Annotated in this window: 46 protein-coding genes and 2 pseudogenes; 8 read left to right on the top strand and 40 right to left on the bottom strand. The window is 42.2% G+C overall.

Translation table 11 applies throughout. The features are described from left to right. Positions 1-87: 87 nt before the first annotated feature. Both ADG03_RS09290 and ADG03_RS09285 read right to left on the bottom strand, forming a co-directional pair. Positions 88-1,209 (bottom strand): VanZ family protein, encoded by a 1,122-nt coding sequence (locus ADG03_RS09290; RefSeq protein WP_023919353.1) that lies wholly within the window; start codon positions 1,207-1,209, stop codon positions 88-90. Positions 1,210-1,353: 144 nt separating this feature from the next. Next, a complete protein-coding gene (locus tag ADG03_RS09285; RefSeq protein WP_049471981.1) occupies positions 1,354-1,944 on the bottom strand; it encodes a rhomboid family intramembrane serine protease in 591 nt (196 codons plus the stop codon). A 317-nt stretch (positions 1,945-2,261) separates the two neighbouring features. Here ADG03_RS09285 and ADG03_RS09280 point away from each other — a divergent pair, with 317 nt between their 5' ends. Beyond that, positions 2,262-2,465, top strand: coding sequence for a CsbD family protein (locus ADG03_RS09280; RefSeq protein WP_049471982.1), 204 nt, complete (start codon positions 2,262-2,264; stop codon positions 2,463-2,465). 702 nt (positions 2,466-3,167) lie between these two features. Here ADG03_RS09280 and ADG03_RS09275 read toward each other — a convergent pair. From ADG03_RS09275 to rlmB, 16 genes and pseudogenes are all read right to left on the bottom strand, one after another. Beyond that, positions 3,168-4,217, bottom strand: a pseudogene (locus ADG03_RS09275) (DUF389 domain-containing protein). After that, entirely contained in the window at positions 4,214-4,537 is a 324-nt protein-coding gene (locus ADG03_RS09270; protein WP_001253404.1) for a potassium channel family protein, read from the bottom strand. Before ADG03_RS09270 ends, ADG03_RS09275 begins: the two are co-directional and overlap by 4 nt. A 13-nt stretch (positions 4,538-4,550) precedes the next feature. Continuing rightward, complete coding sequence (locus ADG03_RS09265) at positions 4,551-4,892, bottom strand: hypothetical protein (RefSeq protein ID WP_000397556.1); 342 nt, start codon at positions 4,890-4,892, stop codon at positions 4,551-4,553. Next, entirely contained in the window at positions 4,817-5,119 is a 303-nt protein-coding gene (locus tag ADG03_RS11315; RefSeq protein WP_004240734.1) for a TMEM175 family protein, read from the bottom strand. The genes ADG03_RS09265 and ADG03_RS11315 overlap by 76 nt, the downstream gene beginning before the upstream one ends. 549 nt (positions 5,120-5,668) lie before the next feature. Next, a complete protein-coding gene (locus tag ADG03_RS09260) occupies positions 5,669-6,259 on the bottom strand; it encodes a hypothetical protein (RefSeq protein ID WP_021154426.1) in 591 nt (196 codons plus the stop codon). Positions 6,260-6,442: 183 nt separating this feature from the next. Continuing rightward, positions 6,443-6,955, bottom strand: coding sequence for a GNAT family N-acetyltransferase (locus ADG03_RS09255; protein WP_049473333.1), 513 nt, complete (start codon positions 6,953-6,955; stop codon positions 6,443-6,445). 898 nt (positions 6,956-7,853) lie between these two features. Then, complete coding sequence (cadX, locus tag ADG03_RS09250) at positions 7,854-8,192, bottom strand: Cd(II)/Zn(II)-sensing metalloregulatory transcriptional regulator CadX (RefSeq protein WP_000711078.1); 339 nt, start codon at positions 8,190-8,192, stop codon at positions 7,854-7,856. Between the two features lie 11 nt (positions 8,193-8,203). After that, positions 8,204-8,818 carry a CadD family cadmium resistance transporter gene (locus ADG03_RS09245; protein ID WP_002911684.1) on the bottom strand — a complete coding sequence of 205 codons (615 nt, stop codon included), beginning with the start codon at positions 8,816-8,818 and terminating at the stop codon, positions 8,204-8,206. A gap of 299 nt (positions 8,819-9,117) precedes the next feature. Then, on the bottom strand, positions 9,118-11,181 hold the full coding sequence (locus ADG03_RS09240) for a heavy metal translocating P-type ATPase (protein WP_002893754.1): 2,064 nt from the start codon (positions 11,179-11,181) through the stop codon (positions 9,118-9,120). A 1-nt stretch (position 11,182) separates the two neighbouring features. Then, on the bottom strand, positions 11,183-11,461 hold the full coding sequence (locus tag ADG03_RS09235) for a DUF6110 family protein (protein WP_002893755.1): 279 nt from the start codon (positions 11,459-11,461) through the stop codon (positions 11,183-11,185). 180 nt (positions 11,462-11,641) lie between these two features. After that, positions 11,642-12,232 (bottom strand): annotated as a pseudogene (locus ADG03_RS09230) (IS256 family transposase); the annotation flags it as partial. A 123-nt stretch (positions 12,233-12,355) separates the two neighbouring features. Further along, on the bottom strand, positions 12,356-12,748 hold the full coding sequence (gene rpsI / locus ADG03_RS09225; protein ID WP_000075973.1) for a 30S ribosomal protein S9: 393 nt from the start codon (positions 12,746-12,748) through the stop codon (positions 12,356-12,358). A gap of 18 nt (positions 12,749-12,766) precedes the next feature. Then, positions 12,767-13,213, bottom strand: coding sequence for a 50S ribosomal protein L13 (gene rplM / locus ADG03_RS09220; protein WP_002876943.1), 447 nt, complete (start codon positions 13,211-13,213; stop codon positions 12,767-12,769). Positions 13,214-13,365: 152 nt separating this feature from the next. After that, positions 13,366-14,229 carry a DegV family protein gene (locus ADG03_RS09215; protein WP_049473328.1) on the bottom strand — a complete coding sequence of 288 codons (864 nt, stop codon included), beginning with the start codon at positions 14,227-14,229 and terminating at the stop codon, positions 13,366-13,368. Next, positions 14,226-14,741: an NYN domain-containing protein gene (locus tag ADG03_RS09210; RefSeq protein ID WP_049473327.1), complete on the bottom strand. Its 516-nt coding sequence runs from the start codon at positions 14,739-14,741 to the stop codon at positions 14,226-14,228. The genes ADG03_RS09215 and ADG03_RS09210 overlap by 4 nt, the downstream gene beginning before the upstream one ends. Before the next feature lie 19 nt (positions 14,742-14,760). After that, a complete protein-coding gene (gene rlmB, locus ADG03_RS09205; RefSeq protein ID WP_049473326.1) occupies positions 14,761-15,489 on the bottom strand; it encodes a 23S rRNA (guanosine(2251)-2'-O)-methyltransferase RlmB in 729 nt (242 codons plus the stop codon). A gap of 96 nt (positions 15,490-15,585) precedes the next feature. Between rlmB and ADG03_RS09200 the strand changes: the two genes are divergently transcribed. Together ADG03_RS09200 and ADG03_RS09195 are read left to right on the top strand one after the other, a co-directional pair. Beyond that, positions 15,586-16,548, top strand: coding sequence for an aromatic acid exporter family protein (locus ADG03_RS09200; protein ID WP_049473325.1), 963 nt, complete (start codon positions 15,586-15,588; stop codon positions 16,546-16,548). 114 nt (positions 16,549-16,662) lie between these two features. Continuing rightward, positions 16,663-19,884 (top strand): LPXTG-anchored zinc carboxypeptidase, encoded by a 3,222-nt coding sequence (locus ADG03_RS09195; RefSeq protein WP_049473324.1) that lies wholly within the window; start codon positions 16,663-16,665, stop codon positions 19,882-19,884. A gap of 327 nt (positions 19,885-20,211) precedes the next feature. Here ADG03_RS09195 and ADG03_RS09190 read toward each other — a convergent pair whose 3' ends face one another. The 11 genes from ADG03_RS09190 to ADG03_RS09140 all read right to left on the bottom strand — a co-directional run bounded on the left by ADG03_RS09190 (position 20,212) and on the right by ADG03_RS09140 (position 33,610). After that, entirely contained in the window at positions 20,212-21,879 is a 1,668-nt protein-coding gene (locus tag ADG03_RS09190) for an alpha-glucosidase (RefSeq protein WP_049473323.1), read from the bottom strand. Between the two features lie 66 nt (positions 21,880-21,945). Next, entirely contained in the window at positions 21,946-23,076 is a 1,131-nt protein-coding gene (locus ADG03_RS09185) for an ABC transporter ATP-binding protein (RefSeq protein WP_021154414.1), read from the bottom strand. A gap of 124 nt (positions 23,077-23,200) precedes the next feature. Beyond that, a complete protein-coding gene (locus tag ADG03_RS09180; protein WP_049473322.1) occupies positions 23,201-24,061 on the bottom strand; it encodes a helix-turn-helix domain-containing protein in 861 nt (286 codons plus the stop codon). Continuing rightward, a complete protein-coding gene (locus ADG03_RS09175; RefSeq protein WP_003004765.1) occupies positions 24,058-24,456 on the bottom strand; it encodes a Mini-ribonuclease 3 in 399 nt (132 codons plus the stop codon). Before ADG03_RS09175 ends, ADG03_RS09180 begins: the two co-directional genes overlap by 4 nt. After that, complete coding sequence (gene cysS / locus ADG03_RS09170) at positions 24,449-25,792, bottom strand: cysteine--tRNA ligase (RefSeq protein WP_049473321.1); 1,344 nt, start codon at positions 25,790-25,792, stop codon at positions 24,449-24,451. The genes ADG03_RS09175 and cysS overlap by 8 nt, the downstream gene beginning before the upstream one ends. A gap of 20 nt (positions 25,793-25,812) precedes the next feature. After that, positions 25,813-26,679: a GNAT family N-acetyltransferase gene (locus ADG03_RS09165; protein WP_049473320.1), complete on the bottom strand. Its 867-nt coding sequence runs from the start codon at positions 26,677-26,679 to the stop codon at positions 25,813-25,815. 12 nt (positions 26,680-26,691) lie between these two features. Continuing rightward, positions 26,692-27,309, bottom strand: a complete 618-nt coding sequence (cysE, locus tag ADG03_RS09160; protein ID WP_049473319.1) for a serine O-acetyltransferase — start codon at positions 27,307-27,309, stop codon at positions 26,692-26,694. Positions 27,310-27,333: 24 nt separating this feature from the next. Further along, complete coding sequence (pnp, locus tag ADG03_RS09155; RefSeq protein WP_049473318.1) at positions 27,334-29,556, bottom strand: polyribonucleotide nucleotidyltransferase; 2,223 nt, start codon at positions 29,554-29,556, stop codon at positions 27,334-27,336. A gap of 692 nt (positions 29,557-30,248) precedes the next feature. Further along, on the bottom strand, positions 30,249-30,986 hold the full coding sequence (locus ADG03_RS09150; RefSeq protein ID WP_049473317.1) for a hypothetical protein: 738 nt from the start codon (positions 30,984-30,986) through the stop codon (positions 30,249-30,251). Between the two features lie 17 nt (positions 30,987-31,003). Further along, positions 31,004-32,272, bottom strand: a complete 1,269-nt coding sequence (locus tag ADG03_RS09145) for a DUF6287 domain-containing protein (RefSeq protein WP_049473316.1) — start codon at positions 32,270-32,272, stop codon at positions 31,004-31,006. A 12-nt stretch (positions 32,273-32,284) separates the two neighbouring features. Beyond that, entirely contained in the window at positions 32,285-33,610 is a 1,326-nt protein-coding gene (locus ADG03_RS09140) for a DUF6287 domain-containing protein (protein ID WP_049473315.1), read from the bottom strand. Positions 33,611-33,765: 155 nt separating this feature from the next. Between ADG03_RS09140 and pepF the strand changes: the two genes are divergently transcribed. The 3 genes from pepF (at position 33,766) to ADG03_RS09125 (ending at position 36,803) form a co-directional block, all read left to right on the top strand. Next, positions 33,766-35,562 (top strand): oligoendopeptidase F, encoded by a 1,797-nt coding sequence (gene pepF, locus ADG03_RS09135; RefSeq protein WP_049473314.1) that lies wholly within the window; start codon positions 33,766-33,768, stop codon positions 35,560-35,562. 127 nt (positions 35,563-35,689) lie between these two features. Then, a complete protein-coding gene (locus ADG03_RS09130) occupies positions 35,690-36,364 on the top strand; it encodes an excalibur calcium-binding domain-containing protein (protein ID WP_049473313.1) in 675 nt (224 codons plus the stop codon). A 109-nt stretch (positions 36,365-36,473) separates the two neighbouring features. Beyond that, positions 36,474-36,803 (top strand): DUF6568 family protein, encoded by a 330-nt coding sequence (locus ADG03_RS09125; RefSeq protein ID WP_223346057.1) that lies wholly within the window; start codon positions 36,474-36,476, stop codon positions 36,801-36,803. Between the two features lie 68 nt (positions 36,804-36,871). Here ADG03_RS09125 and trxA read toward each other — a convergent pair whose 3' ends face one another. From trxA to ADG03_RS09090, 7 genes are all read right to left on the bottom strand, one after another. After that, positions 36,872-37,186 carry a thioredoxin gene (trxA, locus tag ADG03_RS09120; protein WP_003013593.1) on the bottom strand — a complete coding sequence of 105 codons (315 nt, stop codon included), beginning with the start codon at positions 37,184-37,186 and terminating at the stop codon, positions 36,872-36,874. A gap of 12 nt (positions 37,187-37,198) precedes the next feature. Beyond that, complete coding sequence (locus ADG03_RS09115; protein WP_024054957.1) at positions 37,199-37,423, bottom strand: DUF4649 family protein; 225 nt, start codon at positions 37,421-37,423, stop codon at positions 37,199-37,201. 436 nt (positions 37,424-37,859) lie between these two features. Continuing rightward, a complete protein-coding gene (gene rpsO / locus ADG03_RS09110) occupies positions 37,860-38,129 on the bottom strand; it encodes a 30S ribosomal protein S15 (RefSeq protein WP_003004251.1) in 270 nt (89 codons plus the stop codon). Between the two features lie 262 nt (positions 38,130-38,391). Then, positions 38,392-41,079, bottom strand: coding sequence for a Cna B-type domain-containing protein (locus ADG03_RS09105; protein ID WP_049473311.1), 2,688 nt, complete (start codon positions 41,077-41,079; stop codon positions 38,392-38,394). 220 nt (positions 41,080-41,299) lie between these two features. Further along, positions 41,300-42,028, bottom strand: a complete 729-nt coding sequence (locus ADG03_RS09100) for a pseudouridine synthase (protein ID WP_049473310.1) — start codon at positions 42,026-42,028, stop codon at positions 41,300-41,302. Positions 42,029-42,030: 2 nt separating this feature from the next. Next, positions 42,031-43,182: an MFS transporter gene (locus ADG03_RS09095; protein ID WP_049473309.1), complete on the bottom strand. Its 1,152-nt coding sequence runs from the start codon at positions 43,180-43,182 to the stop codon at positions 42,031-42,033. Positions 43,183-43,286: 104 nt separating this feature from the next. After that, positions 43,287-44,450 (bottom strand): MFS transporter, encoded by a 1,164-nt coding sequence (locus ADG03_RS09090; protein ID WP_049473308.1) that lies wholly within the window; start codon positions 44,448-44,450, stop codon positions 43,287-43,289. 143 nt (positions 44,451-44,593) lie between these two features. On the opposite strand from ADG03_RS09090, the gene ADG03_RS09085 reads away from it, so the two are divergent. Both ADG03_RS09085 and def read left to right on the top strand, forming a co-directional pair. Then, the gene (locus tag ADG03_RS09085; RefSeq protein WP_049473307.1) at positions 44,594-45,280 is read left to right on the top strand and encodes a cyclic nucleotide-binding domain-containing protein; all 687 of its coding nucleotides are present in this window, start codon (positions 44,594-44,596) and stop codon (positions 45,278-45,280) included. A 60-nt stretch (positions 45,281-45,340) separates the two neighbouring features. Next, entirely contained in the window at positions 45,341-45,955 is a 615-nt protein-coding gene (def, locus tag ADG03_RS09080; protein WP_003004253.1) for a peptide deformylase, read from the top strand. A 126-nt stretch (positions 45,956-46,081) separates the two neighbouring features. On the opposite strand, the gene ADG03_RS09075 is transcribed toward def, so the two are convergent. From ADG03_RS09075 to ADG03_RS09060, 4 genes are all read right to left on the bottom strand, one after another. Next, the gene (locus tag ADG03_RS09075; protein WP_049473306.1) at positions 46,082-46,750 is read right to left on the bottom strand and encodes a DUF443 family protein; all 669 of its coding nucleotides are present in this window, start codon (positions 46,748-46,750) and stop codon (positions 46,082-46,084) included. Between the two features lie 55 nt (positions 46,751-46,805). Beyond that, positions 46,806-47,474 (bottom strand): DUF443 family protein, encoded by a 669-nt coding sequence (locus ADG03_RS09070; protein WP_049473305.1) that lies wholly within the window; start codon positions 47,472-47,474, stop codon positions 46,806-46,808. Between the two features lie 206 nt (positions 47,475-47,680). Next, a complete protein-coding gene (locus ADG03_RS09065) occupies positions 47,681-47,911 on the bottom strand; it encodes a GlsB/YeaQ/YmgE family stress response membrane protein (RefSeq protein ID WP_003010011.1) in 231 nt (76 codons plus the stop codon). Between the two features lie 9 nt (positions 47,912-47,920). Beyond that, positions 47,921-49,162, bottom strand: a complete 1,242-nt coding sequence (locus ADG03_RS09060) for an aminopeptidase (RefSeq protein WP_049473304.1) — start codon at positions 49,160-49,162, stop codon at positions 47,921-47,923. Positions 49,163-49,299: the final 137 nt, after the last annotated feature.

The following is a 49,299-nucleotide window of genomic DNA, read 5'->3' as shown; positions in this document are numbered from 1 at the left end:
ATCAGCTTTTACAGCCCTACTCAACTGTGCGGAGGTGAGACGACGAAATCAAATTCTAACGAATTACCGATTTCTGTCCCACTCTCTCTATTTTGATGATTCGGTTTCATCCTTTAAGAGCTCTTTCTTCACGCGCACCGTACTCTCATACTCAGCCCCAGCTAGACGGTCAAAGGGAAAGCGACGATTGAGCAAGACGATGGCAAGAGTGAGAATCAGGTACAATAAAACCACAAAGAAGAGCAATAAAATCATGGACAGGGTTAAGAGAGAATTGTCCGTCAAATCGCTATTCAAGAGCGAAATCAAATAGAACAACCCTTGAGGAATCAGATAGAAATAACCTACTACCAGGATTCCCCGCCAGATGGTGCGAAGCCATTTTTGCTTGTCAAAATGCAAGCGGAATTTCAATAAAGCCATTCCCAAGGTTTTGCCCCGCCACAAAGGAATCAAACCAAAATAAACAGCCAAAATCGCTACATAAGGAATCGTCTCTAAACGCTCGATTACCGCGTAAAGCAAGGATAGCATTACAAAGTCGATCAAGAAGGCAAGACCCATCCGAAAACCAGATACTTTCGTTCCTACTCGGAAAGAATGCTCGTCAATTTCGTCTCGTGTCGGCAATAACCAAACCAGGAACCAACCGAGCAGATAACCCACTCCACCACCGGTAGTATTTTGAATAATATCATCAACATCTGCCAGGCGGTAAGGACCCGGATACATAAAGTAGAGACCTGATAACTGGGTCAGTTCCAAAAAGAGACTAAAGAGGGCTGTCAGGAGGATCGTTTTCTTAAAACCACACTTGAAATAATAGCGCAGATACATCCCAAAAGGAATCAACATCAGGACATTAAAGGCAGGCACATAAAAAGTTGGATGCTTAAGAGCTTGAATCCAAGTACCAGTCTGCGCTAAATCAAAGGGGCTCTCCTTGAAAAAATCCACCACAAAAGCAAAGGGATGGAGATTAACCATTTCCGAGTAGCTAGTATGAATCTTACTTGGATCCGGCAGAGGCAAGATCACCAAGAGATAGACCGTCATCAAGTAAAGCATAAAAGAATAGAAAATCAGCACCCGCAATTTATTGACCGAACCATATTTTCGATAATTCAAAATCATGTAGGGCAAGGTCAGCAAAAATGCCAGGAAAGGAAAGAGCTGAACAGCCGTTTTAATAGTAGAGATATACCCCATTGTGTCTCCTTTTTTTCGTTATAAAATCACCCTTTGTACAATGACAAAAGGTGATTTCTTCATTGATATAGAATATTATACGGCCTGGTAAAGGAAGAGTCAAGGAAGTACGATGAAAACCTTACTGAGGAGCCGTCTTAATAGTTAGCTTCTCCCCTCCAAGACTTTACTTCCGATAAAAACCAATAGATAACTCACAACCCCTGAAAGATGCAATAGCGTTGAGATCCATCCGGTGATTGCTGGTAAGAGCATGAGGCCAGATAGAAAAATTAAGAATAGATAAAACCATTTTACGGTGAGTGAAAATTCTTTCCACATCTTTGGCAGGAGCAGGACTCCTCCGGTCACAAAGGCGTATCCTACAGCAGAGATCCCTGTTGCCTGAATGTCCTGCTCCTGGGTTAAGAGGTGAAAAACGATGGAAGAGAGGACTGTCGCCGTCACAAAAACGATCAAGACTTGTCTAGAGCCTATTTTTCTTTCTAGCAGTCCTCCGAAGGGAAGGAGCATGAGTCCATTTAACAACAAATGGACCCATAAAAACCAGATAGGGGCTCCTTTACTACCGTGCATCAGGGTCCCACTAACATATTGCCAACCATACACCGGCTTTGAATGAAAAGCCAATAGGTCATACATAGCATCCCCATAAAAGGAAGTCAATAGACCGAGCAGCAAACAGATTAGAGCTAAAGTACTGATAACAGGATAGGCTATAAGGATTCTTTTCATATTTATCTTCTCTTTTTCAAAAAACAGCGTTACGATGTCTCCATTCACGACCATTATACCATGTAATTCAATGGAGACAGAAAAGTTTTTTGCTTCTTTCGTTTCAAATCTTTGCTGGAAAAACGAAATATCGTGACTTATTAGTCGGTCATTATTCGTGACCGGAAAGCGATCCTGTTTTTTAGCCGTAGCAAAAATTTGACTTTCTATTTTAAAAAGAATATACTCATTCTAATCTGAGACAAATATTTTTTATTTTTTTAAATCAACAGTATTGTATTCAGAGAAAAAACTACTAACTTCATGGAGGTGACGCTATGTCATTAGAAGAAAAATTGAACCAAGCAAAAGGTTCTGTTAAAGAAGGCCTTGGTAAATTAACCGGCGATACAAAAACAGAAGCTGAAGGCACTGCTGAAAAAGTTGCTTCAAAAGCAAAAGAAGTTGCTGAAGATGCAAAAGAAGCTGTCGAAGGAGCTATCAAGGGCGTTAAAAATATCTTTCATAAAGACGACAAATAGTCTTTAACATCCTAGACCTACTCTATTTTCTACAGTCACATTTGACTGTGAAAGATAGGGTGGTTTTTTATTTTCCATTTATCTTAGGTATAGAAAAAACACCCCGAAGGGTGCTCTTTGTAAGTATAGTAATTCTTTCGAATTAACATTTTGAGTGCAGTGGTTGCCATCCAATCAAACATCGCTACGCTTGTTTTCTTGGGGCAACTATGCATAGCATATCTCTATGCGACTAAAGTCGCTAGAGCTATCCTAATTGCGCACCGCCAGTTCTCATACAAAAAACACCTTGCAAGATGCAAAGTGTTTTCGTTTGTATTCTACTTTCCAGCAACGAATTAACGTTTAGAGAACTGGCTAGCTTTACGAGCTTTCTTAAGACCCGGTTTGGAAAGTATGAATTTCAGTTGGACTAAAAACAGCGTAATATCAAGACTTTTCTCCGCTTTTATAAAAGCGTTTTTCCAATCAAATTCAACTAATTTTATCTAAATGGTGTGGATTTTACCCCCAAAATTACAGAGAATGGAGCTGATAAACACTAAACGTTCACACCATTAGTTAAATGATTTTTTTCATCATTTTTCTTAGATGATAGAACTTCTAATTTATTTCTTATTCAAGCAAAAACAACCTGCTATAAGTAAGAAAGAGGAAGATACAAGAAAAACACGGCGTAAAAACCGATTCAGTTCATTGTCCTCAATCCTTGTCTGCTTCATTTTCTTTTACGAGATCGTTTTGTGAATCTTTTTCAGAGAGTTTTTGATCAATATACTTGTCAATGTTTTCATAAAATTCCTTGGTCGCTTCACTATCTAATGTTGGCGAGTTCTGAACTTGATTCACTTTCAATTGAACAGATTGAATACCGTAAGAGGCTTGTTTTTGGTGGAGTGTTTCTAATTCTTCTTCTGAAATCGGATCTCCAACAACCGTCAAGACCAATTCATTGTTACTTGACTTGTAGACTTGATTAATAACCGTATAATTGGCGAACTCTTTTCCTACAAACTGTTTGATCCCTTCTTTGCGCGCTTGTTCTATTGTCAGAGTAACTGCCGAATAGCTAGCTGGAAGAATCAACAATACAATCAAAGAAATCAAGCCAATTCTCATTTTAATGCTCAGCTCTTTAAATGAAGTTAAAGGAGATTTTCTCATCAAAATTCTTGTTCCAACAATGTTGGCTAGCATGATAAAGACACAGTTGATCAAGAAAAGATAGAGAGCCCCCAATAAAAATCGTACATTCCCATTAGCTAAACCATAGCCAGCAGTACAGATAGGCGACATCAAAGCTGTAGCAATGGCTACTCCTGGCACGATATTGTTTGCTTCTTTTTTCCTTGAACCGATCACACCAGCAATCCCACCAGCAATAGCAATGAGAACATCCCAAATGGTTGGAGAGGTTCGTGCGATCAACTCGCTACTTGCATAAGACAAGGGAGAAATCCAGAAATACAGAGTCGAGACAAGCAAACTGACCAACACTTGAGTCAATAAAACCTCTAGAGATTGCTTGATTAAACGCGTATCAAAAATAGCTAAACCGAATCCCAGTCCAACAATCGGTGTCATGAGAGGTGAAATTAACATGGCTCCAATAATAACAGCTGTTGAATTCATATTTAGACCGATAGAGGCAATAAAAATTGCACACATCAAAATCGCTGTATCTCTCAATCGAACATGAAGGTCATCGTATTATTTCTCACGGTATTCCCGTGTTGAATAATTGGCAGTCATTTGTCCTCTCCTCTTTCCTTATTTAAATCGGTATAATAATTAATAATAACAGCTGATAAACAGCCAAAAAATATGAGCCCATAAATCGTCAAGAAGACACTGGTAATCCTTCCAATCAAGGTCACAGCTAGGAGATCCCCGTAGCCGACAGTCGTCGAAGTCACAAAAGCATACCAAAGACCGTCTCCGTAATTTGTGATAGCAGGTTCAACTAGGAAAAGCACGCCTCCTGACCCAAAAACAAAGGTCACAAAACTCAGAGCAAACCGAGTAAAACCCGTAACCTGTATAATATGCCATAACATTTTTAAACGTCTCATTTGTTCTCCTTATTCATACTAGCTCCTGACCGAGCCGTTTTTTCCAATAATCAAAGTGAAGATAGGACATGATCTCCATCAGAGAAAGATAGACAAACTGATAGATCTGATTTAAGCTGATTATCAACTGATATTGTTTGAAAAATGACTGGAAGAAAGACCAGATATGACTGTCTTGAATCAGTCCCTTCTTAACATCAGACAGGATATTAGCTAAAGCTCCCAAGGACTGAAACGGTAAATCCTTGACATTTATATAGATCCGGTCCACCACATCATTCAGACTGGTATCTTGGATGGCATGAAATTCTCCAAAGAGAACTCCTGCCGCTCCAAGAGTAGAAACAAATTCCACCAAATAATTTCTGAGGAAATTTTCTCAACCTTTTCCCATAATGTGTTTAGTGCCATCCATAACGATCCCAACCAGAAAAAGGAAAGAAAACAAGCAAAGAAATTTTGCCGTAAATCCCAAAAAGCTTCAAGACTTGGTGTTGTTGGTTTTTCTAACTCTAAAATCAAGATGGTCATAATAATTGCTAGAACAGCATCTGTCAATACAATTAATCTGTCTTTCTTCATCGGATTGCATCCCCTTTCTTTTTTGTAACATTCTATCTTATCGCATAATATTGGATATTCTTTCATAATCCGACTACAAACAAAAATAAACCAAAAAGTCTGTCCCTATTATGCTATATTTAACTCTAGAAGTATTCATCCATCTAATTAATAAATATATCATATTTCACAATAAATGAATACTATCAAAGATTCATCCCCTTTCACTTCATCATTTAGTGTTGCTTAGATTTATCAAAAACAACCAAATTTGTATTAATTTCAAGTATCACCTAGTTACAAAAATTTGGGGTGAACAGAAAAAGCATCCCGTATTTTTGATACGAAATGCTTTCAATAAGTTTAAATAAGTTTTAACGTTTACTAAATTGTGATGCTTTACGAGCTTTTTTCAAGCCTGGTTTGATTTCAGTTGGACTAAAAACAACGACATATCAAGGCTTTTCAGAACGATATCTACTGATTTATTTCATAAAATTTGAATCAATATTTTTTAAATAGGGGAATAGTTATTGTAATCTTCGAACTTCCTGATCAGATAATGTCATATCATTCTTTTCCTTTGCTTAGCTCAACATTATAAATGATTTCAGCTTCAGGACTTCCTTTTTCATCCTTAACAACATCCTTTAGCTGATTGTCTTGAACCAATAAAGAAATATTTTCATCTGTACTTCTAGCCTTCGTGAGTTTTGCTTCATCTGGCAAGTGCTGTGCTTTAGAAACATCGATATTATTTCCATTGGAGTCCTTTAAATCTATAGCTTCATTCCCGCCTCCATCAAAATTGAGAAGAACATCAGAAACGATACCAAAACTGCTTGGATTAAAGTTATTAATTGGAGTTCCTAGAGTAGCCTTATTTCCATACTTATCATAAATAGTTGGACGCACGTACGCATTTGAGAATGTTGACCCTTCCTCAGTAATGTATATTGGGGAAAATTCAATCTTTTCAATACCTCTATAGTGTTCTTTGATGTAGGTTCCTATTTGCTCTTCTAGCAAACGAAAGCCATGCTGATAGAGTTTGGTTGTTTTCGGGCCTAGATTTGGTTTAGTCAGCTTGTTATATATATATGTTCCTCCAAATATAAGAATGAGTACAATAGCAATTATTTTAGCAACCTTATTTCTCATTAGTTGCCTCCGTTCCAAGTGATAATCTACAATTTTCAGTCTGTAATCATATTACTTAATTATAACATAGTTCCCATTTTGTAAAATTAAGATAGACAAAAAAAGACATCCAAGAGAAAATTATTGAATGTCTGGAAAGAATATAACTCCATTAACCTTGTTAATAGACTGGAAATGATGATATTATGGTCTCCTTACCTCAAATACTGCTGTATGAACCCACTCATTATGAATTTGTAAGTCATTTTCTATCATTCTACTAAAGGTGAAGCCATTTTTTAAAAGCACTCTCTGAGAAGCTAGATTATCTCTTGCTGTTCCTGCAATGATTCTATTAAAACCATAAGTAGTAAACGCTTTGTCTAAAACGAGTCTAACCGCTTCGCTTGCATAACCTAAATTGGTAACATTTTCCCCAATTCTATACCCAAGTTCTGCTGTTTTCCGATCACCATCTAAGACACTTAAATTGATTCTCCCGACCATAACGCCTTGCGAATCTCTAATAAGATGCATATAGACATCACGATTCCTTTGTTCCGTTAACAACTCCCTTGTAATTTCTTTAAAACCTTCTAAATCAAAATAGTTAGCTGGTCTAGGAGGTAAATTTCGTTCAAAATACTCTCGATTTTCTTTTTCAAAAGAATAGACATCTAAACTATTTGCTTCAGACAACAACTCTAAACTGATCATTTCAAAGCCTCCCCCATCATTATCTACATTCAACATTTTCTCATGTTTACACAAAGTGAAATTTACAGAATTTAAAAAGATTCTTTTATTTTCTGTATTGTTTCTACATTATAACACAAAATACTATGGATAAGCATAATATTCAAGGCGCCACACCAGCCAAACAGGCTAGAATATCTATCAAAGCTATTTCAGAAGCACTTACTCATAGTGACATCCAAATAACGAAGACTTATGTCAATACTACTGAAACAGTAAATCAAACAGCAGGAGAAATAGCCTTTAGAAGTCTCAAAAAGCAATAGGGTGAACTTTAGTTTTTTGAACAAAAAAAGACATCCAAGAGAAAATTCTTGAATGTCTGTAAACGTTGATATAATCGTGTTGATTAACGTTTTGAGAATTGTGATGCTTTACGAGCTTTTTTCAAGCCTGGTTTGGAAAGTATGGGTTTCAGTTGGACTAAAAACAGCGTATTATCAAGGCTTTTCAGAACGATATCTACTGATTAATTTCATAAAATATGAATCAATAGATTATAAATAGGGGAATAGTTTAGGTCTGTAAGCATTAAAATAATACACCTAACTTTGATCACCATTTTTTAGTTATTCACTCTTTTTTCAGATAGTGTTTTTAAAGTTATGATGTAAAATGCCGCAATTAAAACACTATACATCATAATCGGAGGATAGACAATTAAGTATAGAATCAATCCCACTCCTTTAATTATTTGGTCAGGTATCAATAACTTTCTATATTGTGCGGTAGCTTCAAGTAATTCTTTCTGATCTATATTGGGTTTATCAATTACTTTATGTAAAAACCAGTTTGCTACCGTTGAAACAACAACGATTATAATCTCCCTATAATCATGGAAAAGTAGTAAAAATAGTTGTTATCCTAGTTGATTAAAAAAATCTCTGATTTCCTCATCCTTTATAAAATAATATATAATTTTCCCCTCTCTTCTAGTGTCCAAGATATTTTGATTGGCTAGTTTACGAAGATGGTGGGAGGCAGATGCCATACTGAGATTTAATAAACAGGCTATATCGCAGACACAGAGTTCTTCGACGGCAAGGAGATAAAAGATGATATTTATCTGTTTATTATCGGTAAATTTTGATAAAATGCGAAGTGATTTTTGGACTTTTTCCTTTTCAAGGTAGTTCGTTGCGGTTGTAACATTTTGTTGATTTATAACATCCACTTGACAGATACTATCTTTTTTCATAATTTTTTCTCCTAGCCTAACACAGCCCATAGCATGTCAAAGCTGTTGTTTTCAATCAGGATATACATCCCCAATCCTAAATAGACAACGGCAATAAACCATCTGCTATATTTTTCCAAAGTTTCTCCAACAGAAGGGACTTGTGCTAATTTTTGGGCAGAAAAAACCAAGAGATAAATCATGACTAGAAAAGTAAGTAAAGTCACTATCAAATTCGCTAAATTTAAGGTGGTAAAATATGGGACAAAGACACCAATATTGTCAGCGCCACAACTTGCAAAAGTAATCATAGCGACTAGAAAAATCAGGTTTTTATTGTCTTTTCGCAAACCATCTTTTGCAATAGCTTCTCCATCAGAATCTCCTAAAAGCAAAACTTTGAGGCCTAGGAAAATTGGAATCAAACCGAGTAAACCTAAAATCTCTTTACTAGGAATATAATTTAAGACAAATGCAAAAAGCAAACTTAGGAATATTAGACTAACAGAGCCTAGAAATTGTCCTAAATAGATGTTAATGATGTCCTTTCTGCTTTTTCTTTTGGCAAAAAATAACATTAGGATAATAAGTAAGTCTACGGCTGTCCCAGAATACAGGATTATTGAAGTAACAATATTTTGAATCATAAAACACCTCATTCAAATATATTTTTGAATGTATTCTAACATTAACCTTTGTAGATGTCAACTTAAAATCCACCAATTAATAATTGCATGTCAATATTTGTATTGTGAAACTAGTTTCAGAAATATATAGTCTTAAAGTATGTCCACTGCCAATGGTTTTTTCAATATTTAAAAGGAGAGAACCAATTTGGTCCTCTCCAGGGTATAATTTTCCACCAACCCACTACAGTTGACAAAGAACCGTTATTCTCAAATGAGACAACTCCTTTTAGTTTTTATAACCTCAGCTTCTCGGTCTCTTACCTACTTTTAATAGAAAGACTACGAAGGACGATTCTTAAAGTAGTCAGATTGTGCAATATCGAAAGATTAGATGGGCTTAACCAATTTAACAACCCAAATCCAATTAAACTTCCATTTATTACAACTGTTTCTTGAATATTTCTTTGAATTAATTTCTGCAACGATTCAGATAAAGAATTCAATTCCTCGAAGAAATCTAAACGATTATCTAATAATAAAATATCACTCATCTGCTTAGAAATATCAGCACTTTCATTCATCACAACCCCAATATCTGCAAGCGTCAAGGCAGCAGAGTCGTTTAACCCGTCTCCAACCATCAAAATAGTTCGGCCAGCTTTCTGTAATTCCTGAACCAACTGAAACTTACCATCTGGTTTTAAATCAGTATAAACGTTGTCAAATGGCAGATCTTTAACCAACTCTTCTGTTCTAGCCAACGTATCACCAGTTGCCAGAATCAGTTTTTTCCCTTGGCGCTTTAGCTTTTTCAATGCAACTTTCGCCTCGCTTCTCAAGGGAGTGTGGATACAAAACATCCCAATTAATTCTTTCTTATAAGCCAAAAACAATAAATTGTAATGAGTCTTATATTGCTCAATCAAGGCCAGCTGCTCAGAACTAATTCTTACCTGTTCGTCTTGCATTAGTACATAATTTCCAATGACAACCGATTGACCATCAATTTGCGATTTAATCCCTTTGCTTGCAACATACTGAAGCTTGCCATGCATTTCTTCGTGTTCAATGCCTTCAATTTCAGCTTGTTTAACAATTGCATTGGCAATAGGATGATAGATATGTTCCTCCAAACATGCACTTATTCTTAAAATATCTTTCTCAGTATAATCTCCGAAAGGAAGAACCTTTTCAACCAAAGGATAACTCGTCGTGATGGTACCCGTTTTATCAAACAAGAAAGTATCCACTTCCAGATATTTTTCTAATACATCACCATCTTTAATAACCATTTCTCGATTTAGACCTTCCTTTATGGCCGTAAGGTAGGCTACAGGTGTGGATATTTTTAGAGCACATGAAAAATCCACCAATAAAAAGGAAATGGCTTTTGAAAACGAACCTGTTAACAGATAAGTCAAACCAGCACCTAAGAAGTTATATTTTACAACCTTGTCTGCCATCCTAATAAAATGACGTTGTTTTGTCTTCTTACTCTCTTCAGATTTTTTCATCAGATTGATGAGTTGCAAAATACGACTGTTTATCTGATTATCAGTCACACGAATTCTTAACTCTCCTGTTTCCAAAACAGTATTCGCACATACAGAATCTCCCTCTTTCTTTTCAACAGGGAAGCTCTCTCCAGTCAAGGAACTCTCATTGACCATGCCTAATCCTGAAACCACTTGGCCGTCAAACAAGATTTCATTACCTTGGGAGACAACTAATACATCACCTACTTGAACATCAGAACTCTTGATGCTGATGACCATGTCTCCCCGCACTAAGAAAACATCACTTTCTTTAGCAAGAAGGCTTTGTTCCAAATCTGTTGCTGTTTTTTTTAAAGACCACTGATCCAGATGATTACCCAAATCAAGCATAAACATGATGTTGCTAGCTGTCTTGGATTGGTTCATAAACAAGGACAACAAAATGGCCGAACAGTCCAAGACCTCCATGGTTAGTTCCTTGCGCGCTAAAGTTTGATAGGCTTCTTTGACATAACCCAAAGCCTGATAACAAGTCCAAATATAACGAATAGGGTAGGGTACAAAACTTCGAAACAGCAAACGCTTAATCGCTGCACCCGATACAATTGAATAAGCACTCTCTTCTCTACGAATGGGAAGAGTCATCAAGTCCGAAACTTTCCCCTTGTCAATTTTTTTTAAAAAGGCCTCTGCATTTTCTAATACAGAGAAGCCTTCTTTCATACGTAGAGTAAAGTGCTGCTGATCCATATAAAACTGAATAGAGTCGATCCCTTTTTCATCTTTAGCCAAGGAACGAAGATAATCTTGAATATCCAAGGTCAGTGAAAACGAGGACGATAATCGGATATGTTGATATCCTCTGTGTAGCACTTTAAAAGACATATTATTCACCTGTCAGGCTATCTAATTGTTCTTCTTTCTTTTCCTGTTCGTATAAATATTTAGCGTCTTGTAAAACATCATCACCGTGTTGTTTTACAACAGAAACAGATGCATCCAGTCCATCTTTCAATTTGTAAGCTTTAGCCAAGGCCTTAGAATAGCCTTTCTTAGCTTCTTTACTTGCTAAGACTTTCAAGCCAAGCGTCCCAAATGCTACCCCTCCTAAGAAGAGAGATGATTTTTTCGCAACTTTTGCGACGTTTAATACTTCTTTTAACATGTTTATTTCCTCCTTGTAACTATTGTAGCGAAAAATGACAGCAAAAGCAATTGCTGATATCTGATATATAGATAAAATTCTCTATACTGATATTTAATTATATTATGATGAAAACAATATACTTTATTTTTTGATACTGTAAATAATTATGTGTAAACACTTAAGTAGAGTTACGGAGTGTTAATTAAATAAGCTTTCAAGTGTATCAGAACATTGACCAAACCCTTTATGGATTCGTTGACTTTGCTTGAAATTATAATCTTCAAACAACGTAACTAAGTAACGTTCCAGAGCCTCCTCATTAGGAAAAAGAACCTTCTTTTTCGTTTGATGTTTGATTTCTTTGTTAAGAGACTCAATGAGGTTTGTCGAATACATGCTGTGCCAAATCTGGTAGGGAAACTGATAAAAAGTTAAAAGATTATCCGTCTTCTCCAGACTTTCCATGACTTTCCTATACTTTGGTTTCCATTCGGCGAGAAAGTCCTCTAAAGCTTGTCCTGCCATTTCTAAATTTTCAGCACGATAAATCATTATAAATTGCCCCAGAATAACCGCTCTATCTGCTCGTTTCACTTTACTAGCTAGATTTCGACTAATATGAATTAAGCAACATTGTTGTTTAGCTAATGGGTGAGCCTGACTGATAATCTGCTCAAGCCCCTTAAAGCCATCTGTAACTACAAGAGAAATCTGTTGGATTCCTTGGTTTTGAAGCTTGTCTAACAGGGTGGACCAAGAAGCATTGTTTTCTTGAGGCAACTGTGCATAGCATATCTCTATGCGACTAAAGTCGCTAGAGCTATCCTAATTGCGCACCGCCAGTTCTCATAGAAAAAAACACCTTGCAAGATGCAAAGTGTTTTCGTTTGTATTCTGCTGTCCAGTAACGAATTAACGTTTACTAAATTGTGATGCTTTACGGGCCTTTTTCAAGCCTGGTTTCTTACGTTCAACTTTACGTGAGTCACGTGTAAGAAGTCCTGCGCGTTTCAATGAATCGCGGAAGTCTGGGTCTACTTGAAGAAGGGCACGAGCGATACCGTGACGGATAGCTCCTGATTGACCAGCGTATCCACCACCTACAACGTTAACGAAAACGTCGTATGAACCTACAGTTGAAGTAACTGCGAATGGTTGGTTGATGACCAAACGAAGGTCAGCGTGTGGGATGTACTCTTCAACATCTTTTTTGTTAACAGTGATTTTACCAGTTCCTGGAACAAGGCGAACGCGTGCAACAGCGTTTTTACGACGTCCAGTACCTGCATATTGTGCTTGTGACATACTTTATTGTTCCTTTCCTTAGATAAGTCCTGAAATATCAAGAACTTCTGGTTGTTGTGCAGCGTGAGTGTGCTCAGCTCCAACGAATACTTTCAATTTCATACCTTGAGCGCGGCCAAGAGTATTGTGTGGAAGCATACCTTTAACTGATTTCTCGATCAAACGAACTGCATTTTTAGAACGAAGTTCACCAGCAGAGATTGATTTCAATCCACCTGGGTGGTTTGAGTGAGTGTAGTAGATCTTATCAGTTGCTTTTTTACCAGTCAATTTAACTTTTTCAGCATTGATAACGATTACGAAGTCACCTGTATCAGTGTGAGGTGTGAATGTTGGTTTGTTTTTTCCGCGAAGCACGCTAGCAACAACTGCTGAAAGGCGTCCAAGAGGTACATCAGTTGCGTCAACAACGTACCATTTGCGTTCTACTTGGCCTGGTTTAGCCATGAATGTAGTTTTGTTCATGATTTCTCCTATATGAATGTCGTTTTTGTTTACAGGGCGGATGTTCCGGTCCGCGAGTTATTTGAAAGGTTCCGGGGCCTTACAAATGGGGTAAACAATACCGCCTACTATTGTATCAAAATTCTAAGATAAAAGTCAACCGATTTGGAAAATTATTTACGATTTTCTTTTCCAATGACAAATCCGATCAAGGAATTCGGGCCGATGTGGGCTGAAATAACTGGTCCAAGAGGCATCACGATGACTTCATCGATGCCTTCAAGCGCAAGCATTTCTTGCTTCAGTGCTTCGGCTCCTTCTAGATCGTTGGTATAAGAGACCAAGGCTGTGCTTCCACCGATATCGGCTTTGATCAACTCCAGTAATTCTCGGACAGCTTTTTTGCGACCCCGAACCTTGCTGATAGGAACTAATTTTCCTTCCGCATCTATCCAGAGAATAGGTTTGATGCTGGCTAGACTTCCCATGATCGCGGCACTCTTTGAAAGGCGACCGCCACGCATGAGGTGGTAGAGGTCATCGACCAGGAAATAGGTCCGAAGTTTCGGCGCTAGCTCCATGATTTCTTCTTTGGCTTCTGCTAATGAACGACCTGCATCACGCGCAGCTACTGCCCGCATAACCAGGTAGCCCTCTCCAATCCCAGCAGCCTTCGGATCGACAATCTCGATCACGGCTTCTGGGTAGTCTTCTAAAACCAGGTCTCGTGCCATGATTGCACTCTGATAGGTCCCTGATAAGACTGATGAAAAGGCCACATAAAGCAGGGGTGTTCCCTCTTTTGCAAAGTGCTTAAAGGTCTCCTGGAATTGGCCCACATTGACCTGACTGGTTGTCGGTTTAGCTCCATTTTTCATGGCTTCTAAAAGCTCAGGGCTGGTCAATTGACCTTGGCCAACTGTCTGGTAAACTGTTCCATCTAACTCAATGGTCAGGCCAAGAATGGTCACCTGGTGTTCCTTGGCCCAGTTCTGGTCTAAATCTGCGGTCGAATCTGTCAAAATAGCAAATGTCATTTCTTGTCTCCCATCATTTCTTGTAATTGTCGCAATACTTGGTGATCAAGCGGTCGCATGGGTGGTTTTTGATCATTGACCACTCGCTTCGCCTGATTGAGGTTTCCTTTGACGACTGCGACTCGTTTCTCTAACTCTCTAGCAGATACCCGAAGGGCTCCTTGAGCAAAGACAGTCCATTGTTCATGTAAGTCACTGGTCGCGACGGATACCTGGTGGAGGGGCGTATTGAGCTCTGCCGCCAAGCGCTCGATATAGTCGTCTGCCGTCTCATCCTCACCAGTAAAGACCACCTGAACATTGAACTCATCGTAGGTCTGCCGCACTCCTGGCATATACTGGGCATCAAAGACACAGATGACTTCGATCCCTTCAAAGCTAGCATAATGGCTCAGTTTTTGCAGGAGGATGTTGCGCGCCGCATCGAGCTCACTTTTTTGAAAGAGCTGGCGGGTCTCCTGCCAGAAGGCAATCATATTGTAGCCGTCAACCAATAAGATTTTTCGTTTCATATCATTGCCTTTCTACTATTTATAGTCGGTTGCGAAAGACCTCATACATGAGGATGGCTGCTGCCACACTGGCATTGAGGCTTTGAACATGGCCATTCATAGGAATGGTGATCATCTCATCGACTTGCTTTTTGATATTGGTTGAGATCCCTTTTCCTTCATTACCAATGATCAAAGCCAACTTACCAGCCGTATTCCACTGATGAGATGGCGTGCCGTTCATGTCGGTTCCAAAGATCCAGAAGCCCTCTTCCTTTAACTTGTCTAGGGTTTGGCTGAGATTGGTCACACGGGCAATGGGAATGTGTTCCACTGCTCCGGTAGACGTTTTCGACACCACTGGGGTTACCCCGACTGCCCGGTGCTTAGGAATGATGACCCCTGAGACATTGGTCGCATCAGCTGTCCGCAAGATGGAGCCAAGATTGTGCGGATCGGTCAAGCCATCGAGAATCAACAAAAGCGGGTTCTCTTCTTGGGCTGTCTGTTTCAGAATCGCTACCAAGTCTGTGTAAGCAAAGGCTGCCACACGAAGAACGAAGCCTTGGTGAACAGCTCCTTCTGTCATTTCCTGTAGGGTTTTCTTTGGCGTCCAAGAAATCGACACTTTTTTCTCAGTTGCTAAGGCCTTGATCTTGTCGACATTTTTTCCTCGGAGGTCTTCTTGAATATATAATTTATTGCCTGTATTGGCTTGTAAAGCCTCGGTGACTGCATGGACACCGTATACGATATCGTTATTTTCCATAGAACTAGTATACCACAAGAAAGGAGGATGAGGCCAATTCATGATATAATGAAATGAAATCTATCTCAGCGAAACCAACAAAATAGAAAGGAAGCCATGCCTCTTTTTCAACGAACCATCAAGCTCACCTTGGCCACCTGTTTAGCAGCTGCCCTTGCTTATACTCTGGGCTTGACCTATGCCATCTCAGCTGGCGTCATTGCCATCTTGAGTATCTCTGATACGCGTCGGAGTACCATCAAGCAAGCCTATCAGCGTTTTATGTCGACCTTGCTGGCCCTTGTGATCGGAAGTCTCGCTTTTTCCTTTTTTGGATTCAACCTTTGGGCACTGGGAGTCTTTATTGCTCTCTATGTTCCATGCGCCTTTCTAATGGGCTGGCAGATCGGCATCACGCCAAGTACGGTCCTCGTCACCCATCTCTTGATTGAGCAGTCTACTTCCTGGGGGCTCTTGCTCAATGAACTTGCCCTCTTTTTAATCGGGACCAGCTTTGCCCTGCTGGCCAATCTCTATATGCCTTCTAATCAGGCTGCGATTGATCACTACCATGATGTTGTCGAAGACCAACTAAAGAAGATCCTCGGTCGTTTTGCGGAATTTCTTGGTAAAGGGGATGGTCGCAATGATGCTCGCTTGATTAAGGAGTTGGATAGCATCCTAAAGGATGCTTTAAATCTAGTCTATCTGGACCATTCCAACCACCTCTTTCACCAAACCAACTACCATATTCACTACTTCGAAATGCGCAAGCGGCAAAACGATATCCTGCGGGATATGGCAGAAAACGTCAACCGTTGTCAGTTAGCGGCGAGTGAAAGCATAATCCTAGCTCAACTTTTTAAGAAAACGGCCCAACAGTTAAGCCAGAAAAATCCTGCCCAAGATCTTCTAGATGATATTAGTCAGTATTTAGCGATCTTCCGTGAACGTCCTCTTCCTAAGACCCGTGAAGAATTCGAAACACGCGCCACCTTGCTCCAATTGTTAAGAGACTTAGAAACTTTTATCCAGGTCAAGGTTGATTTTTACCAACAATTCCATGAGGAAACAGAATAGACAAAGAAGCCCTTGCAAGATGCAAAGGCTTTTTTATTCAGGCAGTTGTTGTAAACGCTTTCCTAAAATGGTATACTAGAACTGGAAAATAACTTTTTAAGGAGGGTCTTCTATATGAAGTCTTCGTATAAGAAACATTTGTACACTACGACACTCAGTCTCTCAGCGGCTGTCTTGCTTTCCGTTATCGGTCATGGCCAAGCTTCAGCCGATAGCTTAGAAGCGCCTCAAGCGGAACCAAGCACGGTCCTTGAAGTGACACCTGCTACTGAGCAACCTGTGACAGCCGAGACGACCAGTCCTGCTACAGCCACAGAAGTAACTCCTGCTAGTCCTGCAGAAACAGCATCGACTTCTGATGTGGCTTCTAGTACAGAAGTTGCTCCAGCCGCTAGTCCAGTCACTAACCGTGCGACAACAACCGCTGACCAAGCGACTCGATTGGAGAATAGCACCATTTATCTCTCTGAAAAGAGCACGATTGATGACAAAGTCCAAGAAAAAGCTCAAGCTGCTGGCAAGATCAACTGGACCTTAGACAATAAGCCACTCTCTGAGTGGAAAACTTGGGATATGGAGACAGGAACACTGAGCAAGGATCCATTCCTTACTATCACAGAGACCGCAAACGGCAATGATCTGGATCTCCACATCGACGTGCAGGATCTCTTTGGTGAAGATCTCAGTCTTCGTAGCCCAAATAATATTCGCCGGACTTACCGCAATTACATCGGCAACCATGAACTGGTCGGGACCAATGCAGACTTAGGAATCACCATCAATAAGACCCTTGTTTTTCGACCTTATCAGGACTACCATACGCATGAAGAGATGCTAGCTGCTATCGAAAAATCCAAGGAAGAAGCGAAACCCGATCGTTTGGTGCAGCTGGAAACTCTTGGAAAGAGTGCCCAAGGACGGGATATGAAGATGGGGATCGTGAGTAAGGACCAAGCCAGCATCGATCACTACCTGTCTAGTACCAACCCTACAGCTTTGACTAAGCCAAGCGAAATGCTGGCCGCACTAAAAGACAAGACCTTGGATTACAAATTACCTGTCTTAGTCCACAATACCCACGCGGATGAGCAGCCAGGCATTGACATTATCACAGGCCTCTTCAATACCTTTGCGACCAAGGAAAAGGTAACCTTTAACACCACCGATGAAGCTGGAAATGCTAAAACAGTCACGCTAGATATTCCAACCCTGCTCAATAAATTCATCTTCTTATTTGACTTCACGGAAAACCCAGATGGGGATGCTCTCAACCTGCGGGCCCTAGCAAACGGGCTCGATCCAAACCGGGATGCCAGCTACCAAACAAATCCGGAAGTTCGCACGGTTATCCAAATGATCAACAAGTGGAATCCGATTGCTCTCTACGACTTACACGGTTTTGTCAAAGAATTCTTAATCGAACCTGCAACGCCACCACATGATCCGAACTTCGAATACGATCTTCTGTCAGACCTGATGCTAGAAAATGCCCATCATATGGGACGGGCAGGAGTTGCCAATTCTAAATACAATAGTTACATCATTCCAAAACTGGATTGGGGCGATGGCTGGGATGACTCCTTCTCTGGCTATACAGGAGTTTATGCTGTCTACCATGGTATCTTAGGCCATACTATCGAAATTCCAGAAGGAAATGAAGAATCCTACAAAGCAGGTCGCAATGCTGTCCTAGGCGGAATTGACTTCCTCAACCAAGATCCGGACCGTCTCCTTGAGATGCGTCTCAACTTCTACCTGCGCGGTCTCAATAAAACCGAAGATCCAAAAGCTGAAAATGAACTGGTCGGCCCAAATGGAGAAATCGTGGGACGTGTGAAAAACGGTCGTCCGAAATTCTTCCCAGACTACTACGTCATCCCAATGAGCCTCGACAAAGACAACGATGCCCAAGAAGCCTTTAATATGATCGACTACTTCAAACGCAATGGTGTCCTCGTCAAGGAACTCAAAGAAGATATTGGCAACTATAAAAAAGGGGACTTAGTCATTGACATGGCCCAAGCCAAACGTGGCTATGCTAACCACATTCTCTACAAGGGCTCCAACGAATCTGCCTGGGCTGCTATGTACGCAGAGTTGCTGGTCAACTTCCCAGATATGAGAGGGTTCAAGTCCGAACCTGTCTTTGCGGATGGTCTTTTCAACGGAAAATTAGGAGAAGTCACCACCACCCGCGCCACTCGTACCTCTGAGATCGATCCAAAAGCTCCTTACTATGTGATATCAAATACCTCAGCCAGTGCCGTTAAAGCTGTCAACCAGGCCATCGCGCAAGGTAAATCTGTCTATCTAACAGACGATGGCTACATTGTTGACCGCGATACCTTTGCTTCGCTCCTGCCAAACTATGCCATTTATGGTGATGCCCTCTACAAGGTACCAAGCGGCCCAACCTTGAAACCGATGAAGGTCTACTCTCCAAACTACCACTATAATTGGGCTGGAGTAGATGCGCCTGCTCATACTAGTTTGGTCCTTGAAAAATTAGGCTTCCAAATCGTCAATACGCCAGAAGAAGCGGATGTTGTTATTTTGGAAAGCAATCGCTTTGACGCTTCCATTTTTGGCAAGAAACCAACCCTTGTCATTGGTGGGGAAGCCATGCAAAAATTGGAAAAATTGGGAGTTCTTACAGGATTTGACGCTGAAAAACTAAAAGGCGGTAGTGACTACGAAGGCTTGATGAAAGCGATCATTGATGATCAGGATCCATTGACCAGCGGATACAAGAAGAATACCCTCTTCTACTCCAACTCAGGAAACTGGATTGAAAAGGTTCCAGAGCATTTCAAGACCTTGATGAGCATCGCTCCAAGCGATTATTATATTGCAGGTTGGTGGCCACATAACGATGTTCTGGCTAACAAAGTCATGGCCATCTCTGGAGAACTGATGGGACAACCACTCTTTGTCTATGCAGGAAATCCAACCAACCGTCAACACCCTGTCCACTTCTTCCGCTGGGTAACCAATGCGATCTTTGGCAGCAAGTTGGCAAGCTTGATGGATTACGTTCCAGCTAAAGAACCAGATCAAGTGGTAGTTCCAATTCATAACCAAACAAGCAATCCACAGCCAATCTTAGCCAAGAAGGATTCTCCTAAAGTGCTCCTTCCACAAAAAGAAATGACAACTAAAAATGAAGAAAGCGTGCAAGCCTTGACTTACCAAGTAGGACAAAGCTTCCAAGAAAGTCCAGCTAAGGCACAATTGCCACAAACTGGAGAAGACACAACCGCACACTTCATTCTTTCAGGCTTCTTGTTAGCCGTTAGCGGAGGCTTCCTCCTCTTGAAAAAGAAAGAAGTTGAGTAAGTTCCAGGTTTAGACTTGGATGACACGAAAAGAACCTTCGCAGACGCGAAGGTTCTTTTTGGAGATAAAATATCTTTCAAAACTTTCCTTAGGTGAGTACGGACGTCAGCGAACTTCTTCGAAGTTCCATGACTTAGTTTTGAGCCTAAGGTCTCAAAACTCCCGAGTGTTTGAAACAATAATGTTTCAAACACTTTTCTCACAGCGGAAAGTTTCAGTTTATACTTGACTGATTCTAAAGTATAGAAAACTTTTATAATGTTCTCCAGAATATTTAATGAACATACTATTCTACATTAAATCCTAACACTGATGCAAAGTTTCTCCTTATTCCACCAATTCCAACACAACCGTTTGGTAAGGAGCTAATTCTAGCACTTGGTCTCCTTCTTGGAATAATCCTGCTGTATTATTTAAAACGACTGTTTTAATCGGAGCTGGCAACTCCAAGGTGGCCTGGCGATTTTGGAAATTGCTGACAACCAAGAGACGCTTGTCCCCACGGCGTTCAAAGGCGATGATGTTTTCACGGTCCCGATACGCTGGGATCATATCTCCGAATCGGATGGTATTTCCATAAAGGGGATGGCGATACAAGGCCGTCAACTGGCGATAGTAATTCAAGATGGAATTTGGATCCTTTTCTTGATCTTTCACATTGATGGCAACATTTGGTTTGGGACTGATCAACCAGGCTGTTCCATCGCTAAAGCCCAATCCTGGCTCCGCTGACCACTGCATGGGTGTCCGCGCATTGTCCCGGCTGTAGTTGGCAATCGCGGCCAAGGCTTCTTCCTCGCTTAAACCAGCTTCTTTCGCGACGTGGTAGCCATTGATGGTTGCGATATCATCAAAGTCCTCCACCGATTCAAAGACTTGGTTTTCCATCCCAATTTCTTGGCCTTGGTAGATAAAAGGAATTCCCTTACGCAAAACCTGAATAGTTCCCAGAGCTTTTTTACTGGTATCGTTTACTGGACCTTCCGCAATATAATGGGACACCCCACGAGGCTCGTCGTGATTCTCGATAATGGTCGAAAGAACCCCAATGCTATCCGCGCGCTCATGGGCTTGGAAAATACTTTCCTTGAGTTCATCTGCAGTTGGAAGAGCATGGTCGAACCAGCCTTTTCCTTCCTGACCCAGCATGGTTTGTTTGAAGTCAAAGATGGAAGAGAAGACACCATCTTTTCCAATAAAGAAGTGCAATTCTTCATCGGTTTCATTGAAAACTTCCCCTACAGTGAAGGCATTGTACTTGGCGAAAGTTCGCTCCTTTAACTCTCGCAGGAAAGGTTCAATCGGTTGGGCATTGACCAGCGATTCCGGCACTGGAACCAGGCCATTGTCACGATCGGACGGAAGCGAACGCCATTCTAAATCCTTTTTGATATTGATAATGGCGTCAATCCGGAAGCCAGCGATTCCCTTGTCCAACCACCAATTGATCATCTTGTAAATCTCTTCGCGTAAGACAGGATTTTGCCAATTGAGATCCGGCTGATCCTTGTGGAAAGAATGGAGATAGTATTTGTTGGTGCCAGGAACTGGTTCCCAGACACTGCCTCCAAAGTAACTTTCCCAGTTGTTGGGTTCCTTGTCACTTTCGATGAAATAAAAGTAGTCCGCATAAGGTCCATCTGGATCCGCTAAAGCTTTTTGGAACCACTCGTGATGACTGGAGCAGTGGTTAACCACCAGGTCCATAATGATGGAAATGCCCCGCTTCTTGCCTTCCGCGATCAGCTCTTCCATATCTTCCATGGTTCCAAAAATTGGGTCAATGGCATAATAGTTGGAAATATCATAACCCTGGTCAATAAAAGGACTCTTGTAAATAGGAGATAACCAGAGAATATCAATCCCTAAGTCTTGAAGGTAATCTAGTTTCTCCGTGATTCCTTTCAAATCCCCAACACCATCTCCATTGCTGTCTTTGAAGCTTTTTGGGTAGATCTGATAAGCGACCTTCCCCTTCCACCAGTCTTTTTCCATGTTTTGTCTCCTTAAAATGAAAGAGACCGAGACACATTGTCTCAGTCTCTATAGCGCCAGTAGGTATTAGTATACTGTTTTTTCAGTTTCTTTGTCGAAGAAGTGAGCTTTGTTCAAGTCAAATCCAAGTTCGATGGTTTCACCAGTTCCAAGGTAGTCACGTGCATCTACTTTAGCGATGAATTCGTTGTCACCAACTTGGCAGTACAAGTGAGATTCAGAACCGAGCAACTCAGACACAGAGATCGTAGCTTTCACAACTGATTCTGGGAAAGTTTCAAGGAATGCAGCTTCTGTATTCACGTCTTCTGGACGGATACCAAAGATCAATTCTTTACCATCATAGCCTTTTTCTTTCAAGACTTTCAAAGCACCTTCTGGAACTTTCAAATTCAATCCATTAGCAACGATGTGTCCACCTTCCAATTTTACATTGATGAAGTTCATCGCAGGGCTTCCGATAAATCCAGCTACGAATTTGTTCACTGGGTTTTTGTATACTTCTTGAGGAGTTCCGATTTGTTCTACACGTCCGATTGTACCAGTACCTGCAGGGTTTTTAGTAGCAGACATGATAACGATACGGTCAGCAAGTGTCATCGCTTCTGTTTGGTCGTGAGTTACATAGATCGTTGTAGCTCCGATACGACGGTGAATTTTCGCGATTTCAGCACGCATCGATACACGAAGTTTAGCATCCAAGTTTGACAAAGGTTCGTCCATCAAGAATACTTTTGCATCACGGACGATCGCACGACCCATGGCAACACGTTGACGTTGACCACCAGAAAGGTCAGCTGGTTTACGATCCAAGAATTCTTTCAAACCAAGGATTTCAGCTGCTTCTTGTACACGTTTGTCGATGTCTTCTTTGCTGTATTTACGCAATTTCAAACCAAAGGCCATGTTATCGTATACAGTCATGTGTGGGTAAAGAGCGTAGTTTTGGAATACCATGGCGATATCACGGTCTTTAGGTGCCACGTTGTTTACAACAGTGCCATCGATTGAACATTCACCTTCTGTGATATCTTCAAGACCAGCGATCATACGAAGAGTCGTTGATTTACCACATCCTGAAGGACCTACGAAAACGATAAATTCTTTGTCTTTGATGTCCAAGTTGAAGTCTTCTACTGAGTAGTGTTCGCTGTTTGGATATTTTTTGTAAATATTTTTAAGATTTAATTCTACCATGATGGTACTCCTTTGATTTTTATAGTTCTATTGTAAATGAAAACGTTTTACAAATCTATGGCAAGTCTCACAAAAAAGAAAAAGAGTTTTGTGCAAGTTGCACAAAACTCTCGATTGATTCCGTTTAAATGACATCTTGCAAGACTAAATGGTAGCAAAGAGCCAGATCTGTCAGACTTTTCAACTGGAGACCCGTTAGCTCTTCCCACTTATCAATCTTGTATTGGAGCGAATTGCGATGGAGATAGAGTTGCTGGGCCGCCTTGGTCACGACTGCCCCATTTTCCCAAAGAGCGACAATGATGTCTTGCAATTGATCTTGACTTTCAATCAACTGATACAAGCGTTCTTTGATCGGGGTAAGATCCAGACCTGCCTGCTCGATCCCCCACAGATAGAGTTGAGAAAAGCGATAGACGCCTTGATGACCTTCTCGGATCCAAGCTCGAAAGACCGCCTGTTCTGCTCGGATAACCGGAGACACTTTCCCGTCTTTAGACTCGGTCCATACTTGCCCGACCAGGATAGATAAACGAATATTGAAGTCATACTCCATGGCAGAGACAGTATCTTTTAAGATATCGGCCACAGGTAAAGACTGGTCTTGGTCCAGAATGAGCACATAATCTTGTCCGCTCAGTTGCAAGGTTGCTCGGAAGTTGGGCAAGAGTGTCTGCATCATCTCTAACCAAGAAGCCGTCCCTTCCGCTGTTGAATGCGAGATGTGGCAATAGACGAGCTGCATTTTTTTGATGACTTGAGGGGCTTCTCCCTTTCCATCGATCAGGTACTGGTACCAAGGATTAGGGGCAACCTCTTCTTCACCGCCTAACCAGGAAATCAATTGTTTTTCTCGCTCGGTTAGCTCTTCTTCCTTCAGCAGCAACCATTGATGAGCCTGAAGGGGAATGGCTACATAACCAGCTGGTGGATTGGCTTGATCCGTCACCTCTGCATGAGGAAACCACTCTCTGATATTTTTCACTGCTTTCTTCCTTCTTCTACTTGCTGGATGCACCAGTCAATCAGCTCTTCTAGCCGAGAGAGCTCCCCCGTCATATGGAGATAGCCCATGACAGCCTCAAAGCCCGTCGACATCCGATAGGTCACGACATCCGCATTTTTGGCCTTGGTATGGCTATTGGTATTGCGACCGCGCTTGTAGATCTCCAACTCTTTTTCTGTCAGAATTTCTTGCTCCAGCATGCTTTCAATCAAGCTGGCCTGAGCTCTAGCAGAGACATAGCGGGTGGCAGCCTGGTGAAGCTTATTGGGCTTGGTCATCCCTTGAAAAATCAGGTGTCTGCGAATATACATGGAATAGACCGCATCTCCCTCAAAGGCAAGGGCAATCCCATTGATTAGATTGACATCAATCACGTGTCCACCTTACACCTTCTTTTGTATCCAAGAGCTTGATTCCTTGTGCAGCCAATTCATCGCGAATGGCATCTGCTCGCGCAAAATCTTTCTTAGCCCGCGCTTCCTGACGTTCAGCGATCAAGGCTTCAATATCTGCATCCAAGTCTTCTTCGACAAAGACCACTCCAAAGACTTCTAACATCTTGGTCAAGGCATCTTTGACGTCTTGATTGTAGTGACCTGAATTGATCCATTTAGCCAATTCAAAGACGACGGTGATGCCGTTTGCCGCATTGATATCTTCATCCATAGCCGCGATAAACTTGTCCACAAAGCCTTGTAAGTCTGCTGGATCCACTTCTCCTGTGAACGGTTGCTCATAGGTGTTTTTCAAATACTTGAGGTTGGTCTCCGCATCGCGAACCGCTTTTTCTGTGAAGTTAATGGGCTTGCGGTAGTGCTGGGTTGCAAAGAAGAAACGAAGCACTTGGCCGTCGATAGTCTTCAATGCATCATGCACAGTGATAAAGTTGCCTAAGGACTTGGACATCTTGACATTATCAATATTGACAAAGCCATTGTGCATCCAGTAATTGGCAAAAGTTTTTCCGGTCTTAGCTTCTGATTGAGCGATTTCGTTGGTATGGTGCGGAAACTCAAGGTCAGCACCACCACCGTGGATATCAATAGTATCCCCTAAAATTCCCGTCGACATGACCGAACACTCGATGTGCCAACCAGGACGACCAGGTCCCCAAGGGCTGTCCCAGGAAATCTCTCCTGGTTTGGCAGCTTTCCAAAGGGCAAAGTCAACTGGATTTTCCTTGCGGGCTGTTTCCTCATCTGTCCGACCAGAAGCGCCTAGCTCCAAGTCTTCTAGAGTTTTGTTGGCTAATTTTGCATAGTTGTGGGATTTTTCCACACGGAAATAGACATCGCCTTGGCTCTCATAGGCATAGCCTTTTTCGATCAAGTCGGTAACAAAGCGAATGATGTCATCCATAAACTCAACCACACGAGGGTGGCGGGTTGCAGGCTTGACCCCAAGAGCCGTCACATCTTCACGAAAGGCTGCGATGTACTTATCCGCCACTTCCTGAGGAGTAATGCCTTCTTCCTTGGCACGGTTGATGATCTTATCATCCACATCGGTAAAGTTGGAAATATAGGCAACTTCGTAGCCACGATACTCAAAGTAGCGACGAATCGTGTCAAAGGCTACCGTTGAACGGGCATTCCCAACGTGGATATAGTTGTAAACTGTTGGCCCACAAACATACATGCGGACCTTTCCTTCCTCGATGGGGAAAAATTCTCGCAAATCACGAGACATGGTATCATAAATTTTTAACACGCTTCATTTCCTTTCTGTTCCTACTCTTTCGCATTCAAATAAACCACCTGAGTCTGTTTGACAAAGCCAATCTTTTCATACAAACGTTTGGCACCTACATTGCTGTCTTCCACGGCAATCTGAAACTCCTTGTCATTTTGCTCAATGAGTTGGTTGACGAGAGATTTTGCCAAATAGCTTCCATAGCCTTTTCCACGTTCAAGTTCGGTTATTGCTAAACCATAGAGGTAATTCGTATTACTCGATAAATCAACTGTACAAGTCCCAATAACCTGACCGTTTTTTAATAAAATATATAGGCGACTTTCTGGATCTTTCAGAGCTTTAGCGACATATCTATCCACAACTTCTCTCGATTCATGTTCCTCTGAAAATGCCTGAAATTTTAACTGACTAATTTGATCCTGATAGGAACGATCTGCTAACAAAACGTCCAGATTGGAAACAGTTGCTAACGGATAAGGTCTTCTATCCTTACCTAACCAGGTTTCTGTACCTTCATCCTCGACCAGTCCCCAGTTGCTGGCAAACTCAGGATGCTTCTCTAGAAAAACACGCTCTGTCTGGAAAGTCACAGACTCAATGGGATAAGATGCCGTTTCTGTCTCAAAACTTCTATACAAAGCACGCGCAATGCCTTGACGACGATGATTGGGGTGGACCAGAATCGCTACTTCCACATCTGGGTCATCTGCATAAACCGTTAATAGGCCAATAAGTTCACCTTTTTCATAATAAAGGAAAAAGGCGGGCATATCGGGATCAAAATTGAGCATATTGGAGAGATAAGGATCCCGAAAAGTTCCGTCATACTTCTGACAGATAGCAATAAGGGCCTTTGCTTCCAGTAGTTGGTGGTCATTCAATGTATTGGTTGCTTGAATCACGTAGCGATCTCCTTACAAGCTAGAAGACCGATGACTGGCTTCCTTAGCATGCTCCATCTTATTCACATAGTATTCGCGTTTTTCTTCTTCTTGGTGAATGATTGGCTCATCCTTCTTACCGTGAACACGAACAATCTTGGCAGGAATACCGACAACGGTCACATCACTCGGTACATCGGAGACCACGACCGCTCCCGCTCCTACTTTGGCCTTGGCCCCAATCTCAATCGGACCGATGACCTGGGCATGAGCGGAGACCAAGGCTCCTTCACGAACCGTTGGATGGCGTTTCCCGACATCCTTCCCTGTTCCCCCAAGGGTCACCCCGTGGTAGAGCATAACGCCTTTTTCAACAATGGCTGTTTCCCCGATAACGAGGCCCGCTCCATGGTCGATAAAGACACCAGAAGCAATGGTCGCACCTGGATGGATCTCGATCTGAGTCCAAAAACGCCAGAATTGGCTGTGCATCCGCGCCAAGAGCTTAAAGCCATGGTTCCACAAAAAGTGGGAAACACGGTGAGCTGCCAGTGCTTTGACGCCCGGATAGGTCAAAAGGACCTCCAGCGAGGTACGCGCTGCTGGGTCATTTTCTTTTACAATATTGATGGTTTCACGCCACCATCCCATACCGTGCTCCTCCTTTTCTAATGATTATTCTGAATCTTTTTGTGTAATGGTAAAGTCTTTTTTAGGTTTGTGGTCTTTATTGTGGTGACGAGGACGATCACCATGGCGAGGACCCTTTTCACCTTTTTCTTCTGTATGTTCAGGTTTTGGCGGACGTGGTAAGAGTGCCTTCATAGAAGCATCGACACGACCTTTTTCATCAATCTTGATAATCTTGACATCCACTTCATCGCCGATCGCTACCAAGTCTTCAACACGGTTGGTACGAGTCCAAGCCATTTCAGAAATGTGAACGAGGGCATCCGTCTTGTCAAAGAGGTTGACAAAGGCTCCGAATTTCTCGATCCGAACCACTTTGGCATGGTAGACTTCATCCACTTTGGCTTCACGCACCAAACCAGCAATGATTTCCTTAGCACGGTTAATGGCATCTTGGTCGCTCGAGTAGATAGATACGTTTCCTTCTTCGTCGATATCAATCTTAACGCCTGTTTCAGCGATGATCTTATCGATGGTTTCTCCACCCTTACCGATGACAATCTTGATCTTGTCGACATCAATCTTGATGGTATCAATTTTCGGAGCAGTTGGAGCCAATTCTGGACGAACTTCTGGAATGGTTGCTTCAATGACATCAAGGATTTCAAAACGAGCTTTCTTGGCTTGAGCAAGTGCTTCAGTCAAGATTTCTGCAGTGATCCCTTGGACCTTGATATCCATTTGAAGGGCTGTAATTCCGTCACGAGTTCCTGCAACCTTAAAGTCCATATCTCCAAAGTGGTCTTCCAAACCTTGGATATCTGTCAATACGGTGTAGTTGTTTCCATCTGAGATCAGACCCATGGCAATACCAGCTACTGGTGCCTTGATTGGCACACCACCAGCCATAAGGGCAAGCGTTCCCGCACAGATAGAGGCTTGAGATGAAGAACCATTTGATTCTAAGACTTCTGCTACCAAACGGATGGCATATGGGAATTCTTCCAAGCTTGGCAATACTTGAGCAAGGGCACGCTCACCGAGAGCACCGTGACCAATTTCACGACGACCAGGCGCACCGTAACGACCTGTTTCACCAACCGAGTATTGTGGGAAGTTGTAGTGGTGCATGAAGCGTTTCTTGTACTCAGGATCCAAACCATCGATGATTTGCGTTTCACCCATTGGTGCCAAAGTCAAGACAGAAAGAGCCTGAGTTTGTCCACGCGTAAAGAGACCTGAACCGTGAACGCGAGGAAGGAAGTCAACAACCGCATCCAAAGGACGGATTTCATCGACCTTACGACCATCCGGACGAACCTTGTCTTCTGTAATCAAACGGCGCACTTCTGCGTGTTCCATTTGTTCCAAGATTTCAGCCACGTCGCGCATGATGCGGTCAAATTCTTCGTGGTCGGCATATTTTTCTTCGTAAACTGCTGTGACTTGGTCTTTCACTGCTTGAGTTGCAGCTTCACGCGCCAATTTTTCTTCAACTTGAACCGCTTTTTGAAGGTCACTGTTGTAGGCTGTGATGATTTCAGCCTGCAAGTCAGCATCTACATGAAGCAATTCAACTTCTGCTTTTTCTTTCCCAACTGCCGCAACGATTTCTTCTTGGAAGGCAATCAATTCTTTAACGGCTTCGTGCCCTTTGAGAAGAGCTTCCAACATGATTTCTTCTGACAATTCTTTGGCACCAGACTCTACCATGTTGATAGCGTGTTTGGTACCAGCTACTGTCAATTCAAGAAGAGAGCGCTCTGCTTGTTCTTGCGTTGGGTTGATGATGATTTCCCCGTCCACATAGCCTACTTGTACCCCAGCGATTGGTCCGTCAAACGGAATATCTGAGATAGAAAGTGCCAATGATGAACCAAACATCGCTGCCATTGGTGCAGATGCATTTTCATCGTAAGAAAGGACTGTGTTGATGACTTGCACTTCATTACGGAAACCTTCCGCAAACATTGGACGGATCGGACGGTCGATCAAACGCGCTGTCAAAGTCGCATCTGTTGAAGGACGTCCTTCACGTTTCATAAAGCCACCAGGAAATTTCCCAGCCGCATACATTTTTTCTTCGTAGTTGACTTGAAGTGGGAAGAAATCCCCAGTTGCCATTTTCTTAGACATAACGGCAGCAGTCAAGACAGTTGACTCACCATAACGCACGACAACAGAGCCATTTGCTTGCTTCGCAACCTGACCAGTCTCTACGATTAACTCACGACCCGCAAAAGTCGTTTGAAACACTTGTTTTGTCATTGTAATCCCCTTTGGATTGATAAAATTATACGACTTGCCTACAAAGATCAAGATACCAAGCCGTTAAGCAACTCAAAGGAAAATAGGAAATCGAACGACGGAGCGGATGCTCCTAGGTAGATTTATCTTTTTCCACAGAGTTGTAGGCGGGTTCAATTACGCATGATAGCATAGATTGACGCAGTGTGCCACGCACACCAGGAAATCTATCTTTTTCACTAGGGATTTAGCCCGTGTTCAACTATCAAGATACTAAAGCCGTTAAGCAACTCAAAGGAAAATAGGAAATCGAACGACGGAGCGAACGCTCCTAGGTAGATTTATCTTTTTCCACAGAGTTGTAGGCGGGTTCAATTACTCAAGATATTTTGGACGGTTCGGTTTGCCGAACATTTCTGTAGAAAAATAGGAAGGTGACGCCGCACTCGATGAGTGCTAGGAGGCTTATCTTTTTTCCTGAGAAATGAGGCCAAAATTCAATTACTCAAGATACCAAGGCCACCCAACTCAACGAGATAGGAATTTCGACAGCCCATCTATTTGTTATATCCTCATCTTTGTATCCAAGCACGTATACCTTTTATTTTAACATATTCAAGCCCAAAAGAAAAAGGCTTTGAGGGCCTTTTTCTGTGAATCTTCAGCAAGTTCTATATAAAAATTTTAGAGCTAGATATAGCTTTTGATTATTTTTACGATTTCACGAATTCAGTGCTGTCGACATAAAAGCGTGTTTTATGGGTTCCACCCTTGTAGTTCTTGTTGTTACGTTTCAAGACAAAACGTCTGTATGGATCGGAAGTACCTTGGATAGTTGTTGTCACTTCAACTGAATCTTCATTGACTACCCATTCATCCGGCGAAGGAATCTCCATCGGTGGCATCGCTCCGCCACGACCACCAGGTACAATTTCGTAGAAGGCCTTGTCTTTTGTCGAATAGATCCAGCCATTTTTCTTTTCATTTGTTAGTTGGATCAGCTGGTCTTGTGAAAGACTGCGGATAGAGTCCGATGTCTCTTCTGCATTCAATTTATCAATGACATCTTGCAGATTATAGGTCCCAGGCGTGTAGGTATTGTAGTAATCAATGAACATGTCTTGTGGGTAACCATCAACCGCACCGTGATCATTGTTCAACTCCAGCAAGCGAGTCGGTTGTACCTGAAGCGAATAGGTCAAAGACGCACTGTTTTCAATGATCGAATAGATGTCCGCTTGGTCTGCTTTTGACAAGGTCCCAATGGCTTCTTTATCATGTTCATCTGACTTAGCTTCTTCTGTTTGCTCTTTTTCTTGGGCTTTGTCAGATGATTTTTTGACTGATGAAGCTCCTACAGGACTGTGCTTACGCTCATAGCGTTTTGGGGCACAGGCTGCTAGGGAAAGCAAGAGAACTGCAGCTAGTAAATATGTTCCAATTTTTTTCATGTTTGTCTCCCTATTTTTTAGTTCACACGGTAGTACAAATCGTTTCCATTCGTAGCATCACTCTTACTCCAGTAAATGGATTCACTGCCACCTTCTCTTGAAGGAATGAAAAGAATAGGCGTTTCGTTCGTTGCGCCAGGCATGCGACTAACTCCGTGTAAATTGCCTTCCTTGAAGTAAAAACCAGAAAATTGAACACCATTGACAGCACTACCATTGACCTTCACAATCCCTTGCGCATCAAACTCAATGCTCGTACCGTACTTATTTTTCCAAACTCCCGCTACACTTGAGAAATTTCCAGCTTTTATTTCATCTAGATTCATCTCAGTGCTTGTTTTGGCAGGGGCAGGAGCTGATTCGGCATTCCCATCCACGCGCGTTGTATAGTCAAGGGCGATCCAGCCTTGTCCAGATTCCAATTTGCCCCAGGTATGACCATCTGCCTCTACGGTTTCCGTAATGGTATGAGTCCCTTTTGCGATCATTCCTGCTGAGGGAGCTGAGGTTGAGGGCTCTTTTCGAATACGGAGATCGGCTACGGTAACTTGTACTTGGAAGATTTCTGATTTTTTCTCTTCTGCTTTAGCTGTTGATTTGGAATCCCCTGAACCATCAAATTTTTTCCAGTCTAGCTTACTGAGGTTCAACTTCTTAGCTGAAATCCCAAGAGCTTGTTCTGCTGTTTCCTTTCCACCAATTTGAATGGTTGCTTTCTTTTCTTCCTTGGCTTCCCCTTTTCCTAGCGAATAAAGGGTTAATTCCATTTCTGGATTAAGGGATTGCCAAGTAGCATAAACGATTTGCCCATTGTCAAAAACTTCTAAACTAGAGCGATAGCCACCTGCAGAAGCCACATAGGCTACGTGGAGCAAGGTTGGCTGGTTATCTTTCAAATAATACACAGCAGCAATCGTTTTGCCATCCCCAATCAGCAGTTCATCATTACCATCACGATTAAGATCCTCAAAAGCATATTGCCACTCATTGGTGCTTCCAAGTGTTTGAAGGTTAAAGACATAGGCATATTCTTCTGAAGTTGCTTCGATCTTCTTTAGTTCATTTTGTAAAGCTGTTTGGTCCTTAGTATTAATGGCAACCGCATAAGATTTATAGCGATCTAATACCTCTTGATAGTACTTTTGACCTGTATCCTTCTTCTCTTTTTTGACCGACGAAGAGCTTGCCGTTTTCGGTTTGCTTTGGCGTTCATAGCGTTTGGGCGTACAAGCCACCAGAGCTAGGACGGACGCACCCGCCAGTAGTGAAATCATCAATTTTCTCATAGTATCACTCCTTTAGTCCACACGGTAGAAGAACGAGTCAGTATCCCAAATATATTGTTGCCCAACCCATATACGGTCTTTTGATGTATCTGATGGATCACTATTCTGATTACTATCTGGCTTCATAGGTGTTCCAGCTGGCAAGAATGAGATCGCAGCTCCACCAGCTGTATTTGGTTTTGAACTATGGATCCCCCCACTAATATAGCCGTGATCGGGATTAATTCTATCAACAACTCCACTACCATCTGTTACAAATCCTTTTCCTGTCAAACCATCTTTATCAAATTCCAGAACCCAACCTAGACCATTTCTCCAGGTTCCTGCAATACTTGAAAAATCACCGTTCTGAATTTCTTGAATATTCATTCCACTGCTTTTCTTACTTGAGCTGGCTGATTTAGAACCATCCACGCGCGTTGTGAATTCAAGGGCGATCCAGCCTTGTCCAGATTCCAATTTGCCCCAAGTATGACCATCTGCCTCTACGGTTTCCGTAATGGTGTGAGTTCCTTTTGCGATCATTCCTGCAGATGGAGCTGAAGTAGATGGTTCTTTTCGAATACGAAGATCCGACACACTGACTTGCACTTGGAAGCTTTCTGATTTTTTATCTTCTGCTTTAGCTGTTGATTTGGAATCCCCTGAACCGTCAAAAGTTTTCCAGTCCAGCTTACTGAGGTCCAACTGCTTGGCTGAAATCCCAAGAGCCTGCTCTGCTGTTTGGTCCCCACCAATTTGAATGGTTGATTTCTTTTCTTCCTTTGCTTCCCCTTTTCCTAGTGAATAAAGAGTCAATTCCTGGTCCGGATTCACAGATTGCCAAGTGGCATAGACGATTTGCCCATTGTCAAAAATATCTAAACTGGAGCGATAACCGCCCACCGCAGCTGTATAAGCTGTATGGAGCAATTCGGCTTTTTGACCCTTGAGGTAATAGATGGCAGAAACATATTGTTTGTTTCCAGTGTATTGATTGGACACCAAGAGCTCATCCACACCATCTTTGTTCAAGTCTGTAAAAGCGTATTGGAAGGTTACCGGAGTTCCTAAGCGCTCCAAAGCATCTAAATAGATGCTTTCTTCTGAACCCGATTGTATTTTACCTAATTCCGCAAACAGGCCTGCTTTATCCCCATTTTTAAGAGCAGTATCATACTTGGCATACCGCTCCAAAACCTCTTGATAATACTTTTGACCTGTATCCTTCTTCTCTTTTTTAACTGTCGATGATGTGGCCATCTTTGGTTTGCTTTGGCGTTCATAGCGTTTGGGCGTACAAGCCACCAGAGCTAGAACGGACGCGCCTGCTAATAGTGTAATCATAACCTTTTTCATAAAAACCTCCTCATATCTATCCTAGTATATCAAAAATGGTCGATTTTTCCAGCTCTTTTCAAGATTTTTACACAAGCATTTTCCCCTCTCCCTCTATGTTTCTGTCCTTTTTTCTGCTATACTTAGTATAGTTATTTGATCAAAAGGAGAACACTATGGAATTAAAGAAACGTTCTGAATTTCCTGAGAACGAACTCTGGGACCTCACAGCCCTCTACCAAGACCAGGAAGACTTCTTGCGTGCCATTGAAAAAACACGTGAAGAAATTAATGAATTTGTCCGTAACTACAAGGGCAAGCTCCACACCTTTGAAGACTTTGAAGCTGCCTTTACAGTCTTTGAACAAATTCAGATCCAACTCAGCCACATTGGTAACTACAGCTTTATGCCCCAAACGACGGACTTTGGCGATGAAGCTTTTGCGGAAATTGCCCAAGCAGGGATGGATTTCGAAACTTGGGCGAGCGTTGAACTTTCCTTCTTTGATGATGCTTTGGTCGAAGCGGATGAAGAAGTCCTTGAACGTCTCGGACAACTCCCTCACCTCACTTTTGCCATTCGTCAGGCTAAAATCAAAAAAGCTCACTACTTGGGAGCTGATGTGGAAAAAACTCTGACCAACCTGGGTGAAGTCTTCTACGGACCACAAGACATCTATACCAAGATGCGGGCAGGCGACTTTGAAATGGCTGATTTCGAAGTGGATGGAAAAGTCTACAAGAATAGCTTTGTTACCTATGAAAACTTCTACCAAAATCATGAGAATGCGGAAATCCGTGAAAAAGCCTTTCGTTCTTTCTCAGAAGGTCTCCGCAAGCACCAAAACACGGCTGCTGCTACCTATCTAGCCCAAGTCAAATCAGAAAAACTGATTGCAGATATGCGGGGCTACGACTCTGTCTTTGACTATCTTTTAGCTGAGCAGGAAGTGGATCGTGCCATGTTTGACCGTCAGATTGACCTGATCATGAAGGACTTTGCTCCGGTCGCTCAAAAATTCCTCAAACACGTGGCCAAGGTCAACGGCCTTGAGAAAATGACCTTTGCTGATTGGAAGTTGGATTTGGACAGCGCACTCAACCCAGATGTCACCATTGATGACGCTTATGATTTGGTCATGAAATCTGTAGCACCTCTTGGGGAAGAATACTCCCGCGAAATTGCCCGCTACCAAACTGAACGCTGGGTTGACTTTGCGGCCAATGAAGGCAAGGATTCCGGTGGTTATGCAGCCGACCCATACCGCGTCCATCCTTATGTCCTCATGAGCTGGACAGGACGGATGAGCGATGTCTACACCCTGATCCACGAAATCGGACACTCTGGTCAATTTATCTTCTCAGACAACAACCAAAGCTACTTCAACGCCCACATGTCGACCTACTATGTGGAAGCTCCTTCTACCTTTAACGAGCTCCTCCTCAGCGACTATTTGGAACACCAGTTTGACGATCCTCGTCAAAAACGCTTTGCCTTGGCTCACCGTTTGACAGATACCTACTTCCACAACTTCATCACCCACTTGTTGGAAGCAGCCTTCCAACGCAAGGTCTACACCCTGATTGAAGAAGGTGGAACCTTCGGCGCTAGCAAACTCAATAGCATCATGAAGGAAGTCTTGACAGAGTTCTGGGGAGATGCCGTTGAAATCGATGACGATGTAGCCTTGACCTGGATGCGCCAAAGCCACTACTACATGGGGCTTTACAGCTATACCTACTCAGCTGGCTTGGTTATCTCAACAGCGGGATACTTGCATTTGAAAAACTCCGAAAATGGAGCGAAAGATTGGCTAGACCTCCTCAAATCAGGTGGTAGCAAGACCCCACTTGAGTCAGCCATGATCATCGGAGCAGATATCTCAACTGACAAACCACTCCGCGATACCATCCAATTCCTTTCAGACACTGTGGATCAAATCATTGCCTACAGTGCAGAATTGGGAGAATAAGTACAATTTTCAGACTTAGTTTATTCTAAGTCTGATTTTTTATTTAAATATTACCAGTTAGTAATTGAAAGCGCTTTTATATTATGGTATGATTATTCTTGGATAAATATCCGAAGGGAGTAACATTATGAAAAAACGGTTGATTTTAACAATCTTAATTGCGTTATTATTTGGAGCTTGCTCAAATCAAAATGAAGCTTCTCAAAAAGAAACTGAAAAACAGGTAGGTTTCGTTCAAAAAGAAGAAAAAACAAAAAAAGAACGCGACGAACAGGAAAAAGCAGAAAAAGAGAAAAAAGCAAAGGAGGAGCAAGAACGAAAAGAAAAAGAAGAGCTCGAGAAAAAGGCGAAAGAAGAACAGGAACGAAAAGAAAAAGAAGAGCGTGAAAAGAAAGAGGCTGAAGCAAAACAACTTGCTGCTCAAGCTGAAGCTGCCGTACAAGCCTTAGAAAACAATCAAGTAACAGAAAATATTGCCCCAGCCCAAGCTGCTATCGCAAATGTAGCTGATCAAGGAACAAAAGATCGCTTAACTCATCGTGTTGGATTAGTACAAAATGCCATTACTGTCAGAGAACAACAAGCTGAACAAGCTCGACAAGCCGCAGCCGCTGAACAGGCAAGACAAGCTGCAGCTGCCCAACAAGCGCAGCAACAACAAGCATTTGTCACACAACCTCAACAAGGAGGCTATCGAAATTGTAGTGAAGCACGCGCTGCAGGTGCTGCACCGCTTCGTAGAGGGCAACCTGGATATAGCGCTCGCTTAGATAGAGACGGAGATGGAATCGCCTGTGAATAAAAAAATTACGATTTCCATTTTTTCCATTTGTACAATCTCTCTTCTTGCTATTTTATACTTGAATTTCAAAAAGAGAGAAATTATTACTCCAGATTCTTATAAGGAAGCAATGACTTACGTCAAAAAGATTCCGCTATCTGAAGTACAAGAGAAAATCAACAATAAAGAAGATTTCATTCTCTATATCGGTCGCGAATCCTGTCCATACTGTCAAAAATTCGCTCCTAAATTAGCAGTTGCTATTCAAAAAACGAATCAGACCGTTTATTACCTGGATAACGACTCAAAGGAGCGAAAAGACATCACAGCTTTTGCACATGATATGAATGTCAAAACGGTACCAAATTTGTCAACTTTTAAAAAAGGTAGTAAAGAAAACTATCTAAAAAAAGGTAGCAAATCAAGTATCGAAGAGATTATGGATCTCTTGACTCAATAAGCCAATTTTAAAAGGTCAATACAAAAAGAGTAAGATAGAACGATTCGTTCCTATCTTACTCTTTTTTACTAACTCAACTCTGCCACAATGGCCTTAATTTGTGCTGCGGTGTGCACTCCTGCTACTTGTTTAACAACCTGCCCATCTTTTTTAAAGAGCAAGGTTGGGATAGACATAATGCCGAAAGCACGCGCTGTTTCTGGATTTTCGTCCACATCCATTTTTAGGATTTTTAACTCATCTTCCGAAAGTTCTTCCGATAATTTTTCTAAAATAGGAGCTTGCATACGACATGGACCACACCAGGTTGCCCAAAAATCTACCAAGACCAAGCCTTCTTTTGTTTCTGCTTCAAATGTTGCGTCTGTAATTGCTTTTGCCATTTTCTTTCTCCTTTAGTTTTGGTACTGGGTCAAATCTTGCTTCATCAGATAGAAGAAGACATCTCCGTAAGTCCCTTGGTAATCCAACTCATGCCCATTATAGGTCAGTTTCACAACAGGATAAAAATCTGCTACCCCAATTAAGCAAGCTTGTTGGGAGCGTTCAAACTCATCGTAGGAATCAAAATGCATGACTCTTTCTTGTTTTGCACCGTCTAGATATGTAATATCAATCATATCGATAACCTCTATTTCTTATGATGTATCAATTGTAACTCTAGACATTACATCTGTCAAACAAAACGACTTCCTCAAAATGATGGATCTTGTTCGATAAGGAAAAGACAATAAAAAAGCCCTCTGAATCCAGAGGGCTGTTTTGAACTCGGTCTAAAATCAGGTGAAAACAAAAAATCTCCCCGAAGGGAGATAGATCTGGTCTACTTTACCTTACGATGCTAGGAACCGAAGCCGAAGATTATACTCGAGTATATCGAGGCAAGGTGACAAAAAACAAAAAAGCTACTCAACTAGAGTAGCTTTTTTTCAAGATATGCTCAATTGAACACGGCCTAAGCACTTGGCAAAAAAGATAAAATCTCCTAGAAGCTGAAGCTTCTTCGTCAATTTTCCTATTTTTGCTTTGTGCTTTTGACGGCCTTTGTATCTTGAATTAACGACGAAGTCCAAGAGAGTTGATTAACTCACGGTAACGGTTAACGTCGTTTGTACGAAGGTAAGCCAACAAGTTACGACGGCGACCGATTTTCTTCATCAAACCACGGTAAGTAGCGTGGTCTTTTTTGTGTTGTTTGATGTGTTCGTTCAAGTGGTTGATTTCCCAAGTAAGGACAGCAACTTGTACTTCTACTGAACCAGTGTCACCTTCGTGACGTGCGTATTGTGCAATGATTTCATTTTTTTTCTCTTTTGAGATTGCCATGATAAGCTCCTTTTCTTTATGCTCTATCCGAGTGGCAGGTTTGGCATATCCTGCTACCAAGAAAGAGTTAGTTGTCTATTCGACCTTCTTATTCTACCAAGATTTCATCTTTCTGTCAAACACTTATGTTTCCTTTGGGAGGAGCTTTTCTCATTTCTAAAAAGAACCTTGGGAATATGGACAGTTTGATGGATCATTCTTCAAGCAACTTATTCAAAAAGACAAATATCTCTAGGATATTTGCCTTTTATCGGTATGAATCTTATTTCTCTTTCCGTTTACCACGCAAGAGCAAAGCCAAAGCAAAAATTGCTAAGAGTGCACCGAGTATGGTCAACCCGTAAGCAACAACTTCACCAGTTGATGGAAGAATTTTTTTCTTTCCTTCTTTTGGTGTAGTTGGAGTTTCTGGTTTTTCCGGTGTACTTGGTGGCGTTGTTGGTGGGGTCGTCGGTGGAGTTGTAGGAGGTGTTGTTGGTGGTGTCGTCGGTGGAGTTGTAGGAGGAGTCGTTGGCGGGGTGCTTGGAGGTGTTGTCGGTGGAGTCGTCGGTGGCGTATGACGATTGGTTACCGTGAAACCATCAATGTTGCTTGTATAACCTGCTACTGGATCCTCTGTAATCGTGTAGGCAATCTTCTTACCTTCCTTGTATACAGGTAGATCCGTGAAGCTTGCCTGCCAATTATCAGTAGCTGTGATTTCTTTTACAGCTACTTCTTGACCATCCGCAAGGAGACGAACTGTGATTTTTTCAGGACGAAGACCCTCTTTATTGTCTGCATCATCCCAGATCTTCTTGACCGCTACTTCTGTTACTTCTGGTGTGCGGCTATTGGTGATCACTACATTTCCCTTGTTACTGTCATCGACCGTACTTGTATAGCCTTTGACTGTCCCAACTTCTTTCACTTGGTACTGGATCTCTTTGCCTTTCGCTTTTAGAGGCAAATTGCTAAAGGTATGAGTCCAGTTATTTTTAGCAGAAAGTTCCACTTCTTTTCCTTGAGCTTTGCCATCTGCATAGAGCTGTACCTTAATGGCGCTTGGACGTTTGCCATCTTGGTCATTGTTGTCTTCCCAACGTTTTGTAACAGTAACGCTGGTTTTACCTGGCTTGTAGCTATTGGTAATGGTTGTTCCATCAATCGCAGCAGAGTAATTGGCTACTGTGTCTTCTGTGACTGTGTAGACAATTTGTTTGCCGTGATTGTATTTTGGAAGATTGGTAAAGACTGTCTTCCAATCAGTTGCTGCACTTAGCTCTTGGCTAGCTACTTCTGTACCATCTGCAAGGAGACGAACAGTAACCTTGTCAGGACGAACGCCATCTTGGTTGTCATTGTCTTTCCAAACTTTCGTTACTGGAATCTCAACGACTTCTGGTGTCCGAGTGTTAGTAATATTGGTTCCCTCAATAGTTGTTTCATAGCCTTCAACAGGTTCTTCTGAAACGGTGTAGGCAATGACATTGCCAGCATCATCGACCACATCGAGATTATCAAAATGATATGCCCAAGTTCCTGTAGCATCTGGTTTCACTTCTTTAGAAGCGACTTTGACACCATTTGCTAGGAGATTGACTGTGATTTTTGATGGGCGTTTGCCATCTTGATTGTCATTGTCATTCCATGTCTTTTGACCGGCAACGCTTGTCTTTTCTTTTTGGTTTACGACATCACGGGAGATTGCAAGGTCATTTCCAAAATCGTCCTTGCTGATCTTGATAGGTTCTTCTGAGAGAACATAACCTGTTGGAGCTTGAATTTCTTGAACTGTATAAGCTTGTTTGATCAAGCCCGTAATGGTTCCAACACCATTCTCATCTGTCGTAATGGTTCCCACTTGCTCACCAGTATCATCTGCTGTCACAGCAAAGACGGCACCGGCAAGCGCTTGACTATTTTCACCTTTTTTATGAATGGTGAAGGAGTACTTCTCACCATTAAATTGTCCATCAAGAAATTGATAGCGGATGACGGCAACTTTATTTTGCTCTTTGATTTCTGTAGCTGTTATGCTAGCATTGTTTTTATATTTGGTATCGATAGCTGGGACCTTGTCCAGATAGACATCATATCGAATAGTCATCCCTTGTTCAGGAGCTAGATCTCCAATATGAACCGTTAGAGAACGACCATCAGCACTGACAACAGGAGAATAATTCTTCGTGACGTTTGTGGTATCTTTTAAATGATAAGCCCCATCTTCGTCACTAACCTGCCAAGTTCCTGTATGGATGTTGACAGAATCTGCTTTGATCTTCCCATCTGTAAAGGCCAAGTGGTCTTTGATATCAATATTATGAAGGGCTGTGTGGCCTTGATTGATATTCAAGGTATAGGTCAATTTTAATTTATCATCTGAATTGGTCCAACCCCACTTGCTAAAGACTTCTGGAGTAGGAGGATTCTCACCTGGATTGACCCCTTTGTAATCGATATTCCCACCCGAAATCACTTTCTTATCGATCGTAAGAGTAAAATCAAGTGTCTTTTGTCCTTTGACGACTTGGTGGTCTACACGCGCAAAGAAACGCAGTTTCCCTGTCACATTGGCCATTCTTTCAGGATAGTCCGTATAGATTACGGTGATGACCTTTCTTTGATCATCTACTGTTGCTGTCGCAACTTTTTGACCACTTGGATCCAGCAGGTCAATGGTGTCCGTTTCAAAGACCTTAAAGTCATCTCCAAGTTGGATAACGGTCTGATCTCCCTTTTTTACACGACCATTTGGCAACACAAAGTTTGCTTCAACTTGAAAACTCTCCCAAACACCGAGTGGATCTGTAATCGCTCCACCAGTTGATTTCGAGATATTTACAGACGTCACAACATCATTGATCGTATCTGCATGGACTTTAGCTGGACTATTGGGTTTGGCAAATCCTAAAGCCGCTAGTAAAAATAGGGCAACTGTTGTCACAACAGAATAGAGCCACTTTTTCATAAACGATTTTTCTCCTTTTTCTACGTTTACTAGATAAGGTATGTGAGTCGAAAAATTATCACTACATATTGTGAATTTATACACAACCTATCTTTTTTCATTATAAACAATTTGCTTTGATAGTACAAGCAATTAAATTCATTTTTTGTCTTTTCAGTACATTTTCTTGATACAAATAAAAAATAGCAGCCTGTAAGAATCAGACTGCTTGGTTTTTTGCTTATAAGGGAACTCCGAACCCCTCTAGGGACTTGAGTTCAGAAGGATGGAGTCTCCGCCATTCTCCCAATTGAAGAGTTGGATCTAGCGTTAGAGGACCCATAGAGATCCGCTCTAAATCCACCACTTCCTTGCCACAGGCAGCGACCATGCGCTTGACCTGATGGAATTTTCCTTCAGCGATTTCAATTTCGACATAGGAGCTGACACTTGCTTCATCCACCTCTAAGATCTGCAATCTCGCAGGCAAGGTGGTGAAGTCTTTGAGGGCAATGCCTGCTTCAAAACGGGCTACATCTGCCTCATCCATGATCCCAGCCACATGGGCACGGTAGATCTTCGACACATGCTTCTTCGGCGAAAGCATGGCATGGGCGAGCTTGCCATTATTGGTCAAAAGGAGTAAGCCATGGGTATCGATATCTAGACGCCCCACAGGAAAGACTTCCTTGTGACGGGCTGTCTCATCCAATAAATCTAGCACAGTTTGGTGGTGATCATCTTCTGTCGCTGAGATGACCCCCGCTGGTTTATTGAGCAGATAATACACAAAGGTTTCATGGACCAGGTCTTCTCCCATAAAGGTCACCTGATCCTTGTCTGGATCAATCTGCAGTTTGCCTGTTGTCTCTTTTTTTCCATTCACTGCGATTTTCTTTTGCTTGAGGAGTTGCTTGACCTCGGTCCTGCTCCCCACGCCACAATCCACTAAAAATTTATCTAGTCGCATGATTACTTCCCGCTCTTTCGTACAATCCAAAGACCAAAAAAGGAAACCAGGATCATGAGGATACCAGAAAATCCAAAAATGAAGACTGGAGCAGATGAGATCGTCCCTAATAGACTAAGGACAAAGGTCGTTGCGATCGAACCTGCACTACATCCCAAAACCGCAATGGACGTTGCCTGGCTCAAGACCCCTGCTGGCATCTTATCAGATAAGACATTGTAAACTGTTGTCAAAGCCACACTGTAGGCGAAGCCAGAAGCAATGGTTACAAGGGCAAGAATCGAGAGATTTGGAGAGACCCCTATCAACATTTGGGCCACACCATAAGCTACTCCCGAAACCAATAATAAACGATCACGGAATAGATAGGTCAAGGGCGAGAAGGCCAAACCTGCCAAGATCCCAACAAATTGCATGGCTGCTAATATAACCCCAGCAGTTTGGGCAGTGCCATGTCCAACTTGTTCTACCACACTTGGAATCCGAACGGTGATCATGACATTGGACAAGACGATAGCTGCCGCAACGACCGCTAAGCCGAGCGCAGTCCGCCATTGTCCCCCCGTCATCTTCACATCCTTGTGTTTTTCCTCCACTGCTTCTGTCTTAGATCCATAAGGCACAAATAAGAGATACAAAAGTAAGATAGGAATACTGATGCCGTAAACGAGAAAGGCAGCCTGCCAGCCAAAGCGAATCAAAAGGCTGACTCCAAAGGTTAAAACGGCCGTCCCTACAACCTCTGCAGAACCACGAATGCCAAGGGTTTGGACGCGTTCTTTTCCTTTATAGCGCTCACTGATAATCGCAATGGCAGAAACATTGAGCAAACCAACTGCCATCCCAAAAATAATCCGAGACAAAAAGACAACCGGATAAGCTGGACTGATTAAGGGAATAAAGCCACATAGAGCGTAAGCAACTAAGCCCGTCACAATCATCTGACGCTCTGAAAATAGGCGTCCAATCCATTTATTGAAGATGAGTGAAACCATGATCCCGGCAGAAGGAAGCGAGACCAAGAGCTCAATCATGCTGTGAGGAATTCCCTTGTAATAGGCAAACATGGCCGACTGCGCACTCGAAATCGAAAACGAGGTCGTCAAAATAAATGAAAGCGCGAGAATACTCACTTTCTCCATGATTTTTTTCATTATTCTATCCTTTAAACTAATCTTTTTTCACACTCCTCCTATAATAACACGAGCTAGTGACAGGACGCAATAGATTGAATTAAAAAAACGAAATGATTTCTCCATCATTTCGTTCGTGCTAGTAATTGTGAGGCGAAGACTCCCGTTAGGACCATCAAAGCACCAATCCAGACAAAGAGCAGGTGATTAGAGGGAGCTAGTGGCGTCACCAACTGGATGAAGAAAGAAGAGACGGCTGATCCGAGATTGCAGCCGATCAAGACCAGCGAGGTCGCAAGGTTCAGGAGATTGGTCGGGATTTTTTCAGATAAGTGATAGAAGATACTGGTGACCCCCGTACTGTAGGTAAATCCTGCCAGCAAGGTTCCTAGAACCAAGCTCCATAGCTGGCTAGACAAGCCAATCAAGGCCAGAGCTAGTCCGAAACCAAAACACATGATCATGAGCAAGTTCTTTTTGAAAACATGTGTCAAACTGGCAAAGCCCACTCCTGCTACAATCCCTGTCAATTGCATCAGACTCAAGACGGTTCCAGCTGTTGTCGCCGTTCCCATACGAGCATCAACGATGATATCCGGCACGCGCAAGCTAATAATAGAATTGAAACAAATAATGATCCCAGCAATCACAGCTAGCATTAGACTAAAACGCCATTGAGGGGAGCGAAGGCGTGCGGAACCTTTCTTTTTCTCCTTCAATCTAGCCTGTTTTTTCTCCTTAGGATAAGGGACAAAAAGGATATAGAGGAGTAAAATCAAGTAACCACCACCATATACGGCAAAGATCGCTGGCCAGCCTAGGGGTAAGAGTTGTCCCACCATAAAGGTCAAGATGGCAGAGCCCACCACTTCAGCAGATCCCCGATAGCCCAGCATCCGGGTCTTATCATTGCCTGAGTAGCGCTCACTGATAATTGAAATAGCCTTGGCATTGATCATTCCTGTCCCCAAGCCAAAGATCAGACGACTTAGAAAGATGAGAGGATAGTCCTGCACGACCAAAGGCAAGAGGCCACTAGTTGAAAAGAGCAAGAGCCCTGTGACAATCATCTGGCGCTCACTCATCCACCGCTCGATCACGCTATTTAAAAAGAGCATGGCTACGACCGCAAAGGCTGGCAGGGAAACCAAGAGTTCCACCTGGCCTGCTGAATATCCGAAGTGGCTAAAATAAGCCTTCATAGCCGGCAAACCGGCTGTAATTGAAAAGGATGAGATCAGCATGAGCGACAAGCTCAAGAGACTGATTCTTTCCATTGTTTTTTTCATTTTTTATTTCCTACACTTTACTGGTAATATTTGATTTTACTAGTTTTTCAGAAAAGATTCAAACTAGTATTTTCAATAGAATCCTAGTATAATCAATTTAGAAATAGAAAAACAGGACATTTGTCCTATTTTAGGAGAGTGAGATGAAAAAAATTTCCCCATCTACCAGACTCAAGGAGATCATCACAGACTACCAATTGGACCAGATCTTTCCAGGTGACTGTCTCAGCCAGCTGGACCTCGTTCTCTACCAGGCTGGAGATTATATTTGCCGCCAGGGTTCTGAACAAGATGTCATTCCTTATTTTCTCAAAGGCCGGCTCAAGATTATCCACAGTCTTGAGAATGGCAGCGACACCATCCTTGAAATCCAAGAAAAACCTGGACTCTTAGGAGAGATTGAGCTCCTGCTCGATCGGGTCTGTATCTCATCAGTCATTGCAGACCAAGACTCGCTAGTCGTCCAGCTCCCAGCCCTGCACTTTAAGAAGCGCCTCCTGCTTGATCCAACCTTTTTGCGCTCTACGGCCAAGACCTTGGCTGAGAAATTACACCAGATCAACTATTTGGCTCCTGCCAACTTTCATTATTCGGTCAAGGAACGCCTCGCCTCGCATTTTCTGGAGCATTGCGATGAAAATGGGACCCTCAAGCCCAAGATGAATCAGCTGGCCCTGCGTTTTGGGATCAGCTACCGCCACCTTAGCCGTGTCATCAAGCAGATGATTGACGAGGGCTTAGTCCAAAGAGAAGGACGGGTCTATACGATTTTAGACCGAAAAAGAATGGGCGACTTGTCCATCAAACATGCGGAAACCGTCGGCAGATAACTTTAATTTTAGGCTCTTTTGTGTTATCATGGAGGATAGAAAGAAAGTGAGAGTAAAACGATGAAAGCAATTGAAAAAGTTACAAGAGCATCCCATTTGATTGATATGGATGACATCATCCGCGAAGGAAATCCAACACTTCGAGCTGTTGCGGAAGATGTGACCTTCCCTTTGTCTGATCAGGAAATTATCCTGGGTGAAAAAATGATGCAATTCTTGCACCATTCTCAAGACCCTGTTATGGCTGAAAAACTTGGCCTCCGTGGAGGAGTGGGACTCGCTGCCCCTCAGCTGGATATCTCAAAACGGATTATCGCTGTTTTGGTGCCCAATCCAGAAGATGCCGATGGCAACCCACCAAAAGAAGCCTATAGTCTTCAAGAAGTCATGTACAATCCAAAGGTTGTCGCCCATTCCGTTCAAGATGCGGCGCTTGGAGACGGGGAAGGCTGTCTCTCTGTAGACCGCAATGTCCCAGGCTATGTGGTCCGCCACGCGCGCGTGACGGTGGAGTATTTCACAAAAGACGGTGAAAAGAAACGCATCAAACTCAAAGGCTACAACTCCATCGTCGTCCAACACGAAATCGACCACACCAACGGCATCATGTTCTATGACCGCATCAATCCAAACAACCCATTTGAAATCAAAGAAGGCCTCTTGATTTTAGAATAGGCGTAAATGACAGAAATACCTAACTGAGAAAGCTCTCGGTTAGGTATTTTTCTTGTCTAAAACATTCTTTTAAGGCAAAAAAGCAGATTGATGTTACTCCTACTTCTGAGTATCACTCGACTGGATCTACTTGACTTTAGCTTTAAAAGAGTAGATTGGGGAATAAAAAATTAAATTCCCAGATGATAAAAACAGAAATGATGAGATTAATAGACCAAAATGTATTATAAAATTGGGCTCAAAGTTTATTAAAATTGCATAACATGCTGCAATGAACATTACCATAGGAATAGTTGCATATGTTAGTGGTAATATTATGTTCTTTGTGTCTGCTGGGAAACAATATACTTTTCGAGGTGTTTTATCTGCCACAATTTCATGCATCCCTTCCCCTCTACCCATCCAAATCCGAAGTCCCACTACAAAAATTAAAATCAACATCATCAAGGATAGATTAAGCAAGTGAGAGGTAAAATTGAGGTATTTTTCTATTGGAAACGCCCTTGCTAATAGCATGGAGGTTACACCTAGACCAAGCGAGGTCTTCCCAATTTTGTTATTCACTAAACTCTGATGCTTCTTGTCTCTTTCAAATACTTTTGGAGCTATGGCTCCTACTTCATCCTCTGTTAGCTGATAGGCTTTATGAGGAATAAAAAAAACAAACCATGGCAGAAAATAGGTGATAATAATCGGACGATCGACCTCCATCAAATACCACTCTCCGTCAACTTTTAATAAATGATAGCGAAAGTTCATTTTCGGCAACCGTTCGATTTTTGCTGGTTTAAACATAGATGATCCTTTCTTGATCGTTTTATACTTTAGAAGAAAAACGAATCTGCTCTTTTCATTTTTTTACTTTTGCCTTATAATCCTCACCTGAAGCATACAATAATAAATTACCATGTGATAAAAAAACCAATGAAAAAGCAAACAAGGCCACATGAGATATTAGATTTGGTTTACTGGTACTCAGAACAAAGTAAAATGTTACACTTGAAAGAAATAAAGCCAATGTTACTAATAGAAGATTTTTTAGTAGTAACCTAAATCTTACTGGGCGACAATAGATTCTATTAGCTTTCTTTGAAGGCTTTCTGACCGTCTCTTTTTTCCCAATGCTGATCCAGATACGAATCCCAAAAGCAATACATAGAACAACTACCATTAGCACTAGATTCAGTAGATGGGAGCTAAAATATAAATAATCTTCTATCGGAAAGGCTCTGCCTAGTAAAACTGCTAAGGAACCAGCACCAAGAGCTGAAATCCCTGCTTTAGACTGACTTGAAAGTATGTTCCTATCTCTTTCAAGCACTTTTGGAGCTAGGACTTCTACTTCATCCTCTGTCAGCTGATAAGCTTTATGAGGGATGAAATAAACAAGCCACGGAAGAAAATAGGTGATGATAATTGGACGATCGGCTTCCATTAAATACCACTCATTCTCTACTTTTAACAAACGATAGCGAAAATTCATTTTCGGCAAACGATCGATTTTTGCTGGTTTAAACATACACGTCTCTTACTTTCTATACTGTTTCATTCCTAGACGGAGAATCTGAACTAACTTTTCACCAGTCTACCACAGCCATAATTATCTTATTTATTCATAACAAAACATACCTTCCATGATACCTGATTTTACTTTGATGATCAAGTTTTGACTAAAAAAGAGGTTGGAAGATTTCCAACCACTCTATCTGTTTTAGCAAGTTAAACCTAGCTTCCTCTTTCCCAGAAGATGGCTAATAAAATCATGGCACCAAGAATCGATGGGATAATGGCTGTACCGTTTAGGCTTGGTCCCCAAGCACCAAAGAGTAATTGTCCTAAAAAGGCACCAATCCAGCCCAGGAACATTTTCCCAAAACATCCCATGCGTTCGCCACGATTGGTGATAGCTCCAGCTAGAAGTCCGATCAAAAGACCGACAAACATACTTCCAATCATAGTTTCTCCTTAAATTGCCCAATCTCCATTACGGAAGACTGGGACGCGGGTGCCGTCTTCTCGGATACCGTCGATATCCATTTGACTTGAGCCGATCATAAAGTCAACGTGGACGTCTGAGCGGTTGAGGCCGGCTGCTTCGAGTTCTTCTTCTGTGAACTCTGCGCCCCCTTCTACGCTGGTTGCATAGGCTGCCCCGATGGCCAAGTGGTTAGAGGCATTTTCATCAAAGAGAGTGTTGAAGAAGGTAATGCCTGACTGTGAAATTGGGCTTGGATCTGGTACGAGGGCACATTCACCCAAGGCACGCGCTCCTTTGTTCTTGAAGACCAAATCTTTCATGACTTGATCGCCTTTTTCAGCTGTGATATCCACAATTTCTCCATTTTCAAAGGTCACTTTGATGCCTTCGATGATGTTTCCATTGTAGCTAAGCGGTTTTGTGGAAGTGACATAACCTTCTGCACGACGGAAGTCAGGAGCCGTGAAGACCTCTTCTGTCGGCATGTTTGGCAAGAAACCTTCACCTTGGGCATTGATAGCTCCGGCAGATTCCCAGACGTGGTTCTTCGGCAAACCAAGAGTCAAATCGGTTCCTGGCGCTGTGTAATGAAGGGCTGAGAATTGTTCCTTATTCAGTGTATCTGCCTTGCTCTTGAGAATAGCTGCATGCTCTTCCCAAGCCTTGACTGGATCTTCTTCGTAAACCCGGCAGGTCTTGAAGATTTGATCCCACAGGAGATCCACTGCTTCTTCATCGCTCGCCGCATTTGGGAAGACCTTTTTCGCCCATTCTAGTCCTGCTGCTGCAGCAACTGTCCAGCTGACCTTGTTGGATTGAGTAGCGATGCGCATTGGTTTCATAGCCATGCCCAAGGCCTTGGCAGAGGCAGAAAGCTTCTCTGCATCAACACCATTTAAGGCACCTGGATCAGACGAGCGCACACCCAAGCGACTGGCCTTGTGTTCCAAGAGGTAGTTCATCTCTGCAATCTTGTAGTCAGGCACATTGTCCAAGCGATCCATCGGTGCATGGAGGAATTTTTCCCGGGTAGTAAAGTCATCCGCCCATTGGACAATGACTTCGTGCGCCCCCAAGGCATAGGCTTCCTTCACGATCAAGTGGGCCAATTCTCTTTGTTCCACATCGATGTTCAAGACCAAGGTATGACCAGGTTGCACGTTGATGCCATTCGCCACCAACAATTTAGCGTATTTTTCGAGGTTTTCTTTAAAATTTGGTAAAACCATTTTTTTCTCCTTCATAAGTGAATGATCTTCTCCTAGTATACCATAAGTCCATGCAAAAAGAGAGTGGGACAGAAGTCATAGCCTCTTAATTGTTTTTGGATTGTCTAGCAAGACGCAGTGGTTGAGTGGGCTCTACT

The organism is Streptococcus parasanguinis (assembly GCF_001069785.1).
GTDB classification, from domain to species: domain Bacteria; phylum Bacillota; class Bacilli; order Lactobacillales; family Streptococcaceae; genus Streptococcus; species Streptococcus parasanguinis_T.
Note: the sequence above shows the minus strand (reverse complement) of the source record. Positions and strands in the feature narration are given on the sequence as shown.

What these genes read in the sequence shown, in the direction of transcription:
- ADG03_RS09290 (WP_023919353.1), bottom strand. Translation starts at nt 1,209, where the DNA reads ATGGGGTATATCTCTACTATTAAAACGGCTGTTCAGCTCTTTCCTTTC.
- ADG03_RS09285 (WP_049471981.1), bottom strand. Translation starts at nt 1,944, where the DNA reads ATGAAAAGAATCCTTATAGCCTATCCTGTTATCAGTACTTTAGCTCTA.
- ADG03_RS09280 (WP_049471982.1), top strand. Translation starts at nt 2,262, where the DNA reads ATGTCATTAGAAGAAAAATTGAACCAAGCAAAAGGTTCTGTTAAAGAA.
- ADG03_RS09270 (WP_001253404.1), bottom strand. Translation starts at nt 4,537, where the DNA reads ATGAGACGTTTAAAAATGTTATGGCATATTATACAGGTTACGGGTTTT.
- ADG03_RS11315 (WP_004240734.1), bottom strand. Translation starts at nt 5,119, where the DNA reads ATGAAGAAAGACAGATTAATTGTATTGACAGATGCTGTTCTAGCAATT.
- ADG03_RS09260 (WP_021154426.1), bottom strand. Translation starts at nt 6,259, where the DNA reads ATGAGAAATAAGGTTGCTAAAATAATTGCTATTGTACTCATTCTTATA.
- ADG03_RS09255 (WP_049473333.1), bottom strand. Translation starts at nt 6,955, where the DNA reads ATGATCAGTTTAGAGTTGTTGTCTGAAGCAAATAGTTTAGATGTCTAT.
- cadX (WP_000711078.1), bottom strand. Translation starts at nt 8,192, where the DNA reads ATGAAAAAAGATAGTATCTGTCAAGTGGATGTTATAAATCAACAAAAT.
- ADG03_RS09245 (WP_002911684.1), bottom strand. Translation starts at nt 8,818, where the DNA reads ATGATTCAAAATATTGTTACTTCAATAATCCTGTATTCTGGGACAGCC.
- ADG03_RS09240 (WP_002893754.1), bottom strand. Translation starts at nt 11,181, where the DNA reads ATGTCTTTTAAAGTGCTACACAGAGGATATCAACATATCCGATTATCG.
- ADG03_RS09235 (WP_002893755.1), bottom strand. Translation starts at nt 11,461, where the DNA reads ATGTTAAAAGAAGTATTAAACGTCGCAAAAGTTGCGAAAAAATCATCT.
- rpsI (WP_000075973.1), bottom strand. Translation starts at nt 12,748, where the DNA reads ATGTCACAAGCACAATATGCAGGTACTGGACGTCGTAAAAACGCTGTT.
- rplM (WP_002876943.1), bottom strand. Translation starts at nt 13,213, where the DNA reads ATGAACAAAACTACATTCATGGCTAAACCAGGCCAAGTAGAACGCAAA.
- ADG03_RS09215 (WP_049473328.1), bottom strand. Translation starts at nt 14,229, where the DNA reads ATGACATTTGCTATTTTGACAGATTCGACCGCAGATTTAGACCAGAAC.
- ADG03_RS09210 (WP_049473327.1), bottom strand. Translation starts at nt 14,741, where the DNA reads ATGAAACGAAAAATCTTATTGGTTGACGGCTACAATATGATTGCCTTC.
- rlmB (WP_049473326.1), bottom strand. Translation starts at nt 15,489, where the DNA reads ATGGAAAATAACGATATCGTATACGGTGTCCATGCAGTCACCGAGGCT.
- ADG03_RS09200 (WP_049473325.1), top strand. Translation starts at nt 15,586, where the DNA reads ATGCCTCTTTTTCAACGAACCATCAAGCTCACCTTGGCCACCTGTTTA.
- ADG03_RS09195 (WP_049473324.1), top strand. Translation starts at nt 16,663, where the DNA reads ATGAAGTCTTCGTATAAGAAACATTTGTACACTACGACACTCAGTCTC.
- ADG03_RS09190 (WP_049473323.1), bottom strand. Translation starts at nt 21,879, where the DNA reads ATGGAAAAAGACTGGTGGAAGGGGAAGGTCGCTTATCAGATCTACCCA.
- ADG03_RS09185 (WP_021154414.1), bottom strand. Translation starts at nt 23,076, where the DNA reads ATGGTAGAATTAAATCTTAAAAATATTTACAAAAAATATCCAAACAGC.
- cysE (WP_049473319.1), bottom strand. Translation starts at nt 27,309, where the DNA reads ATGGGATGGTGGCGTGAAACCATCAATATTGTAAAAGAAAATGACCCA.
- pnp (WP_049473318.1), bottom strand. Translation starts at nt 29,556, where the DNA reads ATGACAAAACAAGTGTTTCAAACGACTTTTGCGGGTCGTGAGTTAATC.
- ADG03_RS09150 (WP_049473317.1), bottom strand. Translation starts at nt 30,986, where the DNA reads ATGAAAAAAATTGGAACATATTTACTAGCTGCAGTTCTCTTGCTTTCC.
- ADG03_RS09145 (WP_049473316.1), bottom strand. Translation starts at nt 32,272, where the DNA reads ATGAGAAAATTGATGATTTCACTACTGGCGGGTGCGTCCGTCCTAGCT.
- ADG03_RS09140 (WP_049473315.1), bottom strand. Translation starts at nt 33,610, where the DNA reads ATGAAAAAGGTTATGATTACACTATTAGCAGGCGCGTCCGTTCTAGCT.
- pepF (WP_049473314.1), top strand. Translation starts at nt 33,766, where the DNA reads ATGGAATTAAAGAAACGTTCTGAATTTCCTGAGAACGAACTCTGGGAC.
- ADG03_RS09130 (WP_049473313.1), top strand. Translation starts at nt 35,690, where the DNA reads ATGAAAAAACGGTTGATTTTAACAATCTTAATTGCGTTATTATTTGGA.
- ADG03_RS09125 (WP_223346057.1), top strand. Translation starts at nt 36,474, where the DNA reads ATGACTTACGTCAAAAAGATTCCGCTATCTGAAGTACAAGAGAAAATC.
- trxA (WP_003013593.1), bottom strand. Translation starts at nt 37,186, where the DNA reads ATGGCAAAAGCAATTACAGACGCAACATTTGAAGCAGAAACAAAAGAA.
- ADG03_RS09115 (WP_024054957.1), bottom strand. Translation starts at nt 37,423, where the DNA reads ATGATTGATATTACATATCTAGACGGTGCAAAACAAGAAAGAGTCATG.
- rpsO (WP_003004251.1), bottom strand. Translation starts at nt 38,129, where the DNA reads ATGGCAATCTCAAAAGAGAAAAAAAATGAAATCATTGCACAATACGCA.
- ADG03_RS09105 (WP_049473311.1), bottom strand. Translation starts at nt 41,079, where the DNA reads ATGAAAAAGTGGCTCTATTCTGTTGTGACAACAGTTGCCCTATTTTTA.
- ADG03_RS09100 (WP_049473310.1), bottom strand. Translation starts at nt 42,028, where the DNA reads ATGCGACTAGATAAATTTTTAGTGGATTGTGGCGTGGGGAGCAGGACC.
- ADG03_RS09095 (WP_049473309.1), bottom strand. Translation starts at nt 43,182, where the DNA reads ATGAAAAAAATCATGGAGAAAGTGAGTATTCTCGCGCTTTCATTTATT.
- ADG03_RS09090 (WP_049473308.1), bottom strand. Translation starts at nt 44,450, where the DNA reads ATGAAAAAAACAATGGAAAGAATCAGTCTCTTGAGCTTGTCGCTCATG.
- ADG03_RS09085 (WP_049473307.1), top strand. Translation starts at nt 44,594, where the DNA reads ATGAAAAAAATTTCCCCATCTACCAGACTCAAGGAGATCATCACAGAC.
- def (WP_003004253.1), top strand. Translation starts at nt 45,341, where the DNA reads ATGAAAGCAATTGAAAAAGTTACAAGAGCATCCCATTTGATTGATATG.
- ADG03_RS09075 (WP_049473306.1), bottom strand. Translation starts at nt 46,750, where the DNA reads ATGTTTAAACCAGCAAAAATCGAACGGTTGCCGAAAATGAACTTTCGC.
- ADG03_RS09070 (WP_049473305.1), bottom strand. Translation starts at nt 47,474, where the DNA reads ATGTTTAAACCAGCAAAAATCGATCGTTTGCCGAAAATGAATTTTCGC.
- ADG03_RS09065 (WP_003010011.1), bottom strand. Translation starts at nt 47,911, where the DNA reads ATGATTGGAAGTATGTTTGTCGGTCTTTTGATCGGACTTCTAGCTGGA.
- ADG03_RS09060 (WP_049473304.1), bottom strand. Translation starts at nt 49,162, where the DNA reads ATGGTTTTACCAAATTTTAAAGAAAACCTCGAAAAATACGCTAAATTG.